We start from the raw sequence: 57,671 nt of genomic DNA, 5'->3' as shown, positions 1-57,671 counted from the left end.
TCATGTGTCGGCAGTGTCACCGACGCCGATTTCGGCGAGCGTTTCGTGCAGGCCGCCGTCGACAACTTCGGCGGGCTGGACATCATCATCAACAACGCCGGCTACACCTGGGATTCGGTCATCCAGAAGATGACCGATGAGCAGTGGGACGCCATTCTCGACGTACACCTCAAGGCTCCGTTCCGGATTCTGCGTGCCGCGCAGCCGGTCATCGCCGCTGCCGTCAAGAAGGCGAAGGCGGCGGGGGAGCCGATCCCGTGCCGCAAGGTCGTGAACATCTCCTCCATGGCCGGCACCGGAGGCAATGCGGGACAGGCCAATTACTCCTCCGCCAAGGCGGGCATCACCGGTCTGACCAAGACCCTGGCCAAGGAGTGGGGCCGCTACAACGTCACCGTGAACACGGTCGCCTTCGGCCTGATCAAGACCCGGCTCACCGAGGCCCCCGCGGGTGGCGACAGCACCATCGATATCGAGGGCAAGACCCTCAAGGTCGGCGTGAACCCGGATCTGCTCGCCGCCATGGAGCAGATGGTCCCGCTCGGCCGCGCGGGCACCCCGGCCGAGGCCGCGGGCGCGGTCTACCTGTTCTGCCTGCCCGAATCCAACTACGTCAGCGCGCAGACTCTGCTCTGCGGCGGCGGCTTCAATATCTAGGACGGAATTACGTGACCACCCCTGTGTACCGCTCGCCCTGGATCGATGACGAGATCACCGCCCTGAAGGATATGGCGACCAAGTTCTTCGAGGCCGAATTGCTGCCGCACCACGAGCGATTCGCGGCCCAGAAGTACGTCGATCGCGAATTCTGGAACAAGGCGGGCGATCTCGGACTGCTCTGCGCCTCCATTCCGGAGGAGTACGGCGGTGGCGGCGGCACCTACGCCCACGATTTCGCCATCTTCGACGCCCAATACGGGCTCGGGGACACCGGTTTCGGCAATATGGTGCACAGCGGGCTGGTCGCGCACTATCTCCTCGCCTACGGCACCGAGGAGCAGAAGCGGCGCTGGCTGCCAGGTATGGCAAGCGGTGCGATCGTCGGCGCCATCGCCATGACCGAACCCGGCGCGGGCTCCGACCTGAAAGCCTTGCGCACCAACGCGGTTCGCGACGGTGGGCACTATCGGCTCAATGGCGCGAAGACCTTCATCTCCAATGGCAAGCACGCCGATCTGGTGATCGTGGTGGCCAAAACCGATCCGGCCGCCGGCGCGAAGGGCATTTCGCTGCTGGTGGTCGAGACCGCCCACGCCGAGGGATATCGCGTCGGCCGACTGCTCGACAAGGTCGGTATGAAGGGCCAGGACACCGCCGAACTCTTCTTCGACGATGTGCGCGTTCCGGTTTCGCACCGGCTCGGCGACGAGGGTGCGGGATTCGGCTACCTCATGAAGCAGCTCGCGCACGAGCGCCTGATCGTCGGAGTCTGCGCGGCGGCGGCGACTCAGGCCGCCGTCCGGCTGACGGTGCACTACACCAAGGAGCGGCGGGCCTTCGGTGCCCCGCTGTTCGATATGCAGAACACCCGTTTCGAACTCGCCGAATGCGCCACCCTCGCACAGGTATCGCGCGTCTTCGTCGACAACTGCATCGAACGCCATCTGCGCGGTGAGCTCGACGGCGCGACCGCCTCCATGGCAAAGGCGTACACCACCGATATCCAGGGGCAGGTCGTCGACCGCTGCGTCCAGCTCTTCGGCGGCTACGGCTACATGCTCGAGTACCCGATCGCCCGCATGTACGCCGACGCCCGCGTCCAGCGCATCTACGCGGGCGCCAATGAAGTGATGAAGGAACTCATCGCCCGTTCGCTCTGAACGCGGCAGCCGGATGAGTGACAGCACCTACCAGTAGAGGAACGGTATGGCCAGCGGCCCGGAGACGACCATCGTCATCGGCCCGGCCCGTGGCACCCGCCCGGCCAATCGGCGCGAGCTGATCGTCCGGGCGGCCTCGGAACTGTTCTATCGCAAGGGTTATGCCACCGTCGGCATGGGCGAGGTCGCCGCGGCGGTGGCCATCGGGCCGTCCGCGCTCTACCGCCACTTCCGCGGTAAACAGGATTTGCTCGCCACCGTGGTCGGCGATGCCCTGACTACCATCGAGGCCGCGCTCGCGATGACCGCCGCGAACGATATCGGCGCGAGCCTCGCCGCCGCGTCGATCGCGCACCGTCCGGTCGGCGTGCTGTGGCGGCGTGAGGCCCGGCATCTGTCCGCGGAGCACCGAGCCGCCTTCCGGACTCTCACGCATCGGATCATCGAGCGTCTTGTCGAACTGGTCCACGAGCGCCGCCCCGAGTTGAACGCGGCCGAGGCGGACCTGCTCGCCCGCTGCGGGCTGGCAGTGGCCAATAGCGTGTCCTTCCACAGTCTGTCGCTGCCCGAACCCGGATTCGCCGCGCTGCTGGACGAACTCGTCTCGGTGGCGGTCGACGCACCGATCGTGCTGCCCGAGGCGGTCGCGAATCATGCCGGGCAAGCACGGCTTTCGATGACCAGATCGCGTCGCGAGGCGATTATCGCCGAGGCGGCGCGGCTCTTCGCGCGCCAGGGGTTCACCGGTGTGAGCATGGACGATATCGGTGAGGCCGTCGGCATCACCGGGCCCAGCGTTTACAACCACTTCCCCGGCAAGACGGACATCCTGCTGGCCGTGGTGTTCCGGGGCAACGAATGGCTGCGCATGGATATGAGCCGCGCCTTCGCCCGGGCCGCCGATGCCGGTGACGGACTGGACCGATTGCTGCGCAGCTATGGCGGCTTTGTCGCCGAGAACCCCGATCTGGTCCAGATCCTCGTCTCGGAAACCCTGCATCTGCCCGACGCCGATCGGCACCGCGCCCGGGTCGCGCAGCACTCGTACATCGCCGAATGGGTGGGTCTCGCCCGCCGGGTGCATCCGGACTGGGATCCGATCACCGCCCGCATCCGGGTGCAGGCCGCGCAGACGGTACTGAACGAACTCGCCCTGACCACCCGCATTCGCGAGGTGCCGGGTGCGGACGCGGCGGTGCTGGCCGTCGGCGCAGATTTGCTCGCGATTCGATAGCCGATGAGCGTTGAAGTGATGCAGATCATATAGTGGAAAACCGTCCTATAACCGACCGAAAGTTTGTTCAGCAGTGCGGGTTTCGAGTCGTTTGACGTAGATCACTGCCATTTTCGGGCTCTTATGGACTTCTCAGCTACTCATCGGTAACTGCCTTGTTGGACACTTGACTAGGAAGCTTCACAAGCCTCCCGCTGCTGATAGGAGCAGCGTCCGCGCGACGAAAGCAACGATGTCATGAAGTTCAGCAAAGCTGCCGCGACCTCGGCCATGGTCATCGCGGCTCTCGGTATCTCCGCCGGCGCTGTGCATGCCGCCCCGGCCCCCGCACCCGCGATCCCGGGCGTCTCCGACATCGTGAACGGCGTCAACCAGACGATCGATCAGCTGGTCCCGTCCATTCACTGGAATGCCGAGATCCAGGGTGATTCGGTGGTGCTGACCACCGATGCCGGCTCGCTGACCACGGTGGACGACCAGTTCCGGATGCTCGACAACAAGGGCGGTCTGGTGACCGCCTTCCCGCTCAGCTTCATCAAGGACGGCCTGCGGTATCCGATCGAGGCCGCCATCGACGGCCTGCGTGCCACGCTGACCCCGATTCTGGATCCGGCCGCCGCCCGCGCGGTCGATCTGCCGGTCCATGAGGTCGTGCAGCAGAAGGCCTTCGACGACGCCGTCGGCGCGGCCGGTGCGCAGTTCGGCGTCATCACCGCGATCGGCACCATGGTCGGCACTCTGGTCGGCGCGATCGGCGGCTGTGCCCTGGGCGCGTTCCTCGGTACTCCCGTACTACTGCCGGGCTGGATCGGTGGCTGCATCACCGGCGCGCTGATCGGAATCCCGCTCGGCGCCGCGGCGGGTCTGGTCCTGACCGGCGTTCCGGCCGCGATCGTCGTCGGCATCGGTTTCTTCCAGAGAATCAACGATCCCGCCAACCAGTAGCCGTTATACCTCGGCAAACTGTGGGCCCGTCACCACCTAACCGGTGGTGGCGGGCCCTTTTCCTGCGCTGATGAGTCGACTCATTCCTGTGAAAAAGACCTGCTGCACGTTAAACGTAACGAAAACCGGCTCACTGACTCCATACCGCTATGGGACGGCAACATCACGGAAACATCACGGAACGACTCTTGTCTCGGGTGCTCGACGAGAACCCGCACTCCTCGAAACGAGGTAGTGCGTCCGCTGCAGAAAGCGACGAAAAGTTATGCGCTTCAAGAAGTTCGCCGCCACCTCGGCCCTGGTCATCGCGGCTCTCGGTGTCTCTGCCGGCACGAGCTACGCGGACGTTGCGCCGGCTCCGGCCGCCGCGACCGCGATTCACTATGACACCAAGATCGAGGGCTCGTCGGTCGTTCTGAAGACCGATATCGGCTCGCTGACCACAGACGACGGTCAGCTCCAGGTGCGCGATCCCCAGGGCGGTGTGGTTACCGCGGTTCCGCTGAACTTCGTCAAGAACGGCCAGCTCTTCCCGGTCGCGGCGCAGATCGACGGCAATACCGCCACCCTGACCCCGAACACCGATCCGGCCGCCGCGCTGCCGCTCGATCCGGCCGCCCCGCTCATCAAGCCGGTCGACGCCACCGCGAACCCCAACTTCAACCAGGCGCTGAGCAACCTGTCCAGCACGGTCTCCGTGGGTGTCGCGATCGGTAGCCTCATCGGCACCGTGATCGGCGCGGGCATCGGTTGCCTCGCGGGTGGTCTGATCCTCGGCGCGGGCGCCACGGTTGCCACCATCGGCACCCTGACCGTTCCGGGCGCCATCGGCGGCTGCCTGGTCACCGGTGCGGCCGCGGCCGCCATCGGCCTGGTCGCGGGCACCATCTTCATCGGTGGACCCGTCGTCGCCGTCGGCCTGTTCCAGTTCTTCACCGATCTGGCCACCCCGCCGGCCCCGGCTGCTCCGACCAGCTAGTAGCACTCAGCCACAACAGACTTCGGGCCGGATCGCAGCTGCGATCCGGCCCGAAGTCTGCTGCGAAGCAGTGTTTGCTACGACCCGACCTGGCACACCCCGTTGAGGATGGTGGAGGCATTGCCGACGCTGGCGACATCGCCATTGGTCAGCGCGTGCGCGTAGTTGGCGATGGCCTGCTGCTCCTGGCCGCTGGCGTCGATGGCGAGCAACTGGTCCGAAATGGACTGCGTCAGAGCCGCGTCCGGGCCGAGGCTGCGGTTGTTGTTGATCACGTCGCTGGCCTGGTTGCAGGCGGGGGACATGGCGCTGGCGGTGCCGGTGGGCAGCACCAGCAGGGCGCCGACAGCGGCAGCGGCCAGCAAAGTGGAGGGCAGGATCTTGCGCATTCGTTTCACTCCCAAAACTCGTGTGCGTGTATGCCACCCCGAGTTTGCCTGATGGTCAGGAGAAAACAACCACGGCCCCGCGAAAAAGTCTGCGAGGCCGGGTATTTGCGTGTGTTCGACTAGCGTGGTTTGCGCTGCAGCAGGGAGTCGCGGATCAGGATGCCGGCGATGGCGACGGCGAATCCGACCAGGTAGATGTCCTCGATCTTGCCCTTGTGGTTACCGATCAGCATGGCGAGCAGAATGACGACGACAACCCAACCGGCGGCGCGGAAGGTGCGACGCGACTCGCCGCTCCAGCCCCATGCGGCGGACGGAACCTCGGCGGTGTCGACCGTGGTGACGACTCCGGCGCTGTGGGCGGATTCCAGTTCCGTGGCGGCCACTTTCGCTCCTTATAGGGCTCGAATCGAATGCTGGCCCTTATCGTGACATACGACCCAGTGTCGTAGCCAGCAGGGTGGCGGCACAGCGGGTCGTTTTCGGGGCAGGGGAGAATGGGGCGCGTGTCCGACGTCGTGAAAGTTCTGCTGCTGGGCAGCACCGGTTCGATTGGTACCCAGGCACTGGAGGTGATCGCCGCCAACCCCGACCGCTTCGAAGTGGTCGGATTGGCCGCGCGCGGTGGCAATACCGAACTGCTCGCACAGCAGATCGCGGCCACCGGGACCCGCAATGTGGCGGTGGCCGACGAAGCGGCCGCCGCGAAACTGGGTGTGTCACTTGCCGGTCCGGAGGCGGCCACGGAGCTGGTCCGCCGCACCGATGCGGACGTGGTGCTCAACGCACTGGTCGGCTCGCTGGGTTTGGCGCCGACGCTGGAGACCCTGCATTCGGGGCGGCGGCTCGCGCTGGCCAATAAAGAGTCGCTGGTCGCGGGCGGCTCGCTCGTCACCCGGGCCGCCAAGCCCGGACAGATCGTGCCGGTGGACTCCGAACATTCGGCCATGGCGCAGTGCCTGCGCGGCGGCCGCGCGGACGAGGTGGCCGCGATTGTGCTCACCGCCTCGGGCGGCCCGTTCCGCGGCTGGACCGCCGAGATGCTGGAGTCGGTGAATCCGGCTGAGGCCAAGACACATCCGACCTGGTCCATGGGACCGATGAACACACTGAACTCGGCCTCGCTGGTGAACAAGGGCCTCGAGCTGATCGAGACGCACCTGCTGTTCGGCGTGCCCTACGACAATATCGACGTGACCGTGCACCCCCAGTCGATCGTGCACTCCATGGTCACCTTCGTCGACGGCTCCACCCTCGCCCAGGCCAGCCCGCCGGATATGAAGCTGCCCATCGCGCTCGCGCTGGGCTGGCCGGACCGGGTGCCGGGCGCGGCGGCCGCCTGCGACTTCGGGACCGCCTCGACCTGGACCTTCGAACCGGTGGACGACGAGGTTTTCCCGGCGGTCGAACTGGCGCGCCAGGCCGGTAAGGCGGGCGGCTGCGTGACCGCCACCTACAACGCCGCCAACGAGATCGCGGTGCAGGCCTTCCTCGACGGGGTGATCCGATTCCCCGAGATCGTGCGCACCGTGGCGCGGGTCGTAGAGTCTGCCGACCGGTGGACCGCGGAACCCAGTACCTTGGACGAGGTGCTCGCGGCCGATACGTGGGCGCGAGAGACGGCGCGCACGATCGTGCGCGGCTGACTTCAGGAGGGTTCGGAACCGCATGGTCTACGCGATCGGCTTCGCACTGTTCGCCCTCGGTATCACCGTATCGGTCGCACTGCACGAATGCGGCCACATGTGGGCGGCGCAGGCGACCGGTATGAAGGTGCGCCGCTACTTCGTCGGCTTCGGCCCGAAGGTGTGGTCGTTCCGCCGGGGTGAAACCGAATACGGCCTCAAAGCGTTGCCGCTGGGCGGTTTCTGCGATATCGCCGGTATGACGGCGCTCGATGAGCTCGAGCCCGAAGAGCTGGACCGCGCCATGTACCGGCAGAAGACTTGGAAGCGCATGGTCGTCATGTTCGGCGGCATCGCGATGAACTTCCTGCTCGGCTTCCTGCTGATTCTGCTGCTCGCCGTGGTGTGGGGCCTGCCGCGCTTCGATCAGCCGCCGGCCACCCAGCTCGGCGCCATGAGCTGCGTCGCCAACCAGGCTGCCGACCAGTCGGTGCTGCCCTGCACCGGCGACGGTCCGGCCCAGCGGGCCGGATTGCAGCGCGGCGATATCGTGACCGCGGTCAACGGCACCTCGATCAAATCCTGGCAGGATTTCCGCGACCAGACCGAGAAGCAGACCGGCCCCTTCACCTACACCGTGAAGCGTGACGACAAGACCCTCACCATTCCGGTCACGCCCCAGATGGCGGTCACCTACCCGACCAAGGACGGCGCGCCGAAGTCGGTCGCCAAGGTCGGCGTCGGCCAGGACTTCTACAGCCCCGTCAAGCACAATGTCCTGTCCGCCATCCCCGCCTCGGTCGCGTTCACCGGCCAAATCGGTTACCGCACCGTGCAATCGCTGGCCCAGATGCCCGCCAAGGTCGTCGACCTCTGGCACGCCGTCACCGGTGGCGTCCGCGATCCGGAAACCCCCGTCTCGGTCTACGGCGCCAGCAAGATCGGCGGCGAAACCGCCCAGCACGGCCTCTGGTCCCTCTTCGTCCTGACCCTGGCCAGCCTGAACTTCTTCCTGGGCGCCTTCAACCTCCTACCCCTGCTTCCCCTCGACGGCGGCCACATGGCAGTGGTCATCTACGAAAAGATCCGTAACCTCTTCCGCGGCCGCAAGGGCCTCCCCGACGGCCCCCCGGTCGACTACCTGAAACTGCTACCCGCCACCTACGTGGTCGTAGTAATCGGCGGCGCCTACATGGTCCTCACCCTGGTCGCCGACATCGTCAACCCGGTCAAGCTCTTCCCCTGACGCACAACGCTTCTGACCGTCTGTGCCATTGATCCCGCGATGGCTGGTGATGTCCGCGGCCGTGGGTAGGGGTGTGCTGCGGGGCAGTCGTTGCGCTCGGGCGGGGAGCACTGTCTCCAAAGTTCCTGATGCAGTGGATGTCTCGTGGAGTCAAGGCGGTGCGACCAGCGTCGACAACCTCCAGATCCTGTGCGTGCTGATTCCGGCGATTCCGCGCCGATCAGATCGCCCGCCAGTACTACGGTGCCGCAAGTGCAACCCGCAAAAGGCTCCTGAATCTGACCCGTTCGGATCTGACAGGTGCTGGATAGGGGTAAATCGCCGCATATCGACAGCTGTAACTTCGCAAATCGACACTCAAACCCCTCGCAGATCGATACCTTCTCCGCCGCAGATCGATTATTTCGGATACGATGACACCCATGTCAGCTCGGAATCTGATTGTCAGGCGAGCGTCCAGCGCAGTACGTGAGGCGCTCGGGGACACACGAGTTGTACTCATCAACGGCGCCCGTCAGGTTGGCAAGAGCACCCTTGCCAGAACTGTCGCGGGTGAGCGGGTGGCAGAGTGGCGTGATCTGGACCGCCCGCTCGATAGGGAGTCGGCTGACACGGACCCGATCGGGTTCATCGAATCCGATGACGGTCTGATGGTCATCGATGAGATTCAGCGTGTTCCGGAGCTGTTGCTGGCGATCAAATCCGAAGTGGATGCCGATCCGAGGCCAGGCCGGTTCTTACTGACCGGATCGTCGCGCCTGCTAGGGCTACGCGACCTGCCGGACACACTTGCCGGTCGTATGGAAACGATCGAGCTGTGGCCCTTTTCTCAAGGTGAGATCGACAGCACGCCGGATGAGTTCGTCGACGCGGTCTTTCGGCTGGGCCCGAACATCCGGCACACCTCTGAGGTGACTCGGGCCGAATACTCGGAACGTGTTGTCCGGGGCGGGTTACCAGAGGCCGTCGCACGGACCGATCCACGCCGCAGAGGCCGATTCATCGACAACTATGTTCAGAATCTGATCGATCGTGATGTGCGGCAACTGGTCGAGATCGAGCGCGCGCCACAGTTGGCGACCCTGATTCGACTGCTCGCGGCACGCTCCGGCACGCTCGTGGCGGCCGGCAGTCTGGAGCGTGAACTGGAGCTGTCTCGAGTGACTGTTCAGCGATACATGCGCCTGCTCGAGGAGATCTTCCTGATCAAGCGAATCCCCGGTTGGTCGCGGAATCTCGGTACGCGTGCGACTGCGGCTCCGAAGCTGGTGTTCGTCGATTCCGGAGTGGCCGCGCGCATGCTCGCGGCTGATGCTCACTCGCTTCGCCGCCCGGACGGCCCATTCGGGCCGCTGTTGGAAGGGTTTGTTATTTCGGAGCTGGCGCGGCAATTGACCTGGTCGGAGACGCTCGCTGATCTCTATCACTACCGTGATCAGAACAAATCCGAGGTGGATATTGTGCTCGAGGATCGGGGTGGGCGCGTCGTGGGAATCGAAGTCAAAGCCGCGTCCACCGTTCGGTCAGAGGACTTTCGGGGTCTGAAGAACCTGGAGCAACGTCTCGGGGATGACCTTCTTGCCGGGATCGTTCTGTACACGGGCAGTCAAACTCTGCCGTTCGGACCGAAACTTCGAGCAGTGCCGCTGAGTGCGCTGTGGCAGGTTTCCAGCTGAGTAAGACCAGCTCGCTTGATCGGGTCAGGCCCTCGGCTCATTCAGCAGTTGACGGCAGAGGCGGTCTGCGCGGCGGGTGGTTTCGGGCTGGCGGAATTCGGGAGTCAGTGAAAGTACCTGGGCGCAGGCTGTTTCCAGGTCGATCAGGTGGCCGATGGAGACGAAGAGCGGTTTGACGTCGGTGCGAGTGCGCAGGGCGCGGCCCACCGGGTCGCCGTCGATGGTGATCTCGGTGGACGAACCGCGCTCCGGGCCGGGCATCTCGTAGTCGCCCCAGGCGTTCTTGGCCACCCCGATCGTCGGAACTCCGGTCAGCAGACCGATGTGGCAGGCGAAGCCGAAGCGTCGGGGGTGGGCCAGGCCCTGACTGTCGGCGATGAGGAGATCCGGTGTGATGGTGAGGTTTTCGAGAGCTGTCAGGGTGGTGGGGAGTTCCCGGAAGGCCAGCAGGCCGGGGACGTACGGAAAGTCGGTGGTGCCCCGGGCGGTCGCGATGTCGACGGTCTCCAGGGTTTCGGCGTCGAGCACCACGATGGCGGCGACCACGGTGCCGTCCTCGTCGTAGGCCGAGTCCAGCCCCGCTACCGTGCGGAAATGGGGTGGTCGCGGATTCGCGGTGCTGACCCGTTTACGCAATCGATCTTGAAGTGCGATCGCCTCCTCCGGGTTGCGAGGCCAGGGATCGGTGTTCGCTACCTTCACAACGCGCAACGTATACCTTCACGCCATCTACAACGAATAAGAAGGGCAGGCCCCGGCCGATTCCCGGCTGAGTGCCCGGCGCGGGTACCGTTGTCGCCGCCGTCACAGGGCGACCGGTCTCCGAGCCTCGGTAAGCTCGGAACCGGAACGGGTGAGGACAAGACGAAAGCAGGCGACCGATCGTGAGCAGTGCCATCACATTGGGGATGCCGTCCGCACCGGCGGCCGTCCTCGCACCACGGCGTAAGACCCGCCAGTTGATGGTGGGCAAGGTCGGCGTCGGTAGTGAGTTCCCCATCTCGGTGCAGTCCATGACCACCACAAAGACCCACGACATCAATGCGACGCTGCAGCAGATCGCGGAACTGACCGCGTCCGGCTGCGACATCGTGCGTGTGGCCTGTCCCACGCAGGAGGACGCGGAAGCGCTCCCCATCATCGCCAAGAAGTCGAAGATCCCGGTGATCGCCGATATCCACTTCCAGCCCAAGTACATCTTCGCGGCCATCGACGCCGGATGTGCTGCGGTGCGCGTGAATCCGGGCAATATCAAGGAATTCGACGGCCGCGTCAAAGAGGTCGCCAAGGCGGCCGGCGCCGCCGGCATCCCGATCCGCATCGGCGTGAACGCGGGCTCGCTCGACAAGCGCATGATGGAGAAGTACGGCAAGGCCACCCCCGAGGCGCTGGTGGAGTCGGCGCTGTGGGAGGCGGGGCTGTTCGAGGAGCACGGTTTCGGCAATATCAAGATCTCGGTCAAGCACAATGACCCGGTCGTCATGGTCGAGGCCTACCGTCAGCTCGCCGCCGTCTGCGACTACCCGCTGCACCTGGGCGTCACCGAGGCCGGTCCGGCCTTCCAGGGCACCATCAAGTCCGCGGTCGCGTTCGGCGCGCTGCTTTCCGAAGGCATCGGCGATACGATCCGCGTCTCGCTCTCGGCCCCGCCCGCCGAGGAGATCAAGGTCGGTGACCGCATTCTGCAGTCGCTGAACCTGCGTCCCCGCAAGCTCGAGATCGTCTCCTGCCCCTCGTGTGGTCGCGCCCAGGTGGACGTCTACACCCTTGCCGACCAGGTCACCGCCGGTCTGGACGGCCTGGAGGTGCCGCTGCGCGTGGCCGTCATGGGCTGCGTCGTCAACGGTCCCGGTGAGGCGCGCGAGGCCGATCTCGGTGTGGCCTCCGGTAATGGCAAGGGCCAGATCTTCGTCAAGGGTGAGGTCATCAAGACCGTGCCCGAACACCTGATCGTCGAGACCCTGATCGAGGAAGCCCTGCGACTGGCCGAGGAGATGGGTGAGGCCGCCGGCAGCGGTTCGCCGGTTGTCAGCGCGGGATAAACGACTGGTCGGCGTGCGGTCCGGCGCAATAGTGCGGCACGTTCTCGGAAATTCTGGCAGGCTGTGAACGTGCGGAGTGTGCTGGAGCCGACTCGCCGGGGCAAAGCCTCCGGCGCTCAACAGCTCGCGAACCGCGATCTGACACAGGTTTTGCGCGTACTCGACACCGATCCGGTGGCGAGTTGCATGGTCGCGGCGCGGTTGCAGGACTACGGTCTGGATGCGCGCGGCGCCTACGGGGAACTGTGGAGTCGCGGCGGCCCCGAGGCGTCGCTATGTTTCTCGGGCGCGAATCTGGTACCGCTGCGCGGCAATAGAGCCGATCTACGTGCCTTCGCCGAGCGTGCGGTCCGCGGGCCGCGGGTGTGCTCCTCGGTGGTGGGCCGCCGGGAGCTCGCACTGCCGCTGTGGGAGTTGCTCTCCGATCAGTGGGGTCCGGCCCGGGATCTGCGCGCCGATCAACCGCTGCTGGCCATGGAGAAGACGGCCGCCATCGCGCCGGATCTGCGCGTCCGCCGGGTGCGCCCGGAGGAACTCGACCGCTATCTTGTTGCCGCCGTTGCCATGTTCACCGAGGAGATCGGTGTCGATCCCCGCGCGGGAGACGGCGGCCGGGGTTATCGCCGCCGGGTGGCGGGCCTCATCGAATCCGGCCGTGCCTGGGCGCGATTCGAGGACGGCGAGGTGATCTTCAAGGCCGAGGTGGGCGCCATGTCGCGGCGTACCGGCCAGATCCAGGGTGTATGGGTGCATCCGGAGCATCGCGGGACCGGTGTGGGCACCGCCGGCACGGCCGCGGTGGCGAATGTGGTGGTGGCCTCCGGTCGCACCGCGAGCCTGTATGTGAACTGCTACAACGAGGTTGCGCGGGCCGCGTATGCGAAGGTCGGGTTCCGGCAGATCGCGACATTCGCGACAGTGCTGCTGGACTGATACCACAGGATCGATGCGCTGTTCGCTGTTCGCCGCACACCGTCAGTGATCCTCAGCTCTGTGAAGTCTCCGTGAAATCCTTTCCGGCCCAGTGTGTCGCGCATGTTTGCCAGTAGTTGGCTCTACGATCTGTGCCGATGTCCACACGGGTCTTCACCATGCTGATCGCCGCCGCGGTGTCGGTTGCCGCAGTGGGTTGCTCCTCGGGACCACAGGGTCCCGCGCAGGCCGCCGATGCCTTCCTGTCCGCCTTCGCCGACCACGATGTGCAGGCGGCCGCCGACCTCACCACCCAACCCGAAAAGGCCGGTCCCGCACTGGCTTCCGCCTGGGATCAATTGCAGGCCGAGAAGCTGACGGCCACCTCCGGCGATACCCGGGTCACCGGCGATACCGCGATCGTCGACTACACCTACGAGTGGAAACTGCCCAAGGATCGCGTCTGGAACTACCGCGGACAGCTTCAAATGGGCCGCACGGAGGGCCGCTGGTCGGTGCGCTGGACGTCTGCTGACATCCATCCGCAGCTCGGCGATACCCAGACGCTGCAATTGCGTGCGCTGCCCGCGCCGCGCGCTCGGGTGAACGAACGCTCGGGCAGCGATGTGCTGGTGCCGGGCGCGATCTACCGCGTCAATTTCACTCGCACCGCCGCCTCCGATCCGGTTGCGGTCTCCAATGCGCTGTCGCGAGCGCTGCGGCAGTTCGATGAGCGGCTCACCGCCGACGCGATTCTCACCGCCGCCCGCAAGGCCGACGGCGTCTACAACGTCGCCGTCCTGTCGGAGTGGGAGTACCAGGAGGTGAGCTCGGAGCTGGTCGGCCTGCCCGGTGTCACCTTCGGCCGCCAGTGGGATCTGGTCCCCACCGACCGGCATTTCGCCCCGGACCTGCTCGCGCAGATTCGCAAGACGGTGATCGACGAGGTGGACGGCAAGGCCGGCTGGAATGTGGTCACCGTCAATTCCAACGGCGCCGATACCGATGTGCTGAAAGAGGTCGATCCGCAAACCTCCCCGTCGTTCTCGCTGAGCGTCGACCGCAATATCCAGAATGCCGCGCAGCACGCCGTGGACGCGCGCGAGGACCAGGCCATGATGGTGGTGATCCAGCCGTCCACCGGTGCGGTGCTTGCCATTGCGCAGAACGCGGCCGCCGATACCGACGGCCCCCTCGCCGCGTCCGGTCTCTATCCGCCGGGTTCCACCTTCAAGACGGTCACGGCCGCCGCCGCGATAAAGGCGGGGCACATCACGCCGGACACGGTGGTGCCCTGTCCGGGCCGGATTGTGGTGGGGGAGCGGACCATTCCCAACTACGACTTCTTCTCACTCGGTGATGTTCCGGTGTCGACCGCCTATGAGCGCTCCTGCAATACCGCGTTCGCGAAGATCGCCTCGGAGCTGTCCGGCGATGATCTGCGGACGGCCGCGTCGACGCTGGGTCTGGGTCTGGACTATTCGGTGGTCGGTCTGCCCACGGTCTCCGGTTCGGTGCCGCACGACGATGATCTGGTCCAGCGTGCCGAGGACGGCATCGGTCAGGGCAAGGTGCTGGCGAGCCCGTTCGGTATGGCCATGGTGGCGGCCTCGGTGGCGCGCGGTTCGGTGCCGGTGCCGTATCTGATCTCCGGTCATCCGACGCAGGTCTCCGGCGATCATCCGGAGCTGTCGGCCGATGTGGTGAACGGATTGCGGCTGATGATGCGCAAGGTGGTGCTCGGCGGTACGGCCGAGCGCATCGCGGATCAGGGTGAGGTCTACGGCAAGACCGGTGAGGCGGAGGTGGACGGCGGTTCGCACGCCTGGTTCATCGGCTACCGCGGGGATATGGCCTTCGCGACCCTGGTGGTGCGCGGCGGCAGTTCCGACAATGCGGTGGCGGTGACCCGCGATATGCTCACCGCCCTGCCGTCGGGGTACTGAGAGAGTCTCCGGCGGGCTGGGACTTCAGCGGTAGACGGGAACCTGTGCGAGATGGACACAGGCCAGCGGCTGGATTTCCCCCGAGGCGGGATCGGCGATGTAGTGCTGCTGGGTGAGCGTGCGCGCGGCGGGCGGTCCGACGCTGGAGGCGTCGCCGAGGATTTCGGTGACGCCGGCGCCGGCGAGGATCATGCCGGCGGTGGTGATGAGCAAAAGGGCCGAACGCTTCATGGTCCAACTCCCTTGTTTAGGGGGATGAGTGGGCGCCCCGAAAGGTCAGTTTCGGATAACCGGTGCTCATTAGGGTTGGCTGATTGTTTGCCACCGTAAGGAACGGTAATCCGACAGTCCTGTTCGACGCAACCCGCAGGTGTGATCCCGCACACTTATCGAAGTAAAGTGCCGCAGGTCACGAATGGTCGGACGCAATAGAAGTTGTTCAGTTCTCCCGCTGCATGGTTGATGCCAGATGATGCTGCAGCGGTTGCTCGACCGCCGCCATGCGCAAGGTATAGCTGAGGGTGTCACCGGCCAGCGTGATCGTGCGGCCGAGTGCGGTCACCGCTTTTGCGCTGCTGCTGAGCCCGATCGAGGTGGAGTCCAGCTCGATGCGCAGGCCCTCGTCATCGGCGATGAGACTGCCCTCGCAGATCTCGGTGATGCCGGTCGGATGCGCGAGAATCAATTCGACCCGATCTTCGGGGAGCGCGCGCAGATATCCGGTCTCACTGTGCATGGGACGCCCGTCGTCGGCGGCGCGAGTGCGCTGCCGATAGGTGAGGAAGGCGCGGCCTACATGGCCGAAGTGCACTTCCTCCAGATACTCGAAATTATTGATGGTCGGATATTCGCCCTGTCCGCGTCCGCGCCAGGTTCCCAGCAGCGGTGCGAGATGAGCGATATCCGGATGGGGCGCGACGGGTGACTGGGGTTCGAGCACGGCGGCCAGCATAGTGCGCTCCGCAACCTCCGGCGCGCGCCCGACGCGCCGGAGGTCGGGTATTTGGCGAAAGGGGGCTGGATGGGGGGATTGTGTTGTGGCCATTGGGGGTACGAGATTCGGACATCTCACACAAAGGGGTCAGCGGCGGCTGGCTCGCCGGTAACCGTAGGCCGCGGGAACCGCGAAAACGATGATCATGCCCAGCGACCAGGCGATGGTGAGCAGGAGCGGACGAGCCAGCGCACCGCCCTCCGCGAGCGAGCGCATGGTGTCCACCGCGACGGACATGGGCTGGTTGCGCACCACCGGCTGAATCCAATTCGGATACGCGCCGAGCGGGACGAAGCCGGTGCTGAAGAACATCAGCAGCGACGACAGCAGCGCGACGCCCTCCACCAGTGTGGATTTGGCGGTGAAGACCGCGATCGCGGTGACCATGGTGGCGAAGGCCAATCCGAACAGCACCGGCAACCACAGGAAGGCGAAGGCGGCCAGCGGTCCCTGATGAAATCGGAAGCCCAGCAGCATGGCGAAGCCGATGATCACGACGGTGCCGCAGAAGATGCGGCAGCCCTCGGCCAGAATGCGCGCGGCCAGCCCGGAGCCGCGATGCACCGGCAGCACCCAGAACCGGGCCAGCAGTCCGGCATCGCGTTCGCGCCCGAGCATGACGCCGCTGGCGACGGTGCCCGACAGCGCGCCCACCAGCGTCACCATCGGCACCGATCCGTAGAGGGCGCTGTGGCCGGAGAACTTCTGGATCTGGCTGCCCACAACGATATTGAGCATCATCAGCAGCAGGCACGGGACGATCAGGGTTTCGAGCAGGGTGATGGGGTCGCGTCCCCAGCGCAGCAGTAGCCGCTGGGTCTGAATCCAGGTGTGGCGCAGCAGCGCCGGGGCCGAGGATTCGGGCGGGCGGAGGGTGTCGGCGTCGGTGTGTTCGGCGAGGGTGGCCATGTCACGACCTCTTCATATTCAGCCGGACGGTGCAGATCAGTGAGAACACGATGATCGCGGCCGCCCAGAGCAGCGGTGGTGTCATGAGCGACCAGGTCACCTCGCCCGCATTCCCGCGGGTATCGCCGCCGAGCGCGCGCAGCCCGTAGGCGAATTGTGAAACGGGTTGATTGCGCACGAAAGCCTGTACCCAGTGCGGGAATTGGCTCGCCGGTGCGAGTCCGGTGGAGAGCATGCCCAGGATCAGCGGCGGCAGCACCAGCATCTGGGTGGTGGCCTCCGGACTCTTGGTCACGGTGCCGATGACATCCGCACCGATGCTGAAGGCGATGCCGATGAGCGTGGCGAACAGTAGGAATCCCACCGTGTGCGAGGCGGGGCCGTGGAACCGGAAGCCGATCACGTACACACTCACCACAGCGGAGGCGAGCCCCACGAGCATGCGAAAGAGATTGGCGGCCATACGTGCCGCGGTGGGAATGAGCGGATGCATCGGCATGGCATCGAAGCGCCGATCCAGTCCGGAGACCATATCGGTGGCGGCGCGGAAGGCGGCGGAGATGGCGGTGAACGCGGCCGCCTGCAGCATGACGATGGGTGTCATGAACTGCGCATAGGAGCTGAATCCCGTTCCGGCGAAGGACATTACGCGGTTCAGCGGGATGTAGAAACTGATCGTGAAGGTAATCGGCGCGAGGACCGCGGTAATGATCTCCCCGGTCGTGATCGCGGGCACGATGAGCCGGATCGTCAGCACCCACCACTGTCGCAGGGTGTCGGGTGTGGCGCGAGCGCTGGTGAGCCAGACCGCGGGTGCGGCCGTCCCGGCGGTCACGACCGCACCCCTTCCGGGGCCACCAGTTCGGCCGGATGACCGGTGAGTTGCAGGAAGACCTCGTCGAGCGAGGGCCGGCGCAGGGCGATATCCACCAATTCCATTCCGGCGCTGTCGAGTCGGCGCAGCGCCTCGGCGAGGGTCTTCGCGCCTCCCGGTGCGGGAATGGACAATCGATCCGAATCCCCGGTCAGGGCAACACGAGTCGTATCCGGGACCAGATCGCCGAGGGCGGCGGCAATGGCGGGCAAATCCTCCGTGCGCAGCGATACGATCTCGCAGTAGCTGCCGCCGGTGCGGGCCTTGAGCTCATCGGGGGTGCCGCTGGCGATGACGACCCCGTGGTCGATGACGATGATCCGATCGCAGAGCGCATCGGCCTCCTCCAGATACTGCGTGGTGAGCAGCGTGGTGATGCCGTGCTTGCGGAATCCGCCGACCAGATCCCAGACCCCTTGGCGGCTACGGGGATCGAGCCCGGTGGTGGGTTCGTCGAGGAAGACCACCTCCGGCCGCACCACCAGTCCGCAGGCGATATCGATGCGCCGCCGCATACCGCCGGAGTAGGTGCCGACCCGGCGTTTCGCGGCGGCGGTGAGATCGAATTCGTCGATGAGCTCATCGGCGCGGGCGCGGGCGGCGCGCTTGCGCAACCCCATGAGCCGCCCGAACATGACGAGGTTCTCGTATCCGCTCAAGGCATCGTCGAGCGCGGCGAATTGGCCGGTCAGCATAATGCCGCGGCGCACCTCGGCGGCCTCGGCGACCACATCGTGCCCCGCGACCGAGGCATGCCCGGCATCGGGTGCGATGAGCGTGGAGAGGATATTGACGGTGGTGGTCTTCCCGGCGCCATTGGGTCCGAGAATGCCGAGTACTTCACCGGGTGCGGCGTGGAAGGTGATGCCGCGCAAGGCCTGTACCGCGCCGAAGGATTTCTCGACGCCTTCCACGATGACGCCGTCACCGGCTTCCGATGGCACCGCGCTGCTGGTTGTGGTCATGGTGTCCCTCCGAGGTTTTCGTCGAGGATGCGGGCGATCGCCGCGAGCGCATGGGGTGCGGTCAGTTCCTCGTGAGCGACTTCGATGTCGTGATTGGTGATGTCTCCGGTGATCCACGGTCGCCAGCCGGCGGGCCCGAAGATCTCCGAGGTGTCGACGGTGGCGCTGAAATACAGTGCGTCGCCGTGGAATACCGGCCGCTGATACCCGGTGCGGGTGCGGGCGGAGGCGTTGTAGGAGGCTGCCATGCGCTCGAGGGTGGCGGCGTCGATCAGTGAGATGCCGCCCATGCGTTCGCGAATGAGCTCGGCGGCTTCGTCGGCGGTGGCCTCGGCCGGGACGTCCTCGATGCCGAAGACCTGGCCGAAACTGGCCACGAAGGAACCGGCGGTGAGCCTTTCGATGCTGTCACCGTCGATATCGGTGTTGTCCGCGTCGAGCAGCGTCAGTATGCCGATCCGAGCCCCTGCTTCCTGGAGTTTTGTGGCGACGGCATGTGCGATGAGGCCGCCGAAGGACCAGCCGAGCAGATGGTACGGGCCCTCCGGTTGCAGACGCCGGATTTCCTGCACGTAGCGCTCGGCGAAGTCGTCGATGCTGTCGGCATGGGGCGCGCCGGACAGATCCGGAGCCTGCAGACCGTAGATCGGACGGCCGGGGCGCAGGGCATCGGCCAGTCCGAGGTAGGTCCATGCCATACCGGAGGACGGGTGGATGCAGAACAGCGCGGGTTGGTCGCCGCCGAGCCGGATGGGCAGCACCACGTCCAGGCCGAGTCCGGGCGGTGAATCCTGTTGTGCGGCAGTGAGTGTGGCGCGCGCCTGCTCGGTCACATACCGCGATTCCGCATCGGCGGCCGCCCGGGCCGCCGGGGTGCCGGCGAACCAGGCCGCGGCGGTGAGCGTTTCGACCCACAGCCAGGCCAGAGCGGCGACTTTCGATCGCGGCACCAGTTTTTCGGGGTAGCTGAAACTCGCCTGCAAGCGGTCCCCGGCCACCACGGCATTGATTTCGATTTCGGCGGTCACCGGTACATCCGGGTGCTCCGTCGCGTGCAGATCCCCGAATTCGTCGGTGGGCAGCCAGCCGAGTCCCTCCAGCCCGGCCGGAATGTCGGCGGCGGCATAGCGACCCAGATAGTTGAAGCCGATGCGCCCCGGCAAGTGCTCCGGCAGTGCTCGCGCGGTCTCCTGATCGAGATAGCGCAGCAGACTGAAGCCGATGCCCTTGTCCGGCACGGCGAGCAGTTGATGTTTGACCGCGCGAATCGCCTCGCCCATGGCGGGACCGCCCTGCAGCGCATCGTCGATATCGATGCCCGGCAGCCGCAGTTCCACCGGATAGAGACTGGTGAACCAGCCGATGGTGCGGGACAGATCCGCACCGGGCACGATCTCCTGCTGCCGCCCGTGGCCCTCCATGCGGATCAGCACCGAGTCGTCATCGCTGCGAATGCGCCAGTGCCGGACCGCGAGGGCGAGGGTGGCCAGCAGCGCGTCCTCGACACTGCCGCCGAACAGCGCGGGCAGGGTGGTGACCAGGGCGGTGGTGACCTCGGCGGGTGCTTCGACATCGACCGCGCGCACGGTGCCGATGAGGTCGATCGCGGGATCGAGTTCGCGGCGGCCGATCGGCGGATCCGGGGTGGTGGCGATCGCGCGCCAGTAGTCCAATTCGGCGGTGCGGGTGGCGCTGCGCGCTTCCTCCTGCAGCGCGTGTGACCAGCGGCGCATGGAGGTGCCGGTCTCGGACAGCACCGGGGCCGCGCCACCGGAGATCTGAGCCCAGGAGGCGATGAGATCCGGGATCAGGATGCGCCAGGACACACCATCTATGACGAGATGGTGGGCCACCAGGATCAATCTTCCGGAGCGACCGGTCGGTCCTGCCGGATCGAGCCACACCAGCTGCAGCATGACCCCGGCCGCCGGATCGAGCCGCTGGAGTGCCGAATCGAGTTCGGTCGCGGCGTATTCGCGCAGCTCGCTGATCCCTGCGGCCTCGAATTCCACCCGATGCAGCAGCGCATCCACATCGACGGCCCCGGGCTCCCGGGTCCGCAGCCGCCGATCCCCGTCCTCGAAACTGAGCTGGGCGCGCAACATATCGTGGTGATCGACCACCGCGCCGACCGTGGCGACCAGCTGTTCGCGGGTGATGCCCGCCGGCATTTCCAGCACGGCGGTCTGCGCGAACCGGCTGAAATCACCGCCGCGCTCGATCATCCACCGCATGATCGGCGTGAGCGGCATATCGCCGACACCCCCGCCGGGCAGCTCCTCCAGGACGACGGCCTCGCCCGCCGCATCCGCGAGCGCGGCCAGCGCGGCGACGGTGCGGTGCTCGAAGATCTGCAGCGGCGTGAGCTCCATCCCGTGCAGTCGAGCCCGCGAGACCAGCTGAATGGCCAGAATGCTGTCCCCGCCGAGCGCGAAGAACGAATCGTGCACACCGACCCGCTCGCGCCCGAGCAGCTCGGCCACCAGTGCGGCCAACGTGGATTCGGTATCGGTCGTCGGCGCGCGATATTCGGTCTCGGCCTCGAATACCGGCTGCGGCAGGGCTTTTCGATCGAGCTTGCCCACGGCATTGAGGGGGATGGCGTCGAGCACCACGAACGCCGACGGCACCATATAGCCGGGCAGGTGATCAGCGGCATGGGCGCGCACGGCGGCGATATCGAGCTCCGCATCGTGTGCGGGCAATAGATAGGCGGCCAGCGCGGTTGCTCCGCCCGGTCCCGGAACACCCAGCGTGACAGCGAATTCGACATGGTCGGCGTGGGTCAGCACCGCATCGATCTCGCCCAGTTCGATGCGCTGGCCGCGCACCTTGACCTGGAAGTCGGTGCGGCCCAGATACTCCAGCCGGGGCGCGGTGAGCGCACCGGTCCAGCGCACCAGATCGCCGGTGCGGTACATGCGTTCGCCCGGCTCGCCGTACGGGTCGGCGACAAAGCGGCCCGAGGTCAGGCCGGGGCGCGCGTGGTAACCGCGAGCCAGTGCGGGTCCGGCCAGATAGAGCTCACCCGCGACACCCAGGGGGACCGGCCGCAGCCGCTCATCGAGCACCACGGCGGCCGCACCGCGAATCGGGCGACCGATGGTGACCTGCCGATCTGCCCGCAGCACATCCGAAGTTGTTGCCCAGATGGTGAATTCGGTCGGTCCGTAGAGGTTCACCAGCATCCGGTCCGCCGCCCAGCGGGCGACCAGATCGGGTCCGATGGCTTCACCGGCGACGGCGAGCACGCGCACGCTCGGCACCGCGGCCGGATCCATGGTCGCCAACGCGGAGGGTGTGATCACTAGGTGGGTGACCTGCTGTGCGGCAATGAGTTCCGCGAGCGCGTCGCCACCGAACACATCGGGTGGCGCGACCACGGCGGTACCGCCGGCGCCGAACGCCATGAGCGCCTCGAATGCCGAGGCGTCGAAACTCGGTGAGGCGACCTGCAATACCCGCGACTTCGCATTGAGCCCGAGCATGTGGTGCTGGGCCCGCACCAGATCGGCGATCCCGCGATGCGAGACCGATACGCCCTTGGGTGTTCCGGTCGATCCGGAGGTGTAGATCAGCCAGGCGGGGTGGTCCGGGTGTATCTCGCGATAGGTCTCTTCCCACGGCTCTTTCGCTCGTACCGGAGTGCTCGGCTGGTCCAGCTGCACCCAGCGAATGGTGTCCGGCAGCAGTGGCCGGTGCACGCTGGTGGTCAGTCCGAGCACCGCGCCGGAGTCGGACAGCATGTGGTCGATGCGATCGAGTGGATGGCGCGGGTCGATCGGCAGGAAGGCCGCCCCGGTCCTGGCCGTGGCCAGCAGTGCGATGAGCAGCTCGGCGCTGCGTGAAAGCGCCAGGGCCACCACGGTTTCGACATCGGCTCCCGCAGCCGTGAGCTGGTCCGCCAGCCGGTCGGCGGCGGCTTCGAGTTCGCCGTAGGTGGTGGTCCGGCCGTCGGCCACAATGGCCGGGCGATCGGGGTGGAAGGCCGAGGCGGCCGTGAGAATCTCGGCGAGCGTGCCGGTGCCGCCGGTGCGCGGCCCGCGCAGCGGTACCAGTGCGGCCCGTTCGGCCGTGGCCATGAGATCGATATCGGAGATCCGGATATCGGGATCGGCGGTAATGGCGGTCAGCAACTGCTCCCACCGCGCCACCAACTGTGCGGCGGTGGCCGGATCGAACATATCGGTGGCGTAGGTGAGGGTTCCGTCCAAACCGCCAGGTCCCGCAGTGGGATTCGGATCGCGCAGATCGAAGGTCAGATCGAACTGGGAGGTATCCCGGTCGAACGGCTCCACCGTCACCCGCAGTCCCGGGAATTCCAGGGCCGGGGTGCTGAAGTTCTGCAGGGACAGTGATACCTGGAACAGCGGATGGTGCGCCGTGGAGCGCGGCGGATCCAGCACCTGCACCAGGCGTTCGAAGGGCACCTCGGCATTGGCGAAGGCATCGAGGTCCGAAGTCCTTACCGTGGACAGGAATTCGCGGAATCCGCGTCCGGTGTCGACCGGTGTGCGCAGGGCCAGTGTATTGACGAACATGCCGACCAGATCGTCCAGTGCGGCCTCACCGCGTCCCGCCACGGCGGTGCCGATCAGGACATCCGGAGTGCCCGCGAGCCGCGAGAGCAGCACCGCCAGCGCGGCGTGCACCACCATGAACAGGCTGGATTCGGTCTCGGCGGCCAAAGCCGTGAGGGCACTGTGCAATTCGGGCCGGATGGTGAAGGGAAGATCGGCGCTGCGCATGCTCCGCACCGCCGGTCGCGGCCGATCGGCGGGCAGTTCCAGTGCGTCCGGCGTCGCGGCCAGCCGCTCCGCCCAATACCGGATCTGCTGTGCGGCAGCGGAATCCGGATCCTGTTCGTCGCCGAGCAGCTCGCGCTGCCAGATCGAGTAATCCGCGTACTGCACCCGCAGCGGCGGCAGCGCGTGATCCGCTCCACTGCTGCGGGCCAGGTACGCGGCCATGAGGTCGGTGGCCAGCGGCGCCATGGAGGTGCCGTCGGCGCTGACGTGGTGCACCACCAGCACCACCACATGTGTCTCGGACTCCGGGGTGATCCGGAAGAACCCGATGCGCAGCGGTGATTCCCGGGTCAGATCGAATCCGCCGCCGGTGACCGCCGCGATCCGATCGGCCAGTGCCGCACCGTCTTCGGTCTCGACAACCCGCAGTTCGGGCGCGGCCGACTCCGCGCCGACCACCACCTGCCGCGGTCCGTCGGCATCGGCCGGATAGATGGTGCGCAGCGTCTCGTGCCGGGTCACCACATCGATGACGGCCTGCCGCAGCGCCGGTACATCCAGTGCGCCGGTGAGCCGCAGCGCGACGGAGATGTTGTAGGCCGCCGACTCCGGATCCAGCCGGTTCATCACCCACATGCGCTGCTGCGCGGGAGAGAGCGGAATCCGGTCGGGCCGAATGCGGGCCGCCAGCATGGGCCTGCCCGTGCCGTCCCCGGCGGGCACCACCCGCGTGGAGAGCTGGGCGACGGTCGGTGCGTCGAACAGATCGCGCAGCGCAATGGTCGCGCCCAGTGCGGAATTCACCCGCGCCACCACCCGGGTCGCGCTGAGCGAATTGCCGCCGAGTTCGAAGAAGGATCGGTCGATACTGACCTTCTCCACTCCGAGCACCTCCGCGAACACCTCGGCGACCGCGGTCTCCACCGCGGTGCGCGGTGCCAGATAGCGTTCCAGCAGACTGGCGAAATCCGGTGCGGGCAGGGCATTCCGGTCGAGTTTGCCGACCGGGGTGAGCGGCACCTCATCGAGTTCGATGAGATAGCTCGGCACCATGTATCCGGGCAGTGCGGCGGCGACGCGGGTGCGCAGCAGTTCGGTATCGAGATCGTGCTCGCCCAGTCCGACCACATACGAGACCAGCACGGTCTGCCCCCCGGGCCCCGGGCAGCCGATGGTGGCCGCGTATTCGACCTCGTCGGCGGCGTTCAGCACCGCGTCGATCTCACCGAGTTCGATCCGCAGTCCGCGAATCTTGACCTGGAAGTCGCTGCGCCCCTGGTATTCCAGCTCGAGCCGGGTCTGCTCGCCGTGCTCGGTCTCTACCCACCGCACCATATCGCCGGTGCGGTACATGCGTGCGCCGGGAGGTCCGTACGGATTGGTCACGAAACGTGTTGCGGTGAGCGCGAATCGGTTGAAGTATCCGCGCGCGAGTGCCGGGCCGGTCAGATACAGCTCTCCGGTCGTGCCCACCGGCACCGGTCGCAGCCAGGTGTCGAGCACCATCGCCGCTGCCCCGCGAATGGGCGTGCCGATGGTGATGGCCTCGCCGCCTCGGAGTTCACCGGGCCCGGTGGCCCAGATGCTGAATTCCGTTGGCCCATACAGGTTCACCATGCGTCTGCCCGGAGCCCACGCCGCCACCAGCTCCGGTCCGGCCGCTTCGCCCGCCACCGTCAGATTCCGCAGATCACTCAGTCCGGCCGGATTCATGGTGGCCAGCACCGACGGTGTGATGACCGCATGGGTCACCCGCTCGGTGCGCAGCAGCTCCTCCAATTCGGGGCCGCCGTACACATCCGGCGGCGAGATGACCAGCCGCCCGCCCATGCCGTGCGCCATGAGCATTTCGTGCACCGAGGCGTCGAAGCTGGGGGAGGCCACCTGCAGCGTGCTGCACTCCTCGTTCAGATCGAGGAAGGTCTCCTGGGAGGACACCAGATTGGCCAGACCGCGATGGCTCAGCAGTACGGCCTTGGGTTTACCGGTGGAGCCGGAGGTGTAGATGAGATAGGCGATCTGGTTCAGATCGATGGGCCCGCCGCGTTCGGTATCGGTAATGGGCGCGTCCGAGACCGTCATGACCCGGCGAATGGTGTTGAGATCGTCCAGCAGCAGCCAGTCGATGCTGCCCGGCAGCGTTTCGCCGACCGAGCACACCGTCACCCCGATCGGTGCGCGGGAGTCGGTGAGAATGTGCTCGATGCGCTCCACCGGATAGTTGGGATCCAGCGGCAGGAACGCCGCCCCGGTCTTGGCCAGCGCCCATACCGCGACCACCGATTCCACCGAGCGGGTCAGCGCCAGCACCACGAACACCTCGCGGCCGACGCCGCGGCGCAGCAGCATGCGGGCGAAGCGATTGGACCAGGCGTCGAGATCGCGGTACGTCATGGTGAGATTGCCGGAGCTGAGGGCGATCCCGTCCGGCGCGACTCGTGCTCCGGCGCCGAGGATTTCGGCCAGCGTGCGCATGGGCACCGGTCCGGCGCCGCGCACCGGCAGCAGCGCGCGCCGCTCGGCGGGATCGCAGTGCTGCAGCTGTGCCACCCGTAGTCCGGGCCGGTCCGCGATCTGCCCGAGCAATTGCGCGAAGCGCTCCAGCAATCGCCGCGCCTGCGCCTCCGGCAGCTGATCGGTCATGAATTTCACGGTGAGCTGGAGACTTTCGGCGCCGTCCGGTGCGCGCTGCGGAATCACCATGAGGTTCAAGGGATATGGCGTGGCGTCGGTGCCGGAGACATCCAGAATGCGCATGCCGGCGATATCGAGCGCTTGGGACAGGGTCTCCCGATCGATCGGGTAGGACTCGAAAACGGTGAGGGTGTCGAAGAGTTCGGACAGTCCGATCGCCTGATGAATGGCGGCCAGCCCGACATGCTGGTGGTCGAGCAGCCGCGTCTGCTCCGATTGCACCCGGGCCAGCAGTTCGGTCACCCGTTCGGCCGGATCCAATCGCACGCGCACCGGCAGGGTATTGATGAAGAGCCCGACCATCTCCTCGATACCGGCCAGCTGCGGCGGCCGCCCGGACACGGTCCCGCCGAACACCACATCGGTGCGCCCGGTGACCATGGCCAGCAGCAGCGCCCAGGCGGACTGCACTGCCGTATTGACGGTCGCACCGGCGGCCCGCACGGTCGTCTCCAGCCGCGCCAGCGCCTCCGGCCCGAAATCGACTGTCACCATACCGGATTCGGTACTGGAGATCTCCGCCAGGGACGGGACGGCGCGGGTCGGGGAATCCACGCCCGTAAGGGCTTCGGTCCACGCGGCCAGGGAGGCGGCCTCATCCTGCTCGCCCAGCCAGGCCAGGAATTCGCGATACGAATGCGCGGGCGCCGCGTTGAGTTCGTGCCCGGTGACCGCGGCGAGGTAACCGGCCAGCAGTTCCCGCACCACCAGCGGCGTGGACCAGCCGTCCAGCACCAGATGGTGATTGGTCATGAGCAGCGTGTACGCCTCGGCCTCGGTGCGAATCAGACTCAGCCGCAGCAGCGGCGGGCGCGCGAGATCGAATCTGGTGCCGGCATCGACGGCGATCAGCCGCGTCAGCTCGCGCTGTCGCTCGGCGGCATTCGCGATATCGGTGAGATCGACCTGTTGCCAAGGTATTTCGGCGTCAGCGGCAACCAGCTGGCGCGGTCCCGCCGCCGTTTCGATGAAGGCCACCCGCAGCACCGCGTGCCGATCGAGAATGCTCTGCGCCGCATTCCGCAGTCGCGCCGCATCCACCCGGCCCGCCAGCGACAGCTGTGTCTGCACCGTGTAACCGTCGGCGGTATCGGTGTCGTACCGGGCATGGAACAGCAGCCCGTACTGCAGCGGCGACAGCGGCCACACATCGGTGAGCCGCGGATAGTCCCGCCCCCACGCCTCGAGCTGCGGCTGCGTCACGGTGACGAGCGGGAAGTCGGACGGGGTGTGCCCGCCCGCACCGGCCCGGCGGGCATGGGTGGTGAGTGCGGTCAATGCCGCTGCCCACAGCTGCGCGAAATCGCGAACCTGGGTTTCGGTGACCAGTCGCGCGGCGTACGCCCAGGTGATTTCCAATCCGGCGTCGGTGTGGAAGGCATTGATGTCCACGGCCGCCGCGAGGGGTGCGTGATCGTCGTGGGTAGCGGCGAAACGGCTTGGCAGCCAGGGGGTTTCGTCATCACCAGTGGCGCTGCCCGCCCCCGTGCGCCCCAGGTAGTTGAAGCTGAGCTGTGGAACGGGTGCTGCCGCCAGCTCGGCGGCCGTCTCCGGATTCAGGTAGCGCAGCATGCCGAACCCGACACCCTTGTCCGGTATGGCGCGCAGCTGCTCCTTGACGGCCTTGAGCGCGGCTCCGGCGGCGGGACCGCCACGGAACGCCTCGTCGAGATCGATCCCCCCGAGATCCAGTGCGACCGGATACACGCTGGTGAACCAGCCGACGGTGCGGGAGATATCCGCGCCGGGCAGGATCGATTCCTCGCGGCCGTGGCCCTCCAGTGTGAGCAGGGTGCGCCGGCTCCCGCGCCATGTGCTCGCTGCCAGGGCGAGAGCGGTGAGCAGAGCGACATCGGCGCCGCAGTGGAAAAGCTCGGGAATGAGTTCCAGTGCTGCCGAAGTGGTTTCGGCATCGATGGTGGTGCGCAGCTGCTCCATGGTGGCAGCGGTATCGTGTGCGGCATCCAGTGCCCGCGCACCCAGTGCCGGATCGGGTGTCGCCAGAATCTCCTGCCACAGCGGCAGTTCCGTTACGCGCTCGGCGGCCTGCTCCTGTTGCGCGTGCGCCCAGCGGCGGAAGGAGGTGCCGATCGGCGCCAGGGCGCCGCCGGAGCAGGCGGTCACCAAGTCGGGCAGCAGAATTCGCCAGGACACGCCGTCGGTGACCAGATGGTGCAGCACGATCCACAGCAGCGGATCGCGGTCCTCCCGTTCGATGAGTACGAACCGGGCCACCACCCCGGCGGATGGGTCGAGCAGATCCGCGGCGCGCTGCAATTCGACTTCCCCACCGGAATCGGCGGGCGCGCGAACCACCTCGATGAGCGCACCGGCCTCCACCGAGCCGGGCTTGTCGACCAGCCATTCCCATTCCGGCCCGGCCTGCTGAGTCAGTGTGCTGCGCAAGAGATCATGCCGGTCGAGCAGGGCCTGCACGGCCGTTCGCAGCTGGGACCGGCCGATATCGCGCGGCAGTCCGATGAGCACCGCCTGGGCGAAGCGCGGCCAACTGTCGCCCTGATCGAGCATGGCGGCCGCGATCGGAGTCAGTGGCACCCGGCCGATACCGCCGCCGGGCAGCTCCTGCACGACCGGTGCGGTGGCGTCCGTGGCTGCTCTGGCGAGCGCGGCAACCGTCTTGTGCTCGAAGACATCTCGCGCCCGCAGGCCCAATCCGGCGGCCTTGGCGCGCGCCACCAGCTGGATGGCGACAATGCTGTCGCCGCCGAGGGCGAAGAAATTGTCGTCCGCGCCGATGGCGTCGGTACCGAGCACCTCGGCGAAAATCGCGGCGAGAGTGCGTTCCCGTTCGCCCTCGGGCGGGCGACCGGTGCGGGTGCGCGCGCCGAATTCCGGCCGCGGCAGCGCCCGCCGATCCACCTTCCCGGCCGGGGTGAGCGGCAGCGTATCCAGGACCATGACCACCGACGGCACCATGTGCGCCGGGAGTTGGCGGGCCACAGTGGCTTTCACGGACTCGGCATCGACGGTCGCATCCGGGGCGGGCAGCACATACGACACCAGCGCGATCGCTCCGCCCGGCGTGTTCGCGCCCACCGTGATGGCGGTCGCCACTCCGGCGTGCTGAGCGACCGCCGCATCCACCTCACCGAGTTCGATACGGAACCCGCGCACCTTGACCTGGGTGTCGCCGCGCCCCGCGAATTCGAGTTCGAAGCGCCCGTTGCGCCGCCGCCACCGCACCAGATCTCCGGTGCGATACATGCGTTCACCGGCGGCGAAGGGATCGGCGACAAACCGCTCGGCGGTGAATCGGATGCGCTGGTGATAGCCCCGCGCCAATCCGGCTCCGCTCAAATACAACTCACCCGTCACTCCGGGCGGGACCGGTCGCAGCCAGGGATCGAGGACAACCGCGCCGACCCCGCGGGCGGGCGCGCCGATGGTGATCGGTTCACCCGGCGTCAGCGGCGCACTGAGCGTCGCGGTCACGGTGGTCTCGGTCGGCCCGTAGCCATTGAGCACCGTGCGCCCGGCCCAGCGCGCGGGCAGCTCCGGCGGGCAGGAATCGCCGCCGACGACCAGTGTCCGCAATCGCGGCAGCGTCGCCACCTCGAGTGAACCGGCAACGACCGGAGTCACATTCAAATGCGTGACCTCCAGCGCGCGCAGGACGCGCGCCAGTTCCTCACCCGCGTAGGCGGCGGGCGGCACCACCGCCACGGTCGCTCCCACCGCTAACGCGACCAGCAGCTCCTCCACCGAAATATCGAAACTCGGCGAAACGGCATGCGCCATCACCGCATCCGAGCGCACTCCGAAGGCCGTGCCGGAGCCGGTCACCAGATTGGACAGCCCGCGGTGCGTCACCCCGACGCCCTTGGGCAGTCCGGTGGAACCGGAGGTATAGATGAGATAGGCGAGCTGGTCGATTCGCACCGGTGCGAGCCGGTCGGCATCGGTGATCGGGCCGGAATCGACTGCGGCGAGCGCTGTTTCGGCGGCATCGTCATCGATGACCAGCCATTGCACCCGGTCCGGCAGTGCGCTGCGCGCGGCGGCCACGGTCACCCCGGCCACCACCCGGCTGTCGGTGATCATGTGCTCGATGCGATCGGTGGGATATCCGGGATCGATGGGAACGAAGGCCGCACCGGTCCGCGCCACCGCGCACATGGCCAGCACCGACTCCGCCGAGCGCGGGATCGAAATGCCCACGGCCCGTTCGGGTCCCGCACCGGCGGCGATGAGCAGCCGGGCCAGTCGATTGCTGTACTCGCTGACCTCGCGGTAGGTGAAGGCGGTCCCGTCGGCGCGCATGGCGATCGCGGACGGATCGACCTGTGCGCCGGCGTCGAGAATATCGGGCAGGGTATGCGGCCGGGTGCCGATCCGGCCCTGCGCGGGCGCCAGCTCCCGGCGCTCCGTCGCGGACAGTGCGGTGACCCCGGCGAGCGGCGTGCTCTGCCCGCCCACCAGGAATCGGTGCAGGAACTCCAGGAACCGGGCGTGCAGGGTGGCCAGTTCGGTCTCGTCGTAGCGGTTCGGATTGGCCTGGAAGTCGATATGGGTCTGCTCGCCGCCGGTGCCGGGATAGACATTGACGAACAGATCGTCGATCAGGCCCGAGGTCAGCACGTGCAGCTGTCCGGTCACCCCGCCCAGCCGGATGCGGGTATCGGCCAGCATGAGATTCACCGTCGGGCCGAAGCCTGCGATCTCGTCCATGGCCCAGCCCAGATCGCGGATGATGTCTTCCTGCCGGTACCGCTGCCGCCGCAGTGCGGCCACCAGTTCACCCTGGGTGGCCCGGATCAGCGCACCCACGGTGGCGCCCGGCTGCGGATGCAGGCGCAGCGGCACCACATTGGCGACCATGCCGCCGGAGCGGCGCAGGGCGGCGGTGGTGCGGCCGGATACCGGCAGGCTCAGCACAATTTCGCCGCTGCCGGTCATGGCGCCGACGAAAGCGGCGAAGGCGGCCACCACCACGGGTGCGGGACTGGTGGACAATTCGGCGGTGACAGCCTCCAGGGCGGCCGCGGTCTCCGCGGGCAGCGCGCCGCTGAGCAGCCGGGGATGGGCGTCGACCGCTCCGGTGCGGCCGCCGAGCTGCCGCGGTTCGGCCATACCGTCGAGATGATGTTTCCAGTACTCCCGATCCGCGCCGAGCTTATCCGAATTCCGGTATGCCACATCGGCTTCCACGATGTGCTGCAGTGGCTCGGCCTTCCCCGCAGGGACTTCCCGTCCGGCGGCGATGGCGTTGTAGAGCTCGGAGGTGCGCTGCAGCATGGTGAGTGCGCCGACGCCGTCGAGCAGGATGTGATGTAGCCGTGAGTACCAGAACCAGCGATCTTCGGCCAGCCGCAACATGGCCACGGTGCACAGCCGGTCCCGGGTGAGATCCAGCGGTGCGGTGTATTCCGCCCGCATCCACGCCTGCGCGGCGGCGTCCGGATCGGGCGCATCGCTCAGATCGACGGTGAGAATGCGATCGTCGAGGGTGGTATCAACGAGTTGCCATGGCAGTTCGTCGATTTCGATGAGGCGCAGATAGCCGGTGCCGAACTCCCGTCCCGCCTGCCGGGCCACCCGGCCGAGCAGGTCCACATCGACCGGGCCGATGAACTCGACGTACTGGGCGATGGAGATGGGGGTGTCACGGGCCAGCTGCTGGGCGAACCAGATGCCACGTTGTGCAGCGGACAGAGCGAAGGCTGAGGTGGCAGAGCTGGAAGCCATACTGGAACATCCTGCGGGCTGGTGAGATTCGGCGGATCAGGCGGCGGCCGGAAGTGCCGGATGGAGTTCCGCGGCGGTGAGGGGCGCGTCGGAACCGGTCAGGTACTGCACCAGCGTGGAGCGATCGTCGAGCACCAGCCAGCGGCCGGCATCGGTGCAGTGTTCCAGGCCGGCCTTGGTGGTGATGCCGAAATCGGCCCGCGAAGCGGTGGTTTCGGTGGTGTAGGGCGCCGGGGTGGCGCCGGTCTTGGTGATGGCCAGCCGGGCGACGATCGACTCCAGCTGCGGGGTGTGCACGATGGCGACGTGATCGCCGGGGCGGACGCCGCGACGCAGCAGCATGCGGGCCAGCCGATTGCTCCAGCTGTCCAGTTCGGCCTGGGTCAGTTCGGCATCGGTGGTGGTGGCGGGCGATTCGACCGGCTTGCACATCGGTAATCATCCTCTCGGAGCTGCGGCTGTGTGGTGCTGTTGGCTATGTATCCAACTGTCGCCGCATTCGGCCGCTCCCGACAGCAACCTCAGTGCTGTCGATCACCGCTCCGAGGGTGGTGAGGTGTGCACCCTGGGGTGGGTGGTGGCGCGGTTACTCCAGGCGACGCATGGTGTCGGAGATCATGTCGATGGAATCGCGGGGGCTCAGCGCCATGGCCCGCAGCTGATCGAACATGACGCCGTAGCGGCGGACCTCGGGATGCCCCTCGATCAGTTCGTCGCTCGCGATGCCCTCCACGTACACCAGCTCCGGATCGGCGGGGTCCGGAAAGTCCAGCAGCGTAAAGGATCCGAGCATGCCGGGGTGCGCGCCGGCGTCGAAGGGCAGGATCTGCAGGATCACATTGCGCTTCTCGGTGTGGTAGCGCAGCCGTTCGAACTGTTCCCGCATCACCTCCTTGCCGCCCACCAGTCGCCGGATGACGGCCTCGTCCAGCACCACCCACAGCTCCAGCGGATCATCCTTGGTGAGTACCCAGGAACGCTCCTCGCGCGCTCGAATGCGTTGCTCCACCACCTGATCGGAGATCTTGGGCATGGTGGTCTGGTAGACGGCGGTGGCGTAGGCGGCGGTCTGCAGCAGGCCGGGGACATAGGAGGCTTGGAAGAAGCGCGCCGAGAGCGCCTCGGCCTCGAAGTTGATGTACGCGCCGTAGACCTCCGACACCGCGTCCTCGAAGGACCTGGCCATACCGGGCTTGAGCGCGTCCACCAGCAACTGCAAGGCATCTGAACGCTGGGGCTCGGGAATCTCGTAGAGCTCCAGCATGGCCGTCAGGGTGCGGCGCTGCGGCCGGGCCTGTGCGGTCTCGATGCGGTACAGGGTGGTGACGTTGATGCCTGTTTTGGCGCTGACCACCTCTTTGCTGAGTCCGGCTGTTTCACGCATCTCGTGAAGCATCGCCGCGAGTCTGCGCAAACGGACAGTAAGCACAGTTCGCTTGCCCGCCATGACAACCCCTTCGTCTTGCGCACTAGCAAGAACGCACTGTTGCGTTCTTGCATTTGTAAGAGCATGATTCGGCTAGCCTATTCGTGAACAACCGATCCGATGACCGGTATAGCTGATTTCGGAGACCAATCATGTTGGTGCGATTAGTGATGCTGTCAGGTACGTGTGGGGCGACCCGATGACCATGTCGATAGCCGGCGTTCTGCCGACTGCCCCGCAATTACTCTGTGCCTTCCAGGGGCGGCGCTTTCAAGATCGAGTTCTGCTCAGGTCCGCGCACGCTCTGGCCGAGCTGCACGAACGCCGAGCAGAGATCGGGGATTCCCTGCTGGTTGCCGAGATCGATTGCCGGCGCACCGAACTCGTCGACGATATCAATGACTGGGTGGAACAGGAACTGCCACAGCATCGCAGCGGTGCGCTATTGCACACCGAGAGCCTGGGGGCGGTCGTCGACCGCATGGCCAGGAGCTGGGTGGAAGCCAATCAGGTGATCGATCACGACGGTGCGGGCAGCGATAACACCCATAAACACTGGTACCATCTGGCCGAGTTGGTCGACGGTTACACTGATCTCGTAATCGACGTGGCCGGAGGCCGCCGCCGTTTACCAGAACAGTGATTCCAAATGCATTGACACAATTGATGTATTGGTACGGAGCCATTGTCACCAGCGGTGACGTCAACCGGGCAGCGCTATCGGACCAGTAGCTCTCTCGAGCCGTTCAGACGTCGCCCGCCATAAGACGGCGGGCGCAACGGGGCGCCCCGCCCGGTGTGCCGCGTGGTCGACTGGCGCGGCACACCCGCTCCGCCTCTTTCTTTGCCATCCACCGCATCGCTTTCCCTCCATGCCTGACATGACTTCGCGAAATTGCAAGTGAAATCAGGCATTTCACATTAAATGGACGGAGTTCGATCATGAATGCCGGAGAGACCACAGCCGATGCGCTGTACAGCCAGGCGGTGTCCGGCGCCTTCCGTATGGATACGTCGGTCGCCCGCAAGTGTGCCGCAACCTTCCTGCGATTCGCGGACGCCTTGGACCCCCAACTGGACCACTCCCGCCGAATCCACGCCCTCACCGGCTTCGGCACCTTCGATTCGTCTCATCAACTACAGCACGGCTTCGAATCCAAAGCAGCCGAGTTGACCGAAACCTTGACCACCCTGCGAGATTCGGCCCTCCACCTGGCCGCCGCCCACCTCCTCGCCGCCGGCCTCATCCAAACCTCCGACGACACCCACGCCCGCGCCCTCCTGGCTACCGCCGCGGGCCTGTAAAAACTTCAGGCCGATCCCGCCCTGAAGAAATAGCTGGACCGATGCCGACCCTTCGGCACCGGTCCAGCTGCATTGTTACTTGACCATTAAGTACCGACCATTTGGTATAACAAAGCCGCCGAAACTCGAAAATTGGCGTGCGCCCGAGGTTCTCGATCGAATAGAACGGGGACATGCTCAGCGTGCAGCGGCCCCGGGAGGCAATGGCGACTCGAGTCTCCGGTCGAGCACGCTGGGGCTGGCGGCAGCACGCGCTGCTGTGGCCGGTGAGTCTGGCTACCTTCGCGATCGGAATCGATACCACCGTCATAGGAGTGGCGCTTCCGTCGATTCAACGTGACTTGCCCGAATCGGCCTGGGGCAGTTCGTTCGTTGTCGTCGGATACACGCTCACCTTCGGTGCACTCATGCTGTCCGCAGAGCATATGGCGGATGTGTACGACCGACAGCGGGTATTCCTCTGTGGAGCAGCAGGTTTCGCGCTCGCGTCGCTCGCCTGCGGCCTCGCGCCCACTGTGCCCGTTCTCGTCTGTGCCCGGTTGGTGCAGGGGTGCGCGGCGGCCATGCGAAACTCGGCCGGTCTGGCGATCCTGGCGCAGGCTTTCGCGGGTCCGCGCCAACGTCTCATTCCGTAGCTGGGGCGCGATCATGGGCGCCAGCTGTGCCGTCGGTCCGCTGGTAGGTGGCATAGCCACCGAATTCATCGGCTGGCGCTGGGTTTTTCTTATGAACGTGCCGATCCCGCTGGTCTGCGGTACGGCGGTCGCGCAACTGGTGCGGTCCGAGGGCTCACGGCGCGAGGGCTCGCTGGACCCGGTCGGGCAGCTACTGGTGATCAGCACCTGTGCCGCATTGTTCGCGGCGGTCTCGGTAGCGGACTATGGCCGAATCGGGCCGGTGGTCGGAATCGGCTGCGCCGCGGCGTGCGTGATCGGCCTACTGGTCCGGCGGCCGACTGCCGGGCAGGTCATCAATCGTGAGTACTTCGGCAGCGTCCGAATAATCGTGGTGATCGCACTCCCGGCACGATGCGCCAGATCGGTTTCGGCGCAGGTGTACTCGCACTCGGCCGCCTGGGCGTCGAAGCTGGTCCGGCCTCGGAGGCGCTCGCGCCGGTCTTCGCTGCCGCCGCGGTGATCGCCGGTGTCGCAACGATCGTGGTGGTATCGACTCGTGCGCTGGGCCCTGTCGGCGGGTGATTCTCAGCGAAGAGTAGGACCGCGCCACCTTTCAATCGGTGGCGGGGATAGTTCTGGTCAACTTGCGAGCTGGTAGACGGTTCGCTGACCACGCCCGCCGATCTGTTCGACGATCCCTGCGTCGCGCATTTCGGTCAGGGCTTTGCGAATCCCGGAGGGGGACAATCCAAGTAGCGGTTGCAGATCCGCGACGCCGTGTGGCCCACCGGTCAGAATTTCAGCGATCCGCGCCTGCGTGTCCGTCAGCTGCCCCTTGCGTAGCTGATCTATGCGCTCGACTCTGCGTGTCACGTCCAGATCCGGGTGCAGGAGAGAAATGCTACCCAAATGTCCGCCAAATGCTACCAAAATGGGAGTGGCGTTTGAATGTCCGAGATGAGAGGGCGGCTGAGACTCAGCGCAGGGCTGCGCGGCCCCTTAGGCGGCCCAGGATGATCAGGGCGATGAGCGTTACCGCTACCAGGAGTGTTGTGCTGGCGGCGGCGTTGAAGACCTCGCCGCGGTCGGTGGCGGCGAAGATGCTGACGGGGAGGGTTTTCCAGGTGGCGGGGTAGACCATGATGGTTGCGCCGAGCTCGCCCATGGAGAGGGCTACTGCCAGACCCGCTGCCGCGCCCAGGGCGGGGAGCAGTAGGGGGAGGGTGATGCGGAACAGGACTCGGGTCGGGCCGGCGCCGAGGGATTCGGCGGCCTGCTGGTAGCCGGGGTCGAGGCGGTCCAGGGCGGCGGAGACGCCGCTGAAGGCGTAGGCGAGGACGAGCACCGTATGGGCCAGGATGACAATCCATTTGGTGCCGCCCAGGAGCAGGGGGCGTTCGTTGAAGGCGATGAGCACGCCCAGGCCGATGGCTACCGAGGGGACGGCCACGGGGACGTGGAAGACCGCATCGGTGGTGCGGCGCAACCACTGTGGGGCCTCGCGGGACGCAAGGGCCGCCCAGGTGCCGAGAACCAGGGCGAGGAGTCCGGCCAGGAGCGCGGTTTGCAGGCTGACCGAGAGGCTGGCCGATTCTTCGCCGGACAGCACATGATCGAAATTCGCGAGGCCGAGGTGCGACGGCAGCGGGCCGGTCCAGCGGCCGGCCAGCGCGGCGGCCACCACGGTGGCGATGGGGGCCACGAAGACGACGGTGACCACCAGGGCGAATACGCCCAGTACCGCGAGACGTCCGCGGCGAGTCCACACCAGCATGGTCAGCTCTCCTGTCGGGTACTGGTCAGGCGGGCGAAGAGCAGGCGGTAGCCGAGGTACAGCGTCAGCGACAGCAGTACCTGTACCGAGGCCAGCACGGCCGCACCGGGAAGATCGAAGGTGACGATGCCGCGCGTGTAGATGAGCGCGGGCAGCGTGATGACACCCTTGGCGCCGGTGAAGAGCACGATGCCGAATTCGTTGAGCGTCAACAGCAATACCAGGCTGCCGCCCGCGGCGAGTGCGGGCCAGGCTTCCGGCAGCACCACCTGGCGCAGCACCCGCCAGGGTGTCGCGCCGAGGCTGGAGGCCACATCCAACTGCTCCCGGGGCAATTGCGCGAACGCCGCCAGCAGCGGGCGCACCACGAACGGCGTGAAGAAGGTGATCTCGGCGAAGATGATGCCCCACGGCGTGGACAGGAAGTTCAGCGCCGGTTCAGCACTGCCGGTGAGCTTTTCGATCAGCGCGTTCACCGCGCCCGCCGTCCCGTACAGGAAGGTGAAGGCGAGCGTCACCAGGAAGGACGGCAGCGTCAGCACGGTATCGATGAGGCGTCCCACCAGCTGCGAACCCGGAAACGGGATGAAGGCCAGCACGATTGCCAGGAACGTGCCCAGCAGCAGGCATCCGATCGTCGAGGACACCGCGATGGTGATGGTGCGCCACAGCGCATTTCGCACCGACTGCTCGGCCAGCACGCTGGTCCAGGTGCCGGTGCCGCGCCCGCCGCCCTTGGTGGTGGTGGACTCCCACAGCACACGCACGATCGGATACACGGCGATGAACAGCACCACCAGCACCGGCGGCAGCGTCCACAGGATCGGCCGCAGCGAGCGCCGCGGCCCGGCGGGCTCCGGAGCCGCAGGGGCGGTGGGAGTTTCGAGTACAGCGGTCACGGCTGTCTCCTATCGCGTGCGGCGGCGACGCCGGTGAAAAGTTCGGACCACACGTCCCCCCTCACGGGACGCGTGGCCGTAGTCGAACGACGGTCACGTGCTGGCGGGCCGGCACCCTCCAGGTCGTTCGAGCCAAGGGGCCGACGGCGCGGCAGTGCGCTCGAATTCATGCCCGCACCCCGGAATCGGCCGCGGCAGAGCCGGTTCCGATGGCGGGCGGGATCAGCACACCGGCCGGGTCGGGGAAGCGCACGCCCACCTCATCACCGGCGGCCAGTTCGGTATGCCCGGGCACCTCGGCGGTGAACTCCACCGGAATACCGGCCACGGTGAGGTGCAGGCGGGTGACCGCACCCTTCCAGACGGCGGCGTTCACGGTGCCGCGCAAGGCGTCCCGCTCGGTGAGCGCGACGATCTGCACGGTGTGCGGGCGTACGCACAGCTGCGCATCGGCATTGGGCACCCAGTCCGGCCGCCCGACGCTCGGCTGCGGCGCTTCCGCCTGCAGCGTGTGTTCGCCGACGGTGACCAGGGCCGCCGTACCGGCGACGTGCCGCACGGTGCAGGGCAGCAGATTCGCGCCGCCCAGGAAGGATGCGGTGAAATCGGTGGAAGGCTGCTGCCACAGCTTGTGCGCGGTATCGATATCGACCAGCCGCGCATCGCGCATGACAGCGATCCGGTCGGCCAGCGCGAGCGCCTCCGCCTGATCATGGGTGACATACAGCATCGCCGTGTCCGGCAATGCCTTTCGCAGCTCCTGCAGCTCACCCAGCATGGACTGCCGCAGCTGCGCGTCCAGCGCCGCTAGCGGCTCGTCGAGCAGCAGCACCTTGGGCCGGATGGCCAGCGCGCGGGCTATCGCCACCCGCTGCTGCTGCCCGCCGGACAGCTCCCGCGGCAGCCGCTTGGCATAGGAACCCATGCCGACCATCTCGAGCGCCTCGGTCACCCGGGCCGCGATCTCGTTGCGCGGCACATGATGTGCCTTGAGCCCGAAGGCCACATTGTCGTGCACCCGCATATGCGGGAAGAGCGCATAGGACTGCACCACCACTCCGATACCGCGCTTGGCGGGGGAGAGGTCGGTGACATCGCGGCCGCCCAGTCGCACCGCGCCCGAGGTCGGCCGGACGAAGCCGGCCAGGGCCTTGAGCGCGGTGGACTTGCCGGAACCGCTGGGGCCGAGCAGGGCAACCGTTTCTCCCGCGGCGACGCGCAGGTTGAAATCGGCGAGTGCGACGGTGGTTTTACGGCCGCGGCCGTAGGTGACACCGACCCGGTCGAACACGATGGCCGGTTCGATGGCGGCGGCATTCGCCACGGTGGATGTCGTCAACGCGGAAGACATGGTTGCTCCTGGGGTTGATTCAGTTAGCTGCCGGTGGCCTTCGAGTACGCGGCGACATCGGCATCGAGGGAGTCGAGGACCGCGGTCCAATCCGGGTGCAGGACAGTCACATTGCGGACGACCGAGGCCGGGTTCACGGTGCCGGCGGCGGCCGGGGCGGCCTGGATGTCGGTGCGCGCGGAAACGGCCATGGCATCGGGCAGGGTCTTCTGCGTATCAGCGGACAGCAGGAAGTCCATCAGCTTCTTGGCGCCGTCGGAATGCGGGGCGCCCTTGGCCAGACCCATCAGGTACGGCAGCGCGACGGTGCTCTGCTTACCGTCGGCTGTGGCCGGGAAGAAGACGTTGAATTTGGAGCTGTTTTCCTTGATGGTCGCCAGGTTCATCTGCACATCGCCATTGGCGACCAGCAGCTCACCCTTGTCGACCTTCGCCTGCAGCTTGCCGGTGGAGGAGGACGGGCCGACATTGTTGGCCTGCAGCTTGGTCAGGTAGTCCAGCGCGCCCTGCTTGCCGTAGAGCTGCTGCAGCAGGATCAGCACCGCGGTGCCGTCACCGGCCTGGCCGGGGGTGGAGTACTGGACCTTGCCCTTGTAATCGGGCTTGAGCAGGTCGTCCCAGGTCACACTGGTGGCATTGACCGACGGGTTGGCGATGAAGCAGAGGTAGTTGCCCGCCAGCGTGACCCACTGACCATTGGCGTCCTTATCGGCCGCGCCGAAGGCGGCGAGATCGATGCCGCTGTTCTGCAGCAGGCCCGACTTCTCGGCCTTCTGCATGAACGGCGGCAGCGTGACGATGACGTCGGCCTGCGGGTTGGACTGTTCCTTCTCGACCCGGTTGACGACCTCGCCGGAACCGGCCTCGACCAGATTGACCGCGATACCGGTCTGGTCCTTGAACTTCGCGAACTGGCTCTTGTACCAGTCGCCGACACCGTCGGCGGAGTAGACGGTGACCGTCTTGCCACCGCTGGAGTCGCTGCCGGTGCCGCCGCAGGCGGTGAGGCTGAACGCGACCGCGGTGGCGGAGGTGAGGATCAGAGCGGTACGGGCGATGGTGCGTGCGAGGCGGTTGTTCGTATTACGCACGGTGACTGCACTTTCAGTAAATGGACAGAGCCGGTAAATGGACAGAGCCGGTAAATGGACAGAGCCAGTTCGTGGGACGGGGTCGATCGAAGGGGGGTGTTATTCACTGCATCCGCCGCCCGGTGCGAAATCGCCCCGGGCGGCGGAAACTCGAGCGCGTTCGGCCAGCAGTAGCTGCGCGAACTCGGTGACCGACGGCACCACGTGGGTGGCGCCCGCGGCCCTCAGCTGCTCCTCGTCGTGCGCGCCGGTCAGCGTGCCCGCGACGATCCGGGAGCCGGCGGCCAGGCCGGTGGCGATATCGCTGGTCGTATCGCCCAGCACCGCAACACGATCCACGGCCTCGATGCCCAGTCGCAGCAGGGCGGTGAGCACCATGTCCGGATAGGGGCGGCCGCGTCCGGCATCGGAGGGAGCCAGGGTCAGATCGGCGATATCGTTCCAGCCCAGGGCGTTGAGCAGCTTGTCCTGGGTGCCGCGGCTGAAGCCGGTGGTCAGCGCCACCTTGATGCCGGCCGCCCGCAGTGACGAAATGGCCTCGGCCGCACCGGGAATCGGGGTGACACCCGCATCGGCGAATTCGGAGTACGCGGTCTCGAAGGCGATATTGGCCTGCTGCGCGCGCTCCTCATCGCCGAGGATGGCGCGGAAGACGGTGATCTTGGACTGACCCATGGTGTCGATCACGTACTGCCGGGCGGCTTCGCGCTCGGTACCCTCGAGCGGAATGCCCGCGGCGGTCGCGGCCTGCTCGAAGGCGCGGATGACCAGGCCGTCGTCTTCGACCGTGGTGCCCGCCATATCCAGCACTGCCAGGTCGATCTGCTTGTCGGACAAGGAATTTCCTTACAGTTGACGGAAGTTCAGAGATTGAGCAGGTCGGCGGTCTCTTCGCCGATCGCCGGGCCGAGGGTCATACCGCGCCCACCCGGACCGGTGATCACCCAGACGTTCTCGTCGGCCTGCGCGCGGGTCACGATGGCGCCCGGATCGATGGACTGGCTGTAGACGCCGGCCCATCGCCGCACGACCTGCGGCAGTTTGCGGCCCAGCAGTTCCTCCGCCACGGCGGTGAGGTGCTCGTAGGGGGCCTCGTCCACATCGAAGGTGAACGGTTCGTCGTATTCGTGGGTGTCACCGATGGTGAGCCCACCGTGCAGGCGCTGCACACACAGCAGCTGCATCTTGTGCTGTGCGGCCGTGAAGGGCTGCGCCTCTTCACGATTGAGCCGATCCAGTTCCGCACCGGCGAAGGCCGGGTAGTAGCGGAAGCTGTCGCCGTCGGCCACGGCGGTGGTGAGCGGTTCGCCGAGCGGAGCGGTCTGCATCATCTGCAGCCGCACCCGGCGCACCGGAATATCGCCGACCAGTTCCCGGGTGAGGCCGGTGTGCGCCGCGCCCGGGCAGACCAGCACCAGATCACCCTCGTGGCGGCGACCGCGATCGTCGAGGACGGCGGTGCCGGTGACGGTGCGCGCCTCGGTGCCGGCGAAGAAGGTGTAGCGCCCGGTGGCCTCCATATAGCGGCGCAGCGCGGGCAGCGCCTGCCGCGACTCCACCGCGGCATCGGTCGAACAGTGCAGTCCGGCAAGGAATTTGCCGCGCAGCGCCGGGTTGACGGCGCGCACGCGCTCCGCGTCCAGCAGTTCGAAACCGCGCTCGGCGGCCGAGGAATCGCGCATGGCGGCCTCGGCCACGGCCAGTTCGGTTTCGGTGCGCACCAGGGTGATCGAGCCCGCGGGCCGGAAGCCCACACCCGGCACCTTGCCGCCGATCTCCTCCCACAGTTGCCGGGAGCGGAGCGTGATCTCCAATTCGCCGGCGCTGCGCCCGGATACCCACACCAGACCGAAGTTGCGGACGGTGGCGCCGCGCGCCTCCGCCTCCCGCTCCAGCTGGACCACTTGGTGGCCGCGTCCGATAGCGGCCAGGGCGTGGGCGGTACCGATGATGCCGCCGCCGATGATGACCAATCGCATGCGACCTATGGTGGCCAATGGTCTAGACCTACGGGTGTTTCGTGTGCAAACGCTAGGTTAACAATTGGTATAGACCAATCGCGGGTATGCTTTGGGGCATGGACACGACGGAAGTCGCCCTTTCCGCCGCCGAGGCGCGCATCCCGAAGTCGTACCGGGTGCGCACCGAGCTGGAGTCGCTACTGGGCGAACTGAACGAGGGTGATCCGCTGCCCTCGGAGCGCGATCTGGCCCTGCGCTGCGGGGTGGCGCGCGAGACCGTGCGGCAGGCGCTGCGGGAGTTGCTGGTGGAGGGCCGCATTCGCCGCCAGGGTCGCGGCACGGTGGTTTCGCGCCCGAAGATGGTGCAGCCCTTGACTCTTCGCTCCTATACCGAAGGCGCGCTGAAGTTCGGGCGCGCGCCCGGCCGTCTGCTGGTCGAGTGGACCGATATCCCCGCGGACCCCGACACCGCGCAGGATCTCGCCCTCGCTCCCGGCGCCCTCGTCATGCATCTGGAGCGAATCCTGCTGGCCGACGGTGAGCGCATCGGGCTCGAGAGCACCTTCATGCCGCTCGAACGCTTCGCCGTGCTCCGGGAGTTCTACAACCCCGAAACCTCGCTGTACGCCGCCACCCGTCAGATGGGCGTCGCCTACGCCTCGGCTACCGAACGCATAGAGACCATGCTGGCCTCCCCGCGCGAGGCGGCGTTGCTGGAATGCACCACCGCCCTGCCCATGCTGCTGCTGCACCGCCGCAGCATAGATACCGACGGCGTCCCGATCGAGCGGGTCCGCTCGCTCTACCGCGGCGATCGCATCGCCTTCCAGGCCAAGCTCACCGACTAGCGATTCCCGGTGCGCACCGGCTGGTGATACCCAGCGTGGTCACGATGTGACAGACACGGCTCGGCGGTCGTGGCACGTATCCGTAAGCGACGCTAACCTCGAAATCGGGACAATTACGGCTTTCACCCGTTGCCACGGCGGCAACGGGTAGTTGTCGATCCCACCCATGTTCACTGGGTCTGTGCTCGAAAGGTATTGAAGAACAACAAGTTTGGAGTCAAGACGGTTATGACGACGCCTTCTGCATCTGCGACCACCATGCCCATCCCCCGGAGCGCGCTGCCCGCTGCTCAACCCGGCCGCAGCGCATGGCAACGGGGATCGCTGTGGTGGGACGCGAAATCCGTTCTGGTGACCCGGCCGACTGCGCCGGGCCGTCTCGTCACCATGGCGCACCTGGTCGTTCCCGCCGAATACGGCCGGCTGAACTTCCTGCTCTCCTCCTACGACATCGAAGCCGAACAGCTGGGGCAGGATCGCCGGGTGATGATCCAGCCCGGAGACTGGCGCGGCCGCCCGATGGTCGGCAGTCGCCAGCAGTACGGCAGCGTCCACATCGTCCGAGACGATTTTCTGGTCGAGCGGGCGCACGAAGGCATGCGCATCAAATACGGCGCGCGAAATGCCTTGGCGCGCATGGCTCATCGTTTCAAACAGGGCACCGCTCCCTATGGCGACCTGGTCGCCTTCGTCGAGGTGCACCCGCACCGCCCGCTCATGATCGAGCCCTGAGCGGGCGATCGCACGACCACCCGCTGCGGCGGTGTGGCTCAGGTCAGTCTGCCGCCGCCGTCGACGTGCAGCGTGGTGCCCGTCGGAAACGGATTGGTCAGGGCACTCCGAGCGATGCCGTCATCAGCCGCTTCGCCCGATATGGTCACGCGCGGAGTGCCGGTGAACGCCACGCTCGCAGCAAGACTGGGCTGATACCGGCGTCGGCAGGGCTGATCAGGCGTCGGCAGTTCGAGCGGGGACGGGCAGACCGGCCGGGGTGGTGTCGAGCCAGTCGAAGATGCGCTGGTGGGTCAGGAGCATGGCGCCCATATGGCAGTGCTCGCCCGCGCCTTCGGCCTCGGTGCCGGTGATCAGATCCTTCGGGCAGGTCAGGGCCGCATAGACGCGCTGGGCTTCGCCGCGGAAGAACTGGTCGTTCTCGGCGTCGAGAACCAGTGTGGGGCAATGGATTTCGGTGACAACCTCGGCGAGGGTGTAGTCCGCGGTGCGGCGGATGTAGTCGGCGGGCGAGGCGGCGCCGAAGGTCCACGGGCCATTGCGCAGCGCCCAGCGGACGGTGGTGTCGAAGGCCATGATCATCGCGGCCACGTGATCGGCCTCCTCGTCGCGACCGGCGGCAATCCATTCCGCCAGGAACGGCGGGAGAATGCGCTGGTGGACGCCGTGATAATCGAAGAGGCCGTCATCGAGAATCAGTGCGGCCACGCGGTGTTCGAAGGCCGCGGCCCGGGCCACCAGGAAGCCGCCGAGGCTGTAGCCGAACAGTGCGATCCGGTCCGGGTCGATCTCCGGCACGGTGAGCGCGAAATCCACGACCGGGGTGATGACCGCTTCCCAGTCGGGCCGGAACGGTAACCCCTGCTCACGAATCACCGCACCCTGGCCGGGACCGTCGAAAGCCAATACCTGATAGCCGCGGGCCAGCGCGCCGGCGGCCAGCGCGAAGTAGGACTCCTCCAGTGTGGAATCGAATCCGCTGTTGAAGATGACGGTCGGCCGGGGCGTCCCGGAGTCGTCGACCAGGTACAGGTAGCCCGGAAGTATGGTGTCCGCGTAGGGAATCGACACCGATCGCACCGGGGTGTCCATCAGTTCTGCTGCCTGCGAGAAGGTTTCGCGCGACAGCCGGGAGAGTTCGCGGGCCTGCGGATCGTCGGCCGGATGGTCGCGGCGGTAGAACTCGGCGGTGCGGTAGTAGTTCGACGCGCGCAGCAGCGCCTCACGTGCGCTGACCCTGCGGCCCGCCGCGGCGGACGCCGACCCGATGCCGTGCACCCGCCGGGCGGTGGCCTCCCACTCGCGCAGCCAGGCCGCCTCGTCTCCGTCGGTTATCCGGCTCGCGGTCGACACCACCTCGCCGAGTTCGGCTCCGCCGTAGCAGGCGAATCCGGCCGCGCGCAGTGTCTCGAAAGCGAAGGACTCGTCGTCGAATAGGAATTTCAAGGCCTCGACCTCTCGATTTACGTCGATACGACACCGTTTCGTCGTATGAGAAATACGGTAATCGCACCCACGACGAAACGCAACCGTTTCGTCGTTGCTAGAGTCGGGGTCATGACCGACGACCCCAGCCCGCGCACCCGCAAACCCGCGGGCGCGGCCGTGATGCAACCGCAGGTGACCGCGGCCATCCGAACCGCCGCCTTCGAGGAATTGGCCGACGTCGGCTACGGCAAGCTGTCGATGGAGGCGGTCGCCCGCCGCGCGGGCGTCAGCAAACCGACCCTCTACCGCCGCTGGCCCGGCAAGGAGCAATTGGTGCTGTCGCTGGTCGCGGAGGTTGCGGTGGACGCCGCCGACACCCCCGATACGGGCAGCCTGCGCGGCGACATACGCGCATTCCTGGAGGCCGCGGCGGCGGGCCTGACCCACCCCCTCGCGTCCCGGATCATCCCGGACCTGCTCGCACAGGCAATGCGCACGCCGGCCCTCGCCGTGGCCTTGCAAACCGGCGTCGGTGAGGGCCGCCGCGTCAAGGTCGTCGCACTGCTGGAACGCGCCATCGACCGGGGCGAACTTCCCGCCGAAGTGAATCTCGAACTGGCCCTGGACTTCCTGCTGGCCCCACTCTTCTGGCGCGCTCTGCGCGGCGGCGATCCGACCACTCCCGAATACCTCGACGAGTTGACGGACATGCTGCTCGCTGCTTTGGAGGCCACCCCGCAGACATGAGAAACGGATCGGTCCCCGATCGTGATCGGGGACCCATCCGTCGAATGATTCGTGCAATTCAGCTGATTCGTGCGATTCATCGCACCCGCGGGGCCACCTTCTCGCCGAGCAGTTCGATATTGCGGAGCACCTTGTCGTGCGGGAGGGTGCCGACGCTCGTGTGCAGCATGAAGCGGTCGAGGCCGAGAGTGTCGCGGACATCGGCGATCTTGCTTGCCACGTGGTCGGGCGTGCCGACGAAGAGCGAGCCGCTCTGTGAGCGCAGACCTGCGAATTGCTCGCGGGTCATCGGTCCCCAGCCCCGTTCGCGGCCGATGCCGGTCATGGCGCGGGCGTAGGGCGCGTAGAAGTCCGCGACCGCCTGCTCATCGGTTTCGGCCACATACCCATGGGCGTGCACCGCGATCGGCTGCGGTTCCTGACCGCCCTCCTCCAGTGCCCGGTGGTACAGGTCCACCAGCGGCTTGAAGCGCGCGGGCTCGCCGCCGATGATGGCGATCGCCAGCGGCAGGCCGAGAAGCCCTGCGCGGATGACGGATTCGGGGCTGCCGCCGACGGCGATCCAGACCGGCAGCGGACGGTTCTCGGTGCGCGGGTAGACGATGGCGTCCGTCAGCGGTGCGCGGAACTTGCCGGACCAGGTGAGCGGACCCTCCTCGCGGATCTTCAGCAGCAGTGCCAGCTTCTCCTCGAAGAGTTCGTCGTAGTCGGCCAGGTCGTAGCCGAACAGCGGGAAGGATTCGATGAAGGAGCCGCGGCCGGCCATGAGTTCGGCACGGCCGTTCGACAGCCCGTCCAGGGTGGAGAAATCCTGGTACACGCGTACCGGATCGTCGGAGCTCAATACCGTCACCGCACTGGTGAGTTGAATCCGCTCGGTGCGCGAGGCGATGGCCGCCAGCACCATGGCGGGCGACGAGGCGGCGAAATCCTTGCGATGGTGTTCACCGACGCCGTAGACGTCGAGCCCGGCGGCCTCGGTGGCCACGGCCTCCTCGACGACCTGGCGCAGCCGCTCACCCGCGGTGGGCACCGGCCCGTCGCCGCCGGTGGGATGAGTCTCGGCGAATGTCGTCAGTCCCAGTTCCACGGCTCTACGCCCCTTCCAAATTTGTTTCCAAGTCAACCTAAAGCTTAAACGGACCGCAGTCCGGAAACATTCCACGCCTGTCCGGGCGGGTTCACCGCCGGTACTTCCGCGCTGGGGGAGAGTCGCCCGCATCGGGCGGATAGTCTTGTTCCATGTCAGTGCGCACCCGCCAACCCCTCGTTCCCGGCACCCAGTCGCCCATCCGTGAGGTGCCGAAATCCATCGAGCGGCCCGAGTACGTATGGAAGAAGACCGCCAACGAGGGCCATGAGCCCTGGGTGCAGACGCCGGAGACCATCGAGGCCATGCGGGTGGCGAGCAAGCTCGCCGCACAGGCGCTCGAGGCGGCGGGCAAGGCGGTCGCTCCCGGCGTCACCACCGATGAGCTCGACCGCATCGTGCACGAATACCTCATCGACAATGGCGCGTACCCGTCGACGCTGGGCTACAAGGGCTTTCCCAAGTCCTGCTGCACCTCGCTGAACGAGGTCATCTGCCACGGCATCCCGGACTCGACCGTCATCGAGGACGGTGACATCGTCAATATCGACGTCACCGCCTACATCGGCGGCGTGCACGGCGATACCAACAAGACCTACTTCGCCGGCGATGTCGACGAGGAGGCGCGCCTGCTGGTCGAGCGCACAGAAGAGGCCACCATGCGCGCCATCAAGGCCGTGCGGCCGGGCCGGGCGCTCAATGTGATCGGCCGCGTCATCGAGTCCTATGCCAATCGCTTCGACTACGGCGTGGTGCGCGATTTCACCGGCCACGGCGTCGGCCCAACCTTCCACAGCGGCCTGGTGATCCTGCATTACGATCAGCCCGCCGTGGAGTCCACGATCGAAACCGGCATGACCTTCACCATCGAGCCCATGATCAATCTGGGTGGCATCGACTACGAGATCTGGCCCGACGGCTGGACCGTGGTCACCAAGGACCGTAAGTGGACCGCCCAGTTCGAGCACACGCTCGTGGTGAACGAGAACGGCGCGGAGATCCTGACTCTCCCGTGACCCCGTCCCCCGCCATTCCCGCGTGCACCTCGTCCTCCGTCATTCCCGCGTGCTTGTGGCGGGAATCTCGCGGTGGATCCCGGCCACAAGCACGCCGGGATGACGAGGGGCCGCTATGCCGGGATGACGACGGGCCGGGCGCGTGAAGGGCGCACTGCTGATCGCCGGCACTACCTCGGATGCCGGGAAAAGTGTTGTGGTGGCGGGGCTTTGCCGCATGCTGGCCCGGCGCGGGGTGCGCGTGGCCCCGTTCAAGGCGCAGAACATGTCGAACAACTCCGTCGTCACGCTGGACGGCGGGGAGATCGGGCGGGCGCAGGCCTTGCAGGCGCGCGCCTGCGGACTCGAGCCGAGTGTGCGGTTCAATCCGGTGCTGCTGAAGCCCGGTAGTGATCGGCGCTCGCAGCTCGTGGTGCGCGGCCGGGCGGTGGATACCGTCGGGGCGAAGGACTACTTCCGGCATCGCACCGAATTGCGCGCGGTGGTCGCCGAGGAATTGGCTTCGCTGCGTGCGGAATTCGATGTGGTGATCTGCGAGGGCGCCGGATCACCCGCCGAGATCAATCTGCGGGCAACGGATCTGGCGAATATGGGGCTGGCGCGTGCCGCCGAGCTGCCGGTCCTGCTGGTCGGCGATATCGATCGCGGGGGAGTGCTGGCGCATCTGTTCGGCACCGTCGCGATTCTGGAACCCGAAGACCAGCAACTGATCTCCGGCTACATCATCAACAAGTTCCGCGGCGATGTGGACCTGCTGCGCCCCGGCATCGATCAGCTCACCGAACTCACCGGCCGCCCCACCCTCGGTGTCATCCCCTTCGCCGAGGATCTCTGGATCGACGCCGAGGACTCCCTCGGCACCATCGCGGACGCCCCGGTCGGCCGCTCCCGCCCGCCGCTGGGCGGGGACTGGCTGACCGTCGCCGCCATCCGCCTGCCCCGCATCTCGAACTCCACCGATATCGAGGCCCTGGCCTGCGAGCCCGGCGTCTCGGTCCGCTGGGTCACCGACCCTTCCCGACTGGCCGGCGCCGACCTGGTCGTGCTCCCCGGCAGCAAATCCACCGTGAGCGATCTGGAGTGGTTGCGCCGCACCGGAATCGCCGCCGCCCTGCAATCCCGCGCGGCCACCGGCGGCCCGATCCTCGGCATCTGCGGCGGCTACCAGATGCTCGGCCGCACCATCGAGGACCACATCGAATCCGACGCGGGCACGGTCGAGGGCCTGGGCCTGCTCGATCTCGAGATCGAATTCCACGACCCGAAGGTGCTGCGCCGCAGCGCCGGTCACGCCCTCGGATACTCCGTCACCGCACTGTCCCTCGGGCGCCGCGACACACAGGGCGGCGCCGCGGCGTCCGGCTCAGGCGCGGCCATCCCTCTCGGCCGAGAAATTTCCGGCGGCGTCGACGAGGGCGCCGAACGTGAGCCTCGTCTCCTCGCCCGGTCCGGCCACCGTCCGGACGGCGGCCATGACGCGGCGAGCGGTGGTATCCCCGTGCGGGGCTATGAGATTCACCATGGCCGGGTCCGCGCCAATGGTGATCAGCCGTGGCTGGAACTGGACGGTGTACCCGAAGGCAGTGTGCGCGAAGCTGTCTGGGGCACGCACCTGCACGGTGCTCTGGAATCGGACGAATTCCGCCGATCCTGGCTGCGTGAGGTCGCCATTCGCGCCGGTCGCACCGATTTCGTTGTGGCCGACAATGTTTCGGTGGACGACGTGCGTATGACCCAGCTCGACCTGCTCGCGGACCTTATGGAGAAGTACCTCGATCTCCCGGCTCTGGAACGCTTGATCCAGGCGGGCGCATCGGCCAATCTGCCGACTCTGCGGGTCAATCGGTGACGATACGTGCCAATGGTGACGCCCATCACAGCAATCCGGCTGACACGCGTCCGGGACATTTCCGCGCCGTGTAGCGTTATCCGAATGGAATCTCGGCGGATCACGGTCGGTGACCGCATATGGGCCGTGCGGGTCGGAGGAACCGAATCCCGTCACCACGTGCTCCTGCTCCCCGATGCGGGCGATCCGGCCGACGTATACGACGAGGTCTGCGAACGACTGCAGACCTCGGACCTGCGCACCATCGTCATCGAACCGGCGGACGGGCTCGACAGCGCGGCGGTCTTCGGCATCCTCGACGAACTGAAGGTGCCGTGGGCGAATCTGGTCGGCAGCGGTAGCGGCGCCGACCTGGCCTGGCAGCTCGCGGCCCGTGGTTTCGGCCGCTTCATGAGCCTCATCGCGGCCGGCAGCGGGCATCCCGCGGCACCCGGTGCGGACGGCACGATCGCCGACGCCACCTGCCCGCCGGTGGAGATACCGACCACCCTGCTCGCCACCAAGCGCCTGCCGCGCCCGGCGGCCGAGGCCTCCGGGCGCTACGTCTACGGTGAATTCCGGCTCGTCCCCGTGGACGTCACGGATGTGGCCGCCGAAGCGGGCCACGAACTCGCCACCGAGATCGTGCTACGCACCAGCTTCTGGTGATGTAGCCAGCCACTCCAGCCAGGAATCGAGCTCCTTGAACGCCTGGGTGCGCGGCTTTTCCGACGACAGGAACACGTCGTGCCGCGCACCTTCGATCGGCACGATATTGGTGCGCTCACCCAGGCAGCCCGACCAGCGCTGAATCTGCTTCACATCCAGCACCACATCAGCCACATCGGCGGCCGGACCGTACTTGCTCATGAAGCGGGTCAGCTTCGACCGCAGCACCAGCGCGGGCACTCCGATATCGAGCCCGCGGTGCACCCGCAGATGTCCGCGCCGGATGGCGCGCAGCCAGCCCGCGTGAATGGGGAAGCCGGTCAACGGCTTCCAGTCCAGGTTGTAATCCCACTCACCGGATGCGGTGCGGTGCAGGCTGTCTCCGTAGGTGGAGATCTTGCCCAGCGGCAGCTGCGCCATGGCGCTCAGGCGCCCGATGCCCTGCAGCAGCGCGGTGCTGAGCGGATTGCGGTAGTACGAGGGGCCCTGCAGATCGAACCACGGGCTGTTGAGCACCAGGCCGGTAATGCCCTGTGCGCGAGCGCCTCCCGTGGCCTGCAGCCGGTTCAGCCACAGCGAGGTGACCAGCCCGCCCGTCGAATGCCCCATGACGAGCACCGGCAACCCGGTCTCCTCGCGAATGATACGCAGCGAGCGGTTCAGCTCCACGTCGTAGAGCGCGAGATCGGTCACGAAGTGCGGCGTCTGCCCCTCGCGGGTGGAGCGCCCGCACTTGCGCAGATCGAGCGCGTAGAAGGCGAACCCCTGCGCGGCCAGGTGCTCGGACAGATGCTCTTGGAAGAAGTAGTCGGTGAACCCGTGCACGAACAACACGGCGCTGGTGGCGACCGGCTGATCGCCGGGCGTATAGCGGACCAGCGTGGCGAAGGCGTCGCCCTCGCCGTCGGGATCCGGGCCCAGCGGCAGCGTGCGCTGCTGATAGTCCGGCCCGAGCACATCGGGCTGCCACGCGCCCGTGGCCTGGGTCGGAGCGGATGAGGCGGCGGTGGATGACGTATCAGAGGTCACCTGCTCAAGATAATCCCCGGCGGGCGGAAAGGGAGCTTGGAGGTATCTCTCACAATTGGGCTTTTCGTTGCTGGATTTCGGCGTGTCCAGGGGCACAATCGAACCTAGGTGAACGACGGGTAACCTAACTGCCGCTGGGTTGCCTCACACAGACAAGGAAGTCGATCAACACCGTGTCGAACGCTGCCACGATTGAAAAGACCGATGTAGTCCTCATCGGTGCCGGCATCATGAGTGCCACCCTCGGTGCATTGCTTCGACAGGTGCAACCGGACTGGACCATCTCGCTCTTCGAGCGGCTCGACGCCGCCGCGGCCGAGTCGAGTGACCCCTGGAACAACGCGGGCACCGGCCACTCGGCCCTGTGCGAGTTGAACTACACGCCGCGCAATGCCGACGGCTCGGTGGAGATCACCAAGGCCATCGACATCAATGAGCGGTTCCAGGTCTCGCGCCAGTTCTGGTCGTATTCCGCGGAGAACGGTGTTCTCGCCGATCCGTCGAACTTCATCAACCACGTACCGCACGTGAGCTTCACGCACGGCGCGGACGGAGTGGAGTACCTGCGCAAGCGCCAGGACGCGCTGTCGCGGCACCCGCTCTTCGAGGGCATGGAGTTCATCGACGACGCCGACGAATTCGCGCGCCGACTACCGCTCATGTCGAAGGGCCGGGACTTCTCCGATCCGGTCGCGCTGAACTGGACCGACTACGGCACCGATATCGACTTCGGCGAGCTCACCAAGGAGCTGCTGGCCTACCTCGGCGCTTCGGGTGCGGATATCGCCTTCGGTCACGAGGTCAAGAACCTGACCAAGCAGTCGGACGGCTCCTGGCTGGTGAAGGTGCGCAATCTGCGCACCCGCAAGACCCGGGTCATCAACGCCAAGTTCGTGTTCGTCGGCGCGGGCGGCGGCGCACTGCCGCTGCTGCAGAAGTCCGGCATCAAGGAGATCGCCGGATTCGGCGGCTTCCCGGTGTCCGGCCTGTTCCTGCGCTGCAAGAACCCGGAGCTCATCAAGCAGCACGAGGCCAAGGTCTACGGCCAGGCTTCGGTCGGCGCGCCGCCGATGTCGGTGCCGCACTTGGACACCCGTGTCATCAATGGTGAGCGCGGCCTGCTCTTCGGCCCGTATGCGGGCTGGACGCCGAAGTTCCTCAAGGACGGCAAGAACACCGACCTGTTCAAGTCGGTGAAGCCGAACAACCTGTTCTCCATGCTGGGTGTCGGCGTCACCGAGATGGGTCTGGTGCAGTACCTGGTCGGCGAGCTGCTCAAGTCGCAGTCCGGGCGGGTCGAGGCGATGGAGGAGTTCCTCCCGCGCGCCGACGGCAGTGACTGGGATCTGATCATCGCCGGTCAGCGCGTTCAGGTCATCCGCCGCAAGGGTGCGGGCGGTGTGCTCGAACTCGGTACCGCGGTCGTCGCGGCCGAGGACGGCACCATCGCCGGTCTGCTGGGTGCGTCCCCGGGCGCGTCCACGTGTGTCAGCGCCATGCTCGACGTTATGAAGCGGTGCTTCCCGGGCGAATTCGCTTCGTGGGAGCCGAAACTCAAGGAAATGGTGCCGTCCCTGGGGGTCAAGCTCTCGGAGAACCAGGCGCTCTACCGTGAGGTCTGGGAGTGGTCCAACAAGGCGCTGCACCTGGATCACGACAAGACGCCGAAGCATTCCGGGGTCACATCTCACGCGTAGTTGTGGCATTGCACGCGTAGGTGTGATAGCAACAATCGATGATGTCAACGGTTGCTCTCAAACGGTCATGGGCCCTGGATCTGGACACCAAGACTCTGTACAGGCTGTTGAAACTTCGTGTCGAAGTGTTTGTCGTCGAGCAGAAATGCGCATACCCGGAGCTCGACGGTCTGGACCTGCTTCCGGAAACGCGACATTTCTGGCTCGACGACGAGGGTGAGGTCATTTGCACCCTCCGGCTGCTCGAAGAGCACGATGACGGCGTGAAGTCCTTCCGGATCGGGCGCCTGTGCACCACCCCGCCCGCGCGCGGCCACGGCTACACCACCCGCCTGCTGCAGGCGGCCCTGGCCGAGACCGGCACGGGCGCGACCGTGCGCCTGAATGCGCAGACCTACCTGGTCGATATGTACACCAAGCACGGATTCAAGGTGGACGGCGAGGAATACATCGAGGACGGAATACCGCACCTGCCGATGCGCCGAGGCTGACGCGATCCCCGCAACCGAATCGGTTGCGGGGATTCCTTTTTCAGGGGTTGACGGTGCTGCCCCTGCCTGTTGCGCCTGTCTGCCGCCTCCCAGGTCCGAGTCTCCGGCTCCGTCTGCCGTCTGCCGGCTACCGCGTCCGCGCGCTGCCTGCCGCATCGCATCCGCTCGGTGCCGCCTGCATCGCCTGGGCCGCAGGTGGTCGCATACGCCGCTGCCGGGTGGGCCGATATGGGTGACGCTTCCCTCGTGGACCGGCCGGGGTACCTCCAGGCTGCGCACGCGGCGCGCATAGAGTTGACCGCGTGTCCGTCTCCTCTGTGGCTTACTCCGAATCCGAGCGCGCGGTCTCCGATGTCGAGGCCGGGTTTCCGTTCTCGGCGGTGGTCGGGCAGGAGCGGCTGCAGCTGGCGCTGATTCTCTGCGCGGTGCATCCCGGAATCGGCGGGGTGCTGGTGCGCGGGGAGAAGGGGACCGCGAAGTCGACCGTGGTGCGCGCGCTGGCGCAATTGCTGCCGCCTGTGGTCGACGAGAGCGGCGCGCGGCCCGCCCGGCTGGTGGAATTGCCCGTGGGCGCCACCGAGGACCGTGTGGTCGGATCCCTGGATCTGGAACGGGTGCTGCGCGATGGAGAACAGGCGTTCAAGCCGGGGCTGCTCGCGGCCGCCCACCACGGCGTGCTCTACGTCGACGAAGTGAACCTCCTGCACGACCATCTCGTGGACGTGCTGCTCGATGCCGCCGCCATGGGTCGCGTGCATATCGAGCGCGACGGCGTCTCGCATTCGCATCCGGCGCGATTCGTTCTCGTGGGCACCATGAATCCCGAAGAGGGCGAACTGCGGCCGCAGCTGCTGGACCGGTTCGGCCTGACCGTGGACGTGGTCGCCTCCCGCAATGTGGATGTGCGCATGTCGGTGGTGCGCCGCCGGCTCGATTACGAGGCCGATCCGGCCGGCTTCGCCGCCGGTTATGCCGGCGCCGATCGTGAAGTGGCCGAACGCATTCTGACCGCCCGGGACCGGATCGGCGAGGTCACGCTGGACAATGTCGAACTGCGCCGGATCGCCGCACTGTGCGCCAGCTTCGATGTGGACGGTATGCGCGCGGATCTTGTTGTCGCCCGCACCGCGACCGCGCACGCCGCCTGGCGCGGCAGCGCCGCGGTGACCGAGGAGGACGTTCGGATCGCGGCGGAACTCGCACTGCCGCACCGGCGTCGGCGAGATCCGTTCGACGAACCCGGGATCAGCGAGGAACAACTCGACGAGGCTATGCGGCAGGCGGCCGATGAGGCCAACCGTGAGACGCAGGACGGCGGTGCCGACGACCTGGGAAAAGGTGAAGCGGCCCCGCAGGATGATGCGGGGTCGCAGGACCAGCGGGTAGGGGGTTCGCCGGAACCCGAGGATGATCCGAACGGTCCCGGTGGCGGTGCGGATTCGCCTGCGGGCGAAGTGGATTCACCGCAGTCGTCGGATAGTGGCCCGGATTTTCCTGGGGGCGAACAGGACTCGCAGCCGGACCGGCGGCCTGCCGATCCGAACCGGGATTCCTCCGGCGACCAGGAGCCGGGGCGACCGGCGCGTGAAGGTCGCTCCGGCATGCCTTCCCAATCGATAGCCAAGCCCCCGCGCTGGGAGGTCCCCGGTGTCGGCGAGGGCGCACCCGGCCGTCGCTCACGTGCCCGCACCCGCCAGGGCCGCGTTGTGCGCGCCACTCCCGAAACCGGTACCGGCCTGCACCTGCTCGGCACCATCTTCGCGGCCGTCCCGCATCAGCGCGCCCGTGGCCGGATCAGCGGCCCCCTGGAATTCGCCGCCGCGGATCTGCGCGGCGCGTATCGCGAAGGGCGCGAAGGCAATCTGGTCGTCTTCGTGGTCGACACCTCCGGCTCGATGGCCGCCCGGGACCGCCTCTCCGCAGTCACCGGCGCCATCGTCGCGCTACTGCGCGACTCCTATCAGCGCCGCGACAAGGTCGCCGTCATCACCGTGCGCGGCGCAGATGCCGAACTGGTGCTCCCGCCCACCTCCTCGGTCGATATCGCCGTCCGCCGCCTCGCGGATCTGCGCACCGGCGGCAAAACCCCACTTGCCCAGGGCCTCCTGAAGGCCCGCGAAGTCATTGCCCGCGAACGCATCCGAGACCCGCACCGCCGCCCCATGCTCGTCATGCTTACCGACGGCCGCGCCACCGGCGGCCCCGACCCGGTGCCCCGTGCCCGCGCCGCCGCTCGCCTGCTGGCCAATGATTCGGTGACCGCCATGGTCGTCGACTGCGAGCGCGGCATGATCCGCCTCGGCCTCGCCCGCGACCTGGCCCGCGAACTCCGCGGCGGTTATCTGCAACTGGCCGAACTCACCGGCGAGAATGTCGCGGGCGTAGTCCGCGCCACCCGTGCCGCCTGAACCTCCACATCCCGACGTGGGCCGCGTCGATCCGCCATCGCGCCTTGCTAGGCCGACTGGTCAGCCGATCATCAGGAACTGGTGCAGGCATCGGCCGAGAACGGCGCGCAATCAGTTCCTGATGATCATGAAAGCTCGGGGGCCCGGGCCGGGACCGGGTGTGGTGGCTGGGTATGGCACCGTAGGTTCCCGACGGCCGCACTCTGGCCGCGTCAGGAGAAGGAGCGCAGACGATGCCCCAGGGCGTGCCACTGCCGGAGACCATTCCGGATGACGGGCTGACCACGCGGCAGCGCCGCAATCAGGCCGTGCTCGCCATCCACACCGGGCCGGGCAAGGGGAAGTCGACCGCCGCGTTCGGGATGGCCTTGCGCGCTTGGAATCAGGGCTTCGATGTGGCTGTCTTCCAATTCGTGAAGAGCGCCAAGTGGAAGGTGGGCGAGGAGGCCGCCTTCCGCACCCTCGGCAAGTTGCACGAGGAAACCGGCGCGGGCGGCGCGGTCGAGTGGCACAAGATGGGGGAGGGCTGGTCCTGGACGCGTAAGCCGGGCAGCGATGAGGATCATGCCGCCGCCGCGCTCGCCGGCTGGCAGGAGATCTCCCGCCGCCTCGCCGCCGAACAGCACCGCTTCTATGTGCTCGACGAATTCACCTACCCGCTCAAGTGGGGCTGGGTGGATGTGGACGAGGTGGTGCAGACGCTGCGCGATCGTCCCGGCAATCAGCACGTGGTGATCACCGGTCGTGATGCCCCGCAGGCGCTCATCGAGGTCGCGGATCTGGTCACCGAGATGACGAAGGTCAAGCATCCGATGGACGCGGGCCGCAAGGGCCAGCGCGGCATCGAATGGTGAGTGTGCCCGCGGTGGTGGTGGCCGCGCCCGCATCGGGCAGCGGTAAGACCACTCTCGCCACCGGACTGATCGGCGCGCTGCGGCGGGCCGGGCATCGGGTGGCGCCGTTCAAGGTGGGCCCCGATTACATCGACCCGGGCTATCACGGACTGGCCGCCGGTCGGCCCGGGCGCAATCTGGATCCGGTGCTGTGCGGAGGCGAGCGGGTGGTTCCGCTCTACAGGCACGGCAGCGCGGGCTGCGATATCGCCGTGGTCGAAGGCGTGATGGGCCTGTTCGACGGCCGCATCGACGAACACAACACCGAACCGGTGGCGGAGGGCTCCACCGCGCAGATCGCCGCCATGCTGGGCGCACCGGTCGTCCTGGTGGTGGACGCGCGCGGCCACAGCCAGAGCCTGGCGGCGCTGCTGCACGGATTCGCCACCTTCGACAGCGGAATCCGTTTGGGCGGAGTCATTCTCAACCGCGTCGGCAGCGAACGGCACGAGCAGGTCCTGCGTGCCGCCTGCGCCCGTGTCGGCCTGCCGGTACTGGGCGCACTGCCGCGACTGGACGAATTGGCCGTGCCGTCAAGGCATCTCGGCCTCGTCCCCGCCGTGGAGCACGGCTCCGCAGCGCAGTCCGCGGTCGACGCCATGACCGATCTTGTTGCCGCGCATATAGATCTGGCGGCCGTGGCTGCCCTGGCGAGTTCGAATATCAC

Annotated in this window: 47 protein-coding genes (2 of these 47 only partly in view); 26 read left to right on the top strand and 21 right to left on the bottom strand. The window is 66.9% G+C overall.

What is annotated here, in order from left to right; translation table 11 throughout:
• From OG716_RS20515 to OG716_RS20495, 5 genes are all read left to right on the top strand, one after another.
• On the top strand, positions 1 to 657 hold the 3' portion of the coding sequence (locus OG716_RS20515) for an SDR family NAD(P)-dependent oxidoreductase (RefSeq protein WP_405139102.1). The gene continues 174 nt to the left of window position 1, outside the view; the window shows 657 of its 831 coding nt (coding positions 175-831); its start codon lies off the left edge, out of view; the stop codon is at positions 655 to 657.
• 11 nt (positions 658 to 668) lie between these two features.
• Positions 669 to 1,820, top strand: coding sequence for an acyl-CoA dehydrogenase family protein (locus OG716_RS20510; RefSeq protein WP_405139101.1), 1,152 nt, complete (start codon positions 669 to 671; stop codon positions 1,818 to 1,820).
• Positions 1,821 to 1,866: 46 nt separating this feature from the next.
• A complete protein-coding gene (locus OG716_RS20505; RefSeq protein WP_405139100.1) occupies positions 1,867 to 3,054 on the top strand; it encodes a TetR/AcrR family transcriptional regulator in 1,188 nt (395 codons plus the stop codon).
• Between the two features lie 237 nt (positions 3,055 to 3,291).
• Positions 3,292 to 3,999 (top strand): hypothetical protein, encoded by a 708-nt coding sequence (locus OG716_RS20500; protein ID WP_405139099.1) that lies wholly within the window; start codon positions 3,292 to 3,294, stop codon positions 3,997 to 3,999.
• Positions 4,000 to 4,264: 265 nt separating this feature from the next.
• On the top strand, positions 4,265 to 4,978 hold the full coding sequence (locus OG716_RS20495) for a hypothetical protein (RefSeq protein WP_327144851.1): 714 nt from the start codon (positions 4,265 to 4,267) through the stop codon (positions 4,976 to 4,978).
• Positions 4,979 to 5,055: 77 nt separating this feature from the next.
• Here OG716_RS20495 and OG716_RS20490 read toward each other — a convergent pair whose 3' ends face one another.
• Together OG716_RS20490 and OG716_RS20485 are read right to left on the bottom strand one after the other, a co-directional pair.
• Positions 5,056 to 5,367, bottom strand: a complete 312-nt coding sequence (locus OG716_RS20490) for a hypothetical protein (RefSeq protein ID WP_297608755.1) — start codon at positions 5,365 to 5,367, stop codon at positions 5,056 to 5,058.
• Positions 5,368 to 5,486: 119 nt separating this feature from the next.
• A complete protein-coding gene (locus OG716_RS20485) occupies positions 5,487 to 5,753 on the bottom strand; it encodes a DUF2631 domain-containing protein (RefSeq protein ID WP_405139098.1) in 267 nt (88 codons plus the stop codon).
• 111 nt (positions 5,754 to 5,864) lie between these two features.
• Between OG716_RS20485 and dxr the strand changes: the two genes are divergently transcribed.
• From dxr to OG716_RS20470, 3 genes are all read left to right on the top strand, one after another.
• Positions 5,865 to 7,013, top strand: coding sequence for a 1-deoxy-D-xylulose-5-phosphate reductoisomerase (dxr, locus tag OG716_RS20480; RefSeq protein ID WP_405139097.1), 1,149 nt, complete (start codon positions 5,865 to 5,867; stop codon positions 7,011 to 7,013).
• Positions 7,014 to 7,035: 22 nt separating this feature from the next.
• Complete coding sequence (locus tag OG716_RS20475) at positions 7,036 to 8,238, top strand: M50 family metallopeptidase (RefSeq protein WP_355129819.1); 1,203 nt, start codon at positions 7,036 to 7,038, stop codon at positions 8,236 to 8,238.
• A 422-nt stretch (positions 8,239 to 8,660) separates the two neighbouring features.
• On the top strand, positions 8,661 to 9,914 hold the full coding sequence (locus OG716_RS20470; protein ID WP_405139096.1) for an ATP-binding protein: 1,254 nt from the start codon (positions 8,661 to 8,663) through the stop codon (positions 9,912 to 9,914).
• A 24-nt stretch (positions 9,915 to 9,938) separates the two neighbouring features.
• On the opposite strand, the gene OG716_RS20465 is transcribed toward OG716_RS20470, so the two are convergent.
• Positions 9,939 to 10,616, bottom strand: a complete 678-nt coding sequence (locus tag OG716_RS20465) for an endonuclease V (protein ID WP_405139095.1) — start codon at positions 10,614 to 10,616, stop codon at positions 9,939 to 9,941.
• 206 nt (positions 10,617 to 10,822) lie between these two features.
• On the opposite strand from OG716_RS20465, the gene ispG reads away from it, so the two are divergent.
• The 3 genes from ispG to OG716_RS20450 all read left to right on the top strand — a co-directional run bounded on the left by ispG (position 10,823) and on the right by OG716_RS20450 (position 14,814).
• Entirely contained in the window at positions 10,823 to 11,956 is a 1,134-nt protein-coding gene (ispG, locus tag OG716_RS20460; protein ID WP_327146462.1) for a flavodoxin-dependent (E)-4-hydroxy-3-methylbut-2-enyl-diphosphate synthase, read from the top strand.
• 69 nt (positions 11,957 to 12,025) lie between these two features.
• Positions 12,026 to 12,889, top strand: a complete 864-nt coding sequence (locus OG716_RS20455; protein WP_405139803.1) for a GNAT family N-acetyltransferase — start codon at positions 12,026 to 12,028, stop codon at positions 12,887 to 12,889.
• Positions 12,890 to 13,026: 137 nt separating this feature from the next.
• Positions 13,027 to 14,814: a penicillin-binding transpeptidase domain-containing protein gene (locus OG716_RS20450; RefSeq protein WP_405139094.1), complete on the top strand. Its 1,788-nt coding sequence runs from the start codon at positions 13,027 to 13,029 to the stop codon at positions 14,812 to 14,814.
• A 24-nt stretch (positions 14,815 to 14,838) separates the two neighbouring features.
• Here OG716_RS20450 and OG716_RS20445 read toward each other — a convergent pair whose 3' ends face one another.
• The 8 genes from OG716_RS20445 to OG716_RS20410 all read right to left on the bottom strand — a co-directional run bounded on the left by OG716_RS20445 (position 14,839) and on the right by OG716_RS20410 (position 33,100).
• The gene (locus OG716_RS20445; RefSeq protein WP_405139093.1) at positions 14,839 to 15,045 is read right to left on the bottom strand and encodes a hypothetical protein; all 207 of its coding nucleotides are present in this window, start codon (positions 15,043 to 15,045) and stop codon (positions 14,839 to 14,841) included.
• Between the two features lie 208 nt (positions 15,046 to 15,253).
• Positions 15,254 to 15,766 (bottom strand): peroxynitrite isomerase, encoded by a 513-nt coding sequence (locus OG716_RS20440; RefSeq protein WP_405139092.1) that lies wholly within the window; start codon positions 15,764 to 15,766, stop codon positions 15,254 to 15,256.
• 129 nt (positions 15,767 to 15,895) lie between these two features.
• A complete protein-coding gene (locus OG716_RS20435) occupies positions 15,896 to 16,717 on the bottom strand; it encodes an ABC transporter permease (RefSeq protein ID WP_405139091.1) in 822 nt (273 codons plus the stop codon).
• Between the two features lies 1 nt (position 16,718).
• Positions 16,719 to 17,552 (bottom strand): ABC transporter permease, encoded by an 834-nt coding sequence (locus tag OG716_RS20430; protein WP_405139090.1) that lies wholly within the window; start codon positions 17,550 to 17,552, stop codon positions 16,719 to 16,721.
• Positions 17,549 to 18,556 carry an ATP-binding cassette domain-containing protein gene (locus OG716_RS20425; RefSeq protein ID WP_405139089.1) on the bottom strand — a complete coding sequence of 336 codons (1,008 nt, stop codon included), beginning with the start codon at positions 18,554 to 18,556 and terminating at the stop codon, positions 17,549 to 17,551. The genes OG716_RS20430 and OG716_RS20425 overlap by 4 nt, the downstream gene beginning before the upstream one ends.
• Positions 18,553 to 31,704, bottom strand: a complete 13,152-nt coding sequence (locus OG716_RS20420; RefSeq protein ID WP_405139088.1) for an amino acid adenylation domain-containing protein — start codon at positions 31,702 to 31,704, stop codon at positions 18,553 to 18,555. The genes OG716_RS20425 and OG716_RS20420 overlap by 4 nt, the downstream gene beginning before the upstream one ends.
• Before the next feature lie 36 nt (positions 31,705 to 31,740).
• Entirely contained in the window at positions 31,741 to 32,136 is a 396-nt protein-coding gene (locus OG716_RS20415; protein ID WP_405139087.1) for an AMP-binding protein, read from the bottom strand.
• A 154-nt stretch (positions 32,137 to 32,290) separates the two neighbouring features.
• Positions 32,291 to 33,100, bottom strand: a complete 810-nt coding sequence (locus tag OG716_RS20410; protein ID WP_405139086.1) for a helix-turn-helix domain-containing protein — start codon at positions 33,098 to 33,100, stop codon at positions 32,291 to 32,293.
• A gap of 313 nt (positions 33,101 to 33,413) precedes the next feature.
• Here OG716_RS20410 and OG716_RS20405 point away from each other — a divergent pair, with 313 nt between their 5' ends.
• The 4 genes from OG716_RS20405 (at position 33,414) to OG716_RS20390 (ending at position 35,572) form a co-directional block, all read left to right on the top strand.
• Complete coding sequence (locus OG716_RS20405; protein ID WP_405139801.1) at positions 33,414 to 33,773, top strand: DUF4254 domain-containing protein; 360 nt, start codon at positions 33,414 to 33,416, stop codon at positions 33,771 to 33,773.
• Between the two features lie 299 nt (positions 33,774 to 34,072).
• Positions 34,073 to 34,435, top strand: a complete 363-nt coding sequence (locus OG716_RS20400; protein ID WP_405139085.1) for a hypothetical protein — start codon at positions 34,073 to 34,075, stop codon at positions 34,433 to 34,435.
• Positions 34,436 to 34,638: 203 nt separating this feature from the next.
• Positions 34,639 to 35,070 (top strand): MFS transporter, encoded by a 432-nt coding sequence (locus OG716_RS20395; RefSeq protein WP_405139084.1) that lies wholly within the window; start codon positions 34,639 to 34,641, stop codon positions 35,068 to 35,070.
• 13 nt (positions 35,071 to 35,083) lie between these two features.
• Positions 35,084 to 35,572, top strand: coding sequence for a hypothetical protein (locus tag OG716_RS20390; protein ID WP_405139083.1), 489 nt, complete (start codon positions 35,084 to 35,086; stop codon positions 35,570 to 35,572).
• A gap of 119 nt (positions 35,573 to 35,691) precedes the next feature.
• Here OG716_RS20390 and OG716_RS20385 read toward each other — a convergent pair whose 3' ends face one another.
• The 7 genes from OG716_RS20385 to OG716_RS20355 form a co-directional block, all read right to left on the bottom strand.
• Entirely contained in the window at positions 35,692 to 35,925 is a 234-nt protein-coding gene (locus tag OG716_RS20385; protein ID WP_405139082.1) for a winged helix-turn-helix domain-containing protein, read from the bottom strand.
• A gap of 103 nt (positions 35,926 to 36,028) precedes the next feature.
• Positions 36,029 to 36,826: an ABC transporter permease gene (locus OG716_RS20380; RefSeq protein WP_405139081.1), complete on the bottom strand. Its 798-nt coding sequence runs from the start codon at positions 36,824 to 36,826 to the stop codon at positions 36,029 to 36,031.
• Between the two features lie 2 nt (positions 36,827 to 36,828).
• Positions 36,829 to 37,725, bottom strand: coding sequence for a 2-aminoethylphosphonate ABC transporter permease subunit (locus OG716_RS20375; RefSeq protein WP_405139080.1), 897 nt, complete (start codon positions 37,723 to 37,725; stop codon positions 36,829 to 36,831).
• A gap of 166 nt (positions 37,726 to 37,891) precedes the next feature.
• The gene (locus OG716_RS20370) at positions 37,892 to 39,076 is read right to left on the bottom strand and encodes an ABC transporter ATP-binding protein (RefSeq protein WP_405139079.1); all 1,185 of its coding nucleotides are present in this window, start codon (positions 39,074 to 39,076) and stop codon (positions 37,892 to 37,894) included.
• 23 nt (positions 39,077 to 39,099) lie between these two features.
• On the bottom strand, positions 39,100 to 40,167 hold the full coding sequence (locus OG716_RS20365; protein ID WP_405139078.1) for a 2-aminoethylphosphonate ABC transporter substrate-binding protein: 1,068 nt from the start codon (positions 40,165 to 40,167) through the stop codon (positions 39,100 to 39,102).
• A gap of 99 nt (positions 40,168 to 40,266) precedes the next feature.
• Positions 40,267 to 41,004 carry a phosphonatase-like hydrolase gene (locus tag OG716_RS20360; protein WP_405139077.1) on the bottom strand — a complete coding sequence of 246 codons (738 nt, stop codon included), beginning with the start codon at positions 41,002 to 41,004 and terminating at the stop codon, positions 40,267 to 40,269.
• Positions 41,005 to 41,030: 26 nt separating this feature from the next.
• Positions 41,031 to 42,146: a TIGR03364 family FAD-dependent oxidoreductase gene (locus tag OG716_RS20355; protein ID WP_405139076.1), complete on the bottom strand. Its 1,116-nt coding sequence runs from the start codon at positions 42,144 to 42,146 to the stop codon at positions 41,031 to 41,033.
• A gap of 98 nt (positions 42,147 to 42,244) precedes the next feature.
• Here OG716_RS20355 and OG716_RS20350 point away from each other — a divergent pair, with 98 nt between their 5' ends.
• Both OG716_RS20350 and OG716_RS20345 read left to right on the top strand, forming a co-directional pair.
• Positions 42,245 to 42,976, top strand: a complete 732-nt coding sequence (locus OG716_RS20350; RefSeq protein WP_405139075.1) for a GntR family transcriptional regulator — start codon at positions 42,245 to 42,247, stop codon at positions 42,974 to 42,976.
• 195 nt (positions 42,977 to 43,171) lie between these two features.
• Positions 43,172 to 43,708, top strand: coding sequence for a hypothetical protein (locus OG716_RS20345; protein WP_405139074.1), 537 nt, complete (start codon positions 43,172 to 43,174; stop codon positions 43,706 to 43,708).
• A gap of 216 nt (positions 43,709 to 43,924) precedes the next feature.
• On the opposite strand, the gene OG716_RS20340 is transcribed toward OG716_RS20345, so the two are convergent.
• The gene (locus OG716_RS20340) at positions 43,925 to 45,154 is read right to left on the bottom strand and encodes an alpha/beta hydrolase family protein (protein ID WP_405139073.1); all 1,230 of its coding nucleotides are present in this window, start codon (positions 45,152 to 45,154) and stop codon (positions 43,925 to 43,927) included.
• Positions 45,155 to 45,265: 111 nt separating this feature from the next.
• Between OG716_RS20340 and OG716_RS20335 the strand changes: the two genes are divergently transcribed.
• Entirely contained in the window at positions 45,266 to 45,883 is a 618-nt protein-coding gene (locus tag OG716_RS20335) for a TetR/AcrR family transcriptional regulator (protein ID WP_405139072.1), read from the top strand.
• Positions 45,884 to 45,959: 76 nt separating this feature from the next.
• Here the strand turns inward: OG716_RS20335 and OG716_RS20330 are convergent, their stop codons facing one another.
• On the bottom strand, positions 45,960 to 46,973 hold the full coding sequence (locus OG716_RS20330; RefSeq protein WP_405139071.1) for an LLM class flavin-dependent oxidoreductase: 1,014 nt from the start codon (positions 46,971 to 46,973) through the stop codon (positions 45,960 to 45,962).
• 152 nt (positions 46,974 to 47,125) lie between these two features.
• On the opposite strand from OG716_RS20330, the gene map reads away from it, so the two are divergent.
• From map to OG716_RS20315, 3 genes are all read left to right on the top strand, one after another.
• Complete coding sequence (map, locus tag OG716_RS20325; RefSeq protein WP_355129765.1) at positions 47,126 to 47,989, top strand: type I methionyl aminopeptidase; 864 nt, start codon at positions 47,126 to 47,128, stop codon at positions 47,987 to 47,989.
• Positions 47,990 to 48,131: 142 nt separating this feature from the next.
• The gene (locus OG716_RS20320; RefSeq protein WP_405139070.1) at positions 48,132 to 49,838 is read left to right on the top strand and encodes a cobyric acid synthase; all 1,707 of its coding nucleotides are present in this window, start codon (positions 48,132 to 48,134) and stop codon (positions 49,836 to 49,838) included.
• An 84-nt stretch (positions 49,839 to 49,922) separates the two neighbouring features.
• Positions 49,923 to 50,486 (top strand): alpha/beta hydrolase, encoded by a 564-nt coding sequence (locus tag OG716_RS20315; protein ID WP_405139069.1) that lies wholly within the window; start codon positions 49,923 to 49,925, stop codon positions 50,484 to 50,486.
• Here the strand turns inward: OG716_RS20315 and OG716_RS20310 are convergent.
• Positions 50,466 to 51,515, bottom strand: a complete 1,050-nt coding sequence (locus OG716_RS20310) for an alpha/beta hydrolase (RefSeq protein ID WP_405139068.1) — start codon at positions 51,513 to 51,515, stop codon at positions 50,466 to 50,468. The genes OG716_RS20315 and OG716_RS20310 overlap by 21 nt on opposite strands.
• 173 nt (positions 51,516 to 51,688) lie before the next feature.
• On the opposite strand from OG716_RS20310, the gene mqo reads away from it, so the two are divergent.
• The 5 genes from mqo to OG716_RS20285 all read left to right on the top strand — a co-directional run.
• Positions 51,689 to 53,212, top strand: a complete 1,524-nt coding sequence (gene mqo, locus OG716_RS20305; protein WP_405139067.1) for a malate dehydrogenase (quinone) — start codon at positions 51,689 to 51,691, stop codon at positions 53,210 to 53,212.
• 38 nt (positions 53,213 to 53,250) lie between these two features.
• Entirely contained in the window at positions 53,251 to 53,703 is a 453-nt protein-coding gene (locus tag OG716_RS20300) for a GNAT family N-acetyltransferase (RefSeq protein WP_327144881.1), read from the top strand.
• A 302-nt stretch (positions 53,704 to 54,005) separates the two neighbouring features.
• Complete coding sequence (locus OG716_RS20295) at positions 54,006 to 56,111, top strand: magnesium chelatase subunit D family protein (RefSeq protein WP_405139066.1); 2,106 nt, start codon at positions 54,006 to 54,008, stop codon at positions 56,109 to 56,111.
• A gap of 233 nt (positions 56,112 to 56,344) precedes the next feature.
• Positions 56,345 to 56,965 carry a cob(I)yrinic acid a,c-diamide adenosyltransferase gene (cobO, locus tag OG716_RS20290; protein ID WP_405139065.1) on the top strand — a complete coding sequence of 207 codons (621 nt, stop codon included), beginning with the start codon at positions 56,345 to 56,347 and terminating at the stop codon, positions 56,963 to 56,965.
• Positions 56,959 to 57,671, top strand: the 5' end (the start) of a protein-coding gene (locus OG716_RS20285) for a cobyrinate a,c-diamide synthase (RefSeq protein ID WP_405139064.1). The gene runs 760 nt beyond the window's last position; the window shows 713 of its 1,473 coding nt (coding positions 1-713); it begins with the start codon at positions 56,959 to 56,961; its stop codon lies beyond the right edge, outside the window. The genes cobO and OG716_RS20285 overlap by 7 nt, the downstream gene beginning before the upstream one ends.

Source organism: Nocardia sp. NBC_01388 (assembly GCF_045040085.1).
Classification (GTDB): Bacteria; Actinomycetota; Actinomycetes; order Mycobacteriales; family Mycobacteriaceae; genus Nocardia.
This window is presented reverse-complemented; position numbering and strand designations above follow the sequence as displayed.

Excerpts from the sequence above, each read along its gene's own strand:
- OG716_RS20505 (WP_405139100.1), top strand. The coding sequence starts at position 1,867 with ATGGCCAGCGGCCCGGAGACGACCATCGTCATCGGCCCGGCCCGTGGC.
- OG716_RS20500 (WP_405139099.1), top strand. The coding sequence starts at position 3,292 with ATGAAGTTCAGCAAAGCTGCCGCGACCTCGGCCATGGTCATCGCGGCT.
- OG716_RS20495 (WP_327144851.1), top strand. The coding sequence starts at position 4,265 with ATGCGCTTCAAGAAGTTCGCCGCCACCTCGGCCCTGGTCATCGCGGCT.
- OG716_RS20490 (WP_297608755.1), bottom strand. The coding sequence starts at position 5,367 with ATGCGCAAGATCCTGCCCTCCACTTTGCTGGCCGCTGCCGCTGTCGGC.
- dxr (WP_405139097.1), top strand. The coding sequence starts at position 5,865 with ATGGGGCGCGTGTCCGACGTCGTGAAAGTTCTGCTGCTGGGCAGCACC.
- OG716_RS20475 (WP_355129819.1), top strand. The coding sequence starts at position 7,036 with ATGGTCTACGCGATCGGCTTCGCACTGTTCGCCCTCGGTATCACCGTA.
- OG716_RS20470 (WP_405139096.1), top strand. The coding sequence starts at position 8,661 with ATGTCAGCTCGGAATCTGATTGTCAGGCGAGCGTCCAGCGCAGTACGT.
- ispG (WP_327146462.1), top strand. The coding sequence starts at position 10,823 with ATGCCGTCCGCACCGGCGGCCGTCCTCGCACCACGGCGTAAGACCCGC.
- OG716_RS20450 (WP_405139094.1), top strand. The coding sequence starts at position 13,027 with ATGTCCACACGGGTCTTCACCATGCTGATCGCCGCCGCGGTGTCGGTT.
- OG716_RS20445 (WP_405139093.1), bottom strand. The coding sequence starts at position 15,045 with ATGAAGCGTTCGGCCCTTTTGCTCATCACCACCGCCGGCATGATCCTC.
- OG716_RS20440 (WP_405139092.1), bottom strand. The coding sequence starts at position 15,766 with ATGCTGGCCGCCGTGCTCGAACCCCAGTCACCCGTCGCGCCCCATCCG.
- OG716_RS20435 (WP_405139091.1), bottom strand. The coding sequence starts at position 16,717 with ATGGCCACCCTCGCCGAACACACCGACGCCGACACCCTCCGCCCGCCC.
- OG716_RS20425 (WP_405139089.1), bottom strand. The coding sequence starts at position 18,556 with ATGACCACAACCAGCAGCGCGGTGCCATCGGAAGCCGGTGACGGCGTC.
- OG716_RS20420 (WP_405139088.1), bottom strand. The coding sequence starts at position 31,704 with ATGGCTTCCAGCTCTGCCACCTCAGCCTTCGCTCTGTCCGCTGCACAA.
- OG716_RS20415 (WP_405139087.1), bottom strand. The coding sequence starts at position 32,136 with ATGTGCAAGCCGGTCGAATCGCCCGCCACCACCACCGATGCCGAACTG.
- OG716_RS20410 (WP_405139086.1), bottom strand. The coding sequence starts at position 33,100 with ATGCTTCACGAGATGCGTGAAACAGCCGGACTCAGCAAAGAGGTGGTC.
- OG716_RS20400 (WP_405139085.1), top strand. The coding sequence starts at position 34,073 with ATGAATGCCGGAGAGACCACAGCCGATGCGCTGTACAGCCAGGCGGTG.
- OG716_RS20395 (WP_405139084.1), top strand. The coding sequence starts at position 34,639 with ATGGCGACTCGAGTCTCCGGTCGAGCACGCTGGGGCTGGCGGCAGCAC.
- OG716_RS20390 (WP_405139083.1), top strand. The coding sequence starts at position 35,084 with ATGGGCGCCAGCTGTGCCGTCGGTCCGCTGGTAGGTGGCATAGCCACC.
- OG716_RS20380 (WP_405139081.1), bottom strand. The coding sequence starts at position 36,826 with ATGCTGGTGTGGACTCGCCGCGGACGTCTCGCGGTACTGGGCGTATTC.
- OG716_RS20370 (WP_405139079.1), bottom strand. The coding sequence starts at position 39,076 with ATGTCTTCCGCGTTGACGACATCCACCGTGGCGAATGCCGCCGCCATC.
- OG716_RS20355 (WP_405139076.1), bottom strand. The coding sequence starts at position 42,146 with ATGCGATTGGTCATCATCGGCGGCGGCATCATCGGTACCGCCCACGCC.
- OG716_RS20350 (WP_405139075.1), top strand. The coding sequence starts at position 42,245 with ATGGACACGACGGAAGTCGCCCTTTCCGCCGCCGAGGCGCGCATCCCG.
- OG716_RS20335 (WP_405139072.1), top strand. The coding sequence starts at position 45,266 with ATGACCGACGACCCCAGCCCGCGCACCCGCAAACCCGCGGGCGCGGCC.
- map (WP_355129765.1), top strand. The coding sequence starts at position 47,126 with ATGTCAGTGCGCACCCGCCAACCCCTCGTTCCCGGCACCCAGTCGCCC.
- OG716_RS20315 (WP_405139069.1), top strand. The coding sequence starts at position 49,923 with ATGGAATCTCGGCGGATCACGGTCGGTGACCGCATATGGGCCGTGCGG.
- OG716_RS20300 (WP_327144881.1), top strand. The coding sequence starts at position 53,251 with ATGATGTCAACGGTTGCTCTCAAACGGTCATGGGCCCTGGATCTGGAC.
- cobO (WP_405139065.1), top strand. The coding sequence starts at position 56,345 with ATGCCCCAGGGCGTGCCACTGCCGGAGACCATTCCGGATGACGGGCTG.